This window comes from Actinoplanes sp. NPDC051513 (genome assembly GCF_044454685.1).
Lineage (GTDB): Bacteria > Actinomycetota > Actinomycetes > Mycobacteriales > Micromonosporaceae > Actinoplanes.
Genome location: NZ_JBITDW010000008.1, coordinates 167,687 through 225,357, shown reverse-complemented (window position 1 = coordinate 225,357; position 57,671 = coordinate 167,687). Strand labels below are relative to the sequence as shown.

The 57,671-nt window shown below is 71.3% G+C and carries 49 protein-coding genes, 1 pseudogene and 1 riboswitch (2 of these 51 running past the window's edge); of the genes and pseudogenes, 27 read left to right on the top strand and 23 right to left on the bottom strand.

Annotated elements, in window-relative coordinates:
• On the bottom strand, positions 1-291 hold the beginning of the coding sequence (locus ACIA5D_RS26385; protein WP_396032865.1) for a polysaccharide lyase family 7 protein. The gene continues 474 nt to the left of window position 1, outside the view; the window shows 291 of its 765 coding nt (coding positions 1-291); the start codon lies at positions 289-291; its stop codon lies beyond the left edge, outside the window.
• A gap of 121 nt (positions 292-412) precedes the next feature.
• Positions 413-1,246: a class I SAM-dependent methyltransferase gene (locus tag ACIA5D_RS26380; RefSeq protein ID WP_396032864.1), complete on the bottom strand. Its 834-nt coding sequence runs from the start codon at positions 1,244-1,246 to the stop codon at positions 413-415.
• Positions 1,247-1,310: 64 nt separating this feature from the next.
• Here ACIA5D_RS26380 and ACIA5D_RS26375 point away from each other — a divergent pair, with 64 nt between their 5' ends.
• Positions 1,311-2,351: an alpha/beta fold hydrolase gene (locus ACIA5D_RS26375; RefSeq protein ID WP_396032863.1), complete on the top strand. Its 1,041-nt coding sequence runs from the start codon at positions 1,311-1,313 to the stop codon at positions 2,349-2,351.
• 115 nt (positions 2,352-2,466) lie between these two features.
• On the opposite strand, the gene ACIA5D_RS26370 is transcribed toward ACIA5D_RS26375, so the two are convergent.
• The 4 genes and pseudogenes from ACIA5D_RS26370 to ACIA5D_RS26355 form a co-directional block, all read right to left on the bottom strand.
• Complete coding sequence (locus tag ACIA5D_RS26370) at positions 2,467-3,675, bottom strand: CynX/NimT family MFS transporter (RefSeq protein ID WP_396032862.1); 1,209 nt, start codon at positions 3,673-3,675, stop codon at positions 2,467-2,469.
• Positions 3,676-3,726: 51 nt separating this feature from the next.
• Entirely contained in the window at positions 3,727-4,557 is an 831-nt protein-coding gene (locus ACIA5D_RS26365) for a siderophore-interacting protein (protein WP_396032861.1), read from the bottom strand.
• Between the two features lie 811 nt (positions 4,558-5,368).
• Positions 5,369-5,941 (bottom strand): annotated as a pseudogene (locus ACIA5D_RS26360) (hypothetical protein); the annotation flags it as partial.
• Between the two features lie 456 nt (positions 5,942-6,397).
• Positions 6,398-7,159, bottom strand: coding sequence for a glycerophosphodiester phosphodiesterase (locus ACIA5D_RS26355; protein WP_396032860.1), 762 nt, complete (start codon positions 7,157-7,159; stop codon positions 6,398-6,400).
• Between the two features lie 190 nt (positions 7,160-7,349).
• Between ACIA5D_RS26355 and ACIA5D_RS26350 the strand changes: the two genes are divergently transcribed.
• From ACIA5D_RS26350 to ACIA5D_RS26315, 8 genes are all read left to right on the top strand, one after another.
• The gene (locus tag ACIA5D_RS26350; RefSeq protein ID WP_396032859.1) at positions 7,350-8,129 is read left to right on the top strand and encodes an L-type lectin-domain containing protein; all 780 of its coding nucleotides are present in this window, start codon (positions 7,350-7,352) and stop codon (positions 8,127-8,129) included.
• A gap of 89 nt (positions 8,130-8,218) precedes the next feature.
• Entirely contained in the window at positions 8,219-9,052 is an 834-nt protein-coding gene (locus tag ACIA5D_RS26345) for a glycosyltransferase family 2 protein (RefSeq protein ID WP_396032858.1), read from the top strand.
• Complete coding sequence (locus ACIA5D_RS26340) at positions 9,049-10,161, top strand: glycosyltransferase family 4 protein (protein ID WP_396032857.1); 1,113 nt, start codon at positions 9,049-9,051, stop codon at positions 10,159-10,161. Before ACIA5D_RS26345 ends, ACIA5D_RS26340 begins: the two co-directional genes overlap by 4 nt.
• Positions 10,158-12,014: a hypothetical protein gene (locus ACIA5D_RS26335; RefSeq protein ID WP_396032855.1), complete on the top strand. Its 1,857-nt coding sequence runs from the start codon at positions 10,158-10,160 to the stop codon at positions 12,012-12,014. Before ACIA5D_RS26340 ends, ACIA5D_RS26335 begins: the two co-directional genes overlap by 4 nt.
• The gene (locus ACIA5D_RS26330; RefSeq protein WP_396032854.1) at positions 12,011-12,787 is read left to right on the top strand and encodes a hypothetical protein; all 777 of its coding nucleotides are present in this window, start codon (positions 12,011-12,013) and stop codon (positions 12,785-12,787) included. The genes ACIA5D_RS26335 and ACIA5D_RS26330 overlap by 4 nt, the downstream gene beginning before the upstream one ends.
• Complete coding sequence (locus tag ACIA5D_RS26325) at positions 12,781-14,196, top strand: lipopolysaccharide biosynthesis protein (RefSeq protein WP_396032853.1); 1,416 nt, start codon at positions 12,781-12,783, stop codon at positions 14,194-14,196. Before ACIA5D_RS26330 ends, ACIA5D_RS26325 begins: the two co-directional genes overlap by 7 nt.
• On the top strand, positions 14,193-15,419 hold the full coding sequence (locus ACIA5D_RS26320; RefSeq protein WP_396032852.1) for a glycosyltransferase family 4 protein: 1,227 nt from the start codon (positions 14,193-14,195) through the stop codon (positions 15,417-15,419). Before ACIA5D_RS26325 ends, ACIA5D_RS26320 begins: the two co-directional genes overlap by 4 nt.
• The gene (locus ACIA5D_RS26315; RefSeq protein ID WP_396032851.1) at positions 15,403-16,764 is read left to right on the top strand and encodes a glycosyltransferase; all 1,362 of its coding nucleotides are present in this window, start codon (positions 15,403-15,405) and stop codon (positions 16,762-16,764) included. The genes ACIA5D_RS26320 and ACIA5D_RS26315 overlap by 17 nt, the downstream gene beginning before the upstream one ends.
• Before the next feature lie 208 nt (positions 16,765-16,972).
• On the opposite strand, the gene ACIA5D_RS26310 is transcribed toward ACIA5D_RS26315, so the two are convergent.
• The 4 genes from ACIA5D_RS26310 to ACIA5D_RS26295 form a co-directional block, all read right to left on the bottom strand.
• A complete protein-coding gene (locus tag ACIA5D_RS26310; RefSeq protein WP_396032850.1) occupies positions 16,973-18,562 on the bottom strand; it encodes a cellulase family glycosylhydrolase in 1,590 nt (529 codons plus the stop codon).
• A gap of 153 nt (positions 18,563-18,715) precedes the next feature.
• A complete protein-coding gene (locus tag ACIA5D_RS26305; RefSeq protein ID WP_396032849.1) occupies positions 18,716-20,377 on the bottom strand; it encodes a precorrin-2 C(20)-methyltransferase in 1,662 nt (553 codons plus the stop codon).
• Between the two features lie 5 nt (positions 20,378-20,382).
• Complete coding sequence (locus ACIA5D_RS26300) at positions 20,383-21,003, bottom strand: precorrin-8X methylmutase (protein ID WP_396033081.1); 621 nt, start codon at positions 21,001-21,003, stop codon at positions 20,383-20,385.
• Entirely contained in the window at positions 21,000-22,229 is a 1,230-nt protein-coding gene (locus ACIA5D_RS26295) for a precorrin-3B synthase (RefSeq protein ID WP_396032848.1), read from the bottom strand. Before ACIA5D_RS26295 ends, ACIA5D_RS26300 begins: the two co-directional genes overlap by 4 nt.
• Positions 22,230-22,356: 127 nt before the next feature.
• Positions 22,357-22,427, top strand: a riboswitch (cobalamin riboswitch).
• 52 nt (positions 22,428-22,479) lie between these two features.
• Here ACIA5D_RS26295 and cobN point away from each other — a divergent pair.
• Positions 22,480-26,016 carry a cobaltochelatase subunit CobN gene (gene cobN, locus ACIA5D_RS26290; protein ID WP_396032847.1) on the top strand — a complete coding sequence of 1,179 codons (3,537 nt, stop codon included), beginning with the start codon at positions 22,480-22,482 and terminating at the stop codon, positions 26,014-26,016.
• Here the strand turns inward: cobN and ACIA5D_RS26285 are convergent.
• The gene (locus tag ACIA5D_RS26285; RefSeq protein WP_396032845.1) at positions 25,977-26,918 is read right to left on the bottom strand and encodes a LysR family transcriptional regulator; all 942 of its coding nucleotides are present in this window, start codon (positions 26,916-26,918) and stop codon (positions 25,977-25,979) included. The two genes, cobN and ACIA5D_RS26285, sit on opposite strands and share 40 nt — an antisense overlap.
• Positions 26,919-27,033: 115 nt before the next feature.
• Here ACIA5D_RS26285 and ACIA5D_RS26280 point away from each other — a divergent pair, with 115 nt between their 5' ends.
• Together ACIA5D_RS26280 and ACIA5D_RS26275 are read left to right on the top strand one after the other, a co-directional pair.
• A complete protein-coding gene (locus ACIA5D_RS26280; RefSeq protein WP_396032844.1) occupies positions 27,034-27,735 on the top strand; it encodes an SDR family NAD(P)-dependent oxidoreductase in 702 nt (233 codons plus the stop codon).
• The gene (locus ACIA5D_RS26275; RefSeq protein WP_396032842.1) at positions 27,722-28,066 is read left to right on the top strand and encodes a nuclear transport factor 2 family protein; all 345 of its coding nucleotides are present in this window, start codon (positions 27,722-27,724) and stop codon (positions 28,064-28,066) included. Before ACIA5D_RS26280 ends, ACIA5D_RS26275 begins: the two co-directional genes overlap by 14 nt.
• On the opposite strand, the gene cobF is transcribed toward ACIA5D_RS26275, so the two are convergent.
• Positions 28,035-28,799, bottom strand: a complete 765-nt coding sequence (gene cobF / locus ACIA5D_RS26270; RefSeq protein ID WP_396032841.1) for a precorrin-6A synthase (deacetylating) — start codon at positions 28,797-28,799, stop codon at positions 28,035-28,037. The genes ACIA5D_RS26275 and cobF overlap by 32 nt on opposite strands.
• A 107-nt stretch (positions 28,800-28,906) precedes the next feature.
• Here cobF and ACIA5D_RS26265 point away from each other — a divergent pair, with 107 nt between their 5' ends.
• Entirely contained in the window at positions 28,907-29,623 is a 717-nt protein-coding gene (locus ACIA5D_RS26265) for a tetratricopeptide repeat protein (protein WP_396032840.1), read from the top strand.
• Here ACIA5D_RS26265 and ACIA5D_RS26260 read toward each other — a convergent pair.
• Positions 29,592-30,581 carry a GNAT family N-acetyltransferase gene (locus ACIA5D_RS26260; RefSeq protein WP_396032839.1) on the bottom strand — a complete coding sequence of 330 codons (990 nt, stop codon included), beginning with the start codon at positions 30,579-30,581 and terminating at the stop codon, positions 29,592-29,594. The two genes, ACIA5D_RS26265 and ACIA5D_RS26260, sit on opposite strands and share 32 nt — an antisense overlap.
• A 120-nt stretch (positions 30,582-30,701) precedes the next feature.
• Between ACIA5D_RS26260 and ACIA5D_RS26255 the strand changes: the two genes are divergently transcribed.
• The 8 genes from ACIA5D_RS26255 to ACIA5D_RS26220 all read left to right on the top strand — a co-directional run bounded on the left by ACIA5D_RS26255 (position 30,702) and on the right by ACIA5D_RS26220 (position 40,361).
• On the top strand, positions 30,702-32,090 hold the full coding sequence (locus ACIA5D_RS26255) for an Hsp70 family protein (protein WP_396032838.1): 1,389 nt from the start codon (positions 30,702-30,704) through the stop codon (positions 32,088-32,090).
• A gap of 55 nt (positions 32,091-32,145) precedes the next feature.
• Positions 32,146-33,087: a TIGR03619 family F420-dependent LLM class oxidoreductase gene (locus tag ACIA5D_RS26250; RefSeq protein WP_396032837.1), complete on the top strand. Its 942-nt coding sequence runs from the start codon at positions 32,146-32,148 to the stop codon at positions 33,085-33,087.
• A gap of 564 nt (positions 33,088-33,651) precedes the next feature.
• Positions 33,652-34,674, top strand: a complete 1,023-nt coding sequence (locus ACIA5D_RS26245; protein ID WP_396032836.1) for an ABC transporter permease — start codon at positions 33,652-33,654, stop codon at positions 34,672-34,674.
• Positions 34,675-34,706: 32 nt separating this feature from the next.
• Complete coding sequence (locus tag ACIA5D_RS26240) at positions 34,707-36,449, top strand: ABC transporter substrate-binding protein (RefSeq protein ID WP_396032835.1); 1,743 nt, start codon at positions 34,707-34,709, stop codon at positions 36,447-36,449.
• Between the two features lie 110 nt (positions 36,450-36,559).
• Complete coding sequence (locus ACIA5D_RS26235; RefSeq protein WP_396032834.1) at positions 36,560-37,537, top strand: ABC transporter permease; 978 nt, start codon at positions 36,560-36,562, stop codon at positions 37,535-37,537.
• A 44-nt stretch (positions 37,538-37,581) separates the two neighbouring features.
• Positions 37,582-38,670 carry an ABC transporter ATP-binding protein gene (locus tag ACIA5D_RS26230; RefSeq protein WP_396032833.1) on the top strand — a complete coding sequence of 363 codons (1,089 nt, stop codon included), beginning with the start codon at positions 37,582-37,584 and terminating at the stop codon, positions 38,668-38,670.
• 12 nt (positions 38,671-38,682) lie between these two features.
• Entirely contained in the window at positions 38,683-39,738 is a 1,056-nt protein-coding gene (locus tag ACIA5D_RS26225; RefSeq protein WP_396032832.1) for an ABC transporter ATP-binding protein, read from the top strand.
• Positions 39,738-40,361, top strand: coding sequence for a carbohydrate-binding protein (locus tag ACIA5D_RS26220; protein ID WP_396032831.1), 624 nt, complete (start codon positions 39,738-39,740; stop codon positions 40,359-40,361). Before ACIA5D_RS26225 ends, ACIA5D_RS26220 begins: the two co-directional genes overlap by 1 nt.
• Before the next feature lie 46 nt (positions 40,362-40,407).
• Here the strand turns inward: ACIA5D_RS26220 and ACIA5D_RS26215 are convergent, their stop codons facing one another.
• Together ACIA5D_RS26215 and ACIA5D_RS26210 are read right to left on the bottom strand one after the other, a co-directional pair.
• Positions 40,408-40,803 (bottom strand): Hsp20/alpha crystallin family protein, encoded by a 396-nt coding sequence (locus tag ACIA5D_RS26215; RefSeq protein WP_396032829.1) that lies wholly within the window; start codon positions 40,801-40,803, stop codon positions 40,408-40,410.
• 140 nt (positions 40,804-40,943) lie between these two features.
• Entirely contained in the window at positions 40,944-42,884 is a 1,941-nt protein-coding gene (locus tag ACIA5D_RS26210; protein WP_396032828.1) for a protease pro-enzyme activation domain-containing protein, read from the bottom strand.
• 178 nt (positions 42,885-43,062) lie between these two features.
• Here ACIA5D_RS26210 and dinB point away from each other — a divergent pair, with 178 nt between their 5' ends.
• On the top strand, positions 43,063-44,247 hold the full coding sequence (dinB, locus tag ACIA5D_RS26205) for a DNA polymerase IV (RefSeq protein WP_396032827.1): 1,185 nt from the start codon (positions 43,063-43,065) through the stop codon (positions 44,245-44,247).
• Here the strand turns inward: dinB and ACIA5D_RS26200 are convergent.
• The gene (locus ACIA5D_RS26200) at positions 44,216-45,178 is read right to left on the bottom strand and encodes a hypothetical protein (RefSeq protein ID WP_396032826.1); all 963 of its coding nucleotides are present in this window, start codon (positions 45,176-45,178) and stop codon (positions 44,216-44,218) included. The two genes, dinB and ACIA5D_RS26200, sit on opposite strands and share 32 nt — an antisense overlap.
• 51 nt (positions 45,179-45,229) lie before the next feature.
• Between ACIA5D_RS26200 and ACIA5D_RS26195 the strand changes: the two genes are divergently transcribed.
• Positions 45,230-45,559, top strand: a complete 330-nt coding sequence (locus tag ACIA5D_RS26195) for a CU044_2847 family protein (RefSeq protein WP_396032825.1) — start codon at positions 45,230-45,232, stop codon at positions 45,557-45,559.
• Here ACIA5D_RS26195 and ACIA5D_RS26190 read toward each other — a convergent pair.
• The 3 genes from ACIA5D_RS26190 to ACIA5D_RS26180 all read right to left on the bottom strand — a co-directional run bounded on the left by ACIA5D_RS26190 (position 45,540) and on the right by ACIA5D_RS26180 (position 49,766).
• A complete protein-coding gene (locus tag ACIA5D_RS26190) occupies positions 45,540-46,586 on the bottom strand; it encodes a LacI family DNA-binding transcriptional regulator (protein ID WP_396032824.1) in 1,047 nt (348 codons plus the stop codon). The two genes, ACIA5D_RS26195 and ACIA5D_RS26190, sit on opposite strands and share 20 nt — an antisense overlap.
• A 91-nt stretch (positions 46,587-46,677) precedes the next feature.
• Positions 46,678-47,934: a DUF1996 domain-containing protein gene (locus ACIA5D_RS26185; RefSeq protein ID WP_396032823.1), complete on the bottom strand. Its 1,257-nt coding sequence runs from the start codon at positions 47,932-47,934 to the stop codon at positions 46,678-46,680.
• A 56-nt stretch (positions 47,935-47,990) separates the two neighbouring features.
• Positions 47,991-49,766 carry a discoidin domain-containing protein gene (locus ACIA5D_RS26180; RefSeq protein WP_396032822.1) on the bottom strand — a complete coding sequence of 592 codons (1,776 nt, stop codon included), beginning with the start codon at positions 49,764-49,766 and terminating at the stop codon, positions 47,991-47,993.
• Between the two features lie 1,055 nt (positions 49,767-50,821).
• Here ACIA5D_RS26180 and ACIA5D_RS26175 point away from each other — a divergent pair.
• Entirely contained in the window at positions 50,822-51,895 is a 1,074-nt protein-coding gene (locus tag ACIA5D_RS26175; RefSeq protein WP_396032821.1) for a caspase domain-containing protein, read from the top strand.
• Between the two features lie 112 nt (positions 51,896-52,007).
• Here the strand turns inward: ACIA5D_RS26175 and ACIA5D_RS26170 are convergent, their stop codons facing one another.
• Complete coding sequence (locus tag ACIA5D_RS26170) at positions 52,008-52,196, bottom strand: hypothetical protein (protein ID WP_396033093.1); 189 nt, start codon at positions 52,194-52,196, stop codon at positions 52,008-52,010.
• Between ACIA5D_RS26170 and ACIA5D_RS26165 the strand changes: the two genes are divergently transcribed.
• Genes ACIA5D_RS26165 through ACIA5D_RS26155 form a run of 3 tightly spaced genes read left to right on the top strand, consistent with a single transcriptional unit; the run spans position 52,157 to position 54,025 of the window.
• Entirely contained in the window at positions 52,157-53,077 is a 921-nt protein-coding gene (locus tag ACIA5D_RS26165) for an EAL domain-containing protein (protein WP_396032820.1), read from the top strand. The genes ACIA5D_RS26170 and ACIA5D_RS26165 overlap by 40 nt on opposite strands.
• Positions 53,070-53,342 carry a hypothetical protein gene (locus ACIA5D_RS26160; RefSeq protein ID WP_396032819.1) on the top strand — a complete coding sequence of 91 codons (273 nt, stop codon included), beginning with the start codon at positions 53,070-53,072 and terminating at the stop codon, positions 53,340-53,342. Before ACIA5D_RS26165 ends, ACIA5D_RS26160 begins: the two co-directional genes overlap by 8 nt.
• Before the next feature lie 53 nt (positions 53,343-53,395).
• Positions 53,396-54,025: a DUF2461 domain-containing protein gene (locus ACIA5D_RS26155; RefSeq protein ID WP_396032818.1), complete on the top strand. Its 630-nt coding sequence runs from the start codon at positions 53,396-53,398 to the stop codon at positions 54,023-54,025.
• On the opposite strand, the gene ACIA5D_RS26150 is transcribed toward ACIA5D_RS26155, so the two are convergent.
• From ACIA5D_RS26150 to ACIA5D_RS26140, 3 genes are all read right to left on the bottom strand, one after another.
• On the bottom strand, positions 53,981-55,357 hold the full coding sequence (locus ACIA5D_RS26150; protein ID WP_396032817.1) for an MFS transporter: 1,377 nt from the start codon (positions 55,355-55,357) through the stop codon (positions 53,981-53,983). The genes ACIA5D_RS26155 and ACIA5D_RS26150 overlap by 45 nt on opposite strands.
• A 220-nt stretch (positions 55,358-55,577) precedes the next feature.
• Positions 55,578-57,134: a hypothetical protein gene (locus tag ACIA5D_RS26145; RefSeq protein WP_396032816.1), complete on the bottom strand. Its 1,557-nt coding sequence runs from the start codon at positions 57,132-57,134 to the stop codon at positions 55,578-55,580.
• A 58-nt stretch (positions 57,135-57,192) separates the two neighbouring features.
• On the bottom strand, positions 57,193-57,671 hold the 3' end of the coding sequence (locus ACIA5D_RS26140; protein WP_396032815.1) for a type III PLP-dependent enzyme. The gene runs 715 nt beyond the window's last position; the window shows 479 of its 1,194 coding nt (coding positions 716-1,194); its start codon lies beyond the right edge, outside the window; its stop codon occupies positions 57,193-57,195.

Sequence of the window (57,671 nt, the reverse complement as noted above, 5' to 3'; positions counted from 1 at the left end):
CACGCCCTTCTCCGGCGCCCAGAAGGTCATCGACCCGTCGTTCTTGTCGGTCCAGAAGTACGCCGGGTTGCTGTAGCCGTTGACGCCCTTGAGCTGCGCCGGCTGGATCGTGTCGGGCTTGCCCGGCGAGCCCGTGGGCAGCTGGAGCTGCCAGATCGACAGGTTGAAGTTGCCGCCGGGCGGGAGTGTCGGGTCGAGGGTGGCCGCCGACGCGTTGGTGATGCCGAGGACACTGAGCGTGCCGACCACCGCGACGGACACGGCGATCGCGAGCAGCTTCCGCTTCTTCATGGGGATACCTCTTGCAGCCGTCGAGGGGAATTGGCAAGGCGGCTAACAGTAGGCTCGGCCATCGATGTCTGTCCTTAAATAACCTTAAATCAACCCCCTGCCGCGTACGTCCTCAGCACCGTCACCGCGGGGCTTCGCCACGGACGGCCCAGGCCCGGGCGGTCAGGGCGATCTTGCCGTCGCCGTCGCGGGGGAGGCGGGCGTCGAGGAGGTCGCGGATCGCCCGTTGCCGATCGGGCCTCAGGCGGGCCAGGTAGGCGGGCGCCGCGCCCTGACCGCCCAGGAAGGGCCGCCAGTAGTCGTCGAAGTCCGCGAAGACCGTGGGGATCTCGATCGGCCGGGTCTCGACGTCGCGCAGCCCGGCGTCGGTCCACGCCTGCGCCAGCGCGCCGGGGTGGCAGATCGGGAAGCGCGGGCCCTCGTCCTGGTCGGCGGCGGCCGGGTCGACCTCGAGCGAAGCGTCCCAGAAGTGGCGCATCATCTGCATGCCGGTCGTGTAGTCCCAGACGTAGACGGCCACCGTCGCGCCCGGGGCGGCCACCCGGGCGAACTCGTTCACCGCCCGCTGCGCGCCGGGCACGAAGTTCAGGGCCAGGCCGCTCACCACCGCGTCGAAGCGGGCTTCGCCGAGGGGCAGGGCGGAGGCGTCGCCGGCCACGAAGCGTGCGGCCGGGAGGTGGGCGCGGGCCTCGGCCAGAAAGCCCCGCGACATGTCGACGCCCACGACGAGGGCCGGCGACGCGGCGGCCAGCACGGCGCCGGTGAGCGCGCCGGTGCCGCAGCCCGCGTCCAGCCAGCGGCCGCCCGCCGGCGCCGCCCGCTGCTCGTCGCCCGGCACCGCCCGCTGCTCGTCTTCCGGCGCCGTCAGCCAGCGCAGGAATTCGGCCGCCACCGGGCGGCTCCATCGACCGACGTAAGCCTCGTACGCGTCGCCGACCGCCCATACGTCTCCCATGACCTCCGAGGATATGTGGGCCGGCCACACTGTCCAGGGGCGTCGGCGGTGGGAAGCTGCGGCGATGGAAGAGGTAACCGTGGCCGTCCGCGGCATTTCGCTCAACGTTCTCGTCTCGGGGCCGGACGACGGCACGCCGGTGCTGCTCGTGCACGGCAACTGCTCGTCCGCCGACTTCTGGCGGCCGCTCCTGCGCCACCTGCCGCCCACCCTGCGGGTCGTCGTGCCCGACCTGCGGGGATACGGCCGCTCCGAGACCGCGCCGGTCGACGCCACCCGCGGCCTGCGCGACTTCGCCGACGACGTGGCGGCGCTGCTCGAGGACCCGGCCCTGTTCCCCGGCGGCGGGCCGGTCACCGTCGCCGCCCACTCCATGGGGTGCGGCGTCGCGATGCAGCTGCTCGTCGACCACCCGTCGCGGGTGTCGGCGCTGCTGCTCGAGGCGCCGCTCAGCCCGTACGGTTTCGGCGGCACCCGCGACCTCGACGGCACCCCTACGACGGCCGACTTCGCCGGCACCGGCGGTGGCGGCGCCAACCCCGACTTCGTGCGCCGGATCGCCGAGGGCGACCGCAACGACGACGGCCCGACCAGCCCGCTCGCCGTGTTGCGTACCGCCTACGTGGCCGACCCGGCGTCGCTCGGCGATGACGAGCAGCTGCTGCTGGACACGGTGCTGTCGACGGCGATCGGCGACGACAACTACCCCGGCGACAGCAAGCCCAGCGAGAACTGGCCCGGCGTCGCGCCCGGGGACCGCGGCGTGCTCAACACGATGGCCCCGAACCACTTCAACATCGCCGCCGAGCTGGTGGCCGTCGCTGCCAAGCCGCCGATCACCTGGGTGCGCGGCGACCGGGACGCCATCGTCTCCGACACGTCGTTCTTCGATCTGGCGTACCTCGGCTCGCTCGGCGTGGTCCCCGGCTGGCCGGGCGCCGAAGCCTGCCCGCCCCAGCCGATGGTGAGCCAGACCCGCGCGGTCCTCGACCGCTACTCGGCCGCCGGCGGCGCCTACACCGAGGTCGTGTACGAGAGCTGCGGACACTCCCCACACGTGGAGCGCCCGACCGAGGTGGCGACGGAGCTCCTCAAACTGCTCTGAAAGCGCCCGCCCGCCGCGACTCATCAACGGTGAGTTGCGGCGCGGAGCGTGCGGCGGGTCATCAAGGTCGCGCGGCGTCGGCCGGTCTGCGCGGCGGCCCCGCCCCGGGCGCGGGTCAGATCTGGCGGTCGCGGCCGGCGGCCATGCCGGCTATGCCCTGCGGGATCATCAGCACGATCATGAGGGCCAGCGGCACCCGCCAGCCGTTCGTGTGGTCGTGCAGCACGCCTACCAGGATCGGGCCCGGGATGGCCAGCAGGTAACCGACGCCCTGGGCGAACGCCGACAACCGCACCACCGTGGCCGGCGAGCTGCCGCGTAGGCCGATCATCGTGAGGACCAGCGGGAACGCCGTGTTGACGATGCCCAGCAGCACCGCCCACGCCCAGGGCGCGGCGGCCGGGTCCCACCACAGGCCCGCGTAGCCGGCCATGCCGAAGACGGCGAGCGTCCCGGCTATCCAGCTCTGGCTGCGCATCTTGCCGGCCAGTGCCGACAGGGCCATGCCGAGCGGCACGCCGAGCAGGGAGGTGGCCGCGAACAGCAGGCCGGCCTCGTCCGCCGACAGGCCGGCGTCGCGGTAGATCTGAGGGAGCCAGCCGATGATCACGTAGGCGGAGGTCGACTGGAGGCCGAAGTACACGGCGAGCGCCCACGCGACCGGGTGCCTGCTCACCCGTACCAGATCGTGGGCTTGGGTCTGGGTCTTGACCGTGTGATCGTTGCGGGCGAGCGGGATCCACGCCGGGAGCGCGATCACCGCCAGGACCGCCCAGCAGGCCAGGCCGAGGCGCCAGTCGCCGCCGAACGAGTCGGTCAGCGGGACCGTCGCGGCGGCCGCCAGGGTCGCGCCGAGGTTGAGCGCCACCGTGTAGAGGCCGGTCATGGTGCCGACCTGGGTGGGGAAGTGCTCTTTGACGATCATTGGGAGCAGCACGTTCACGACCGCGATGCCGGCCAGTGCCACCACGCTGAGCAGGAGGAACAGTGCGGTTCCGGGCACGTAGGCGCGCAGCGCCAGGCCCACGGCGAGCACCGCGAGGCCCACGATGATCACGCGGGCGGGGCCGAAGCGGCGGGCGAGGCGCGGCGCCGCGAGGCCGAGGATCGCGAAGCAGAATGCCGGGATCGAGGTGAGCAGGCCGGCGACCGAGGAGCTCATGCCGAGCCCGGAGCGGACCTCGCTGAGCACCGGACCGACGCTGGTCACTGCCAGCCGGAGGTTGACCGCGGCGAGCAGCAGCGCCGCCACCGCGATGAGACGCGCCCGGGTCCTCGAGACCGCGGGGCGCGAGGTTGTCAGCTCCTCTTCGGCAATCACCACTTACACATCATCGGCGTTACCTGCCGGAAACGCCTGGTGGAGTGCGGGCACTCACACCGCTTCCTGCTCCTTCTCCACCTGCTGGTTCCACTCGCGCTTCGACGACTGCCAGCCGTCCTCGTTCATTCCCAGCCGCCAATAGCCCGAGATCGACAGCTGTTCGAGCGGGATCGCGCAGTCCCGGCGCAGGAAGGCGCGCAGCTCCTTGACCAGGTGCGCCTCGCCGTGCACGAACGCGTGGACCTTGCCCGCGGGGAAGTCGCAGCCGCGGACCGTCTCGACGAGCAGCGTGCCGGGCCGGGCGTCGCCGCGGTGCAGCCAGACGATCTCCGCGTCGGCGTGCGTCTCGAGCTTCTGCTCCTCGTCGGGGCCGGACACCTCGATGAACGCGCGCACGGTCGCGCCGGCCGGCATGCCCTCGAGCGCCGCGCCGATCGCCGGCAGCGCGCTCTCGTCCCCGGCCAGCAGGTGCCACGCGGCGTCCTCGCGCGGCGCGTACCCGCCGCCCGGCCCCATGAACAGGACCGTGTCGCCGGGCTGGGCGCCCGCCGCCCACGGTCCCGCGATGCCCTCGTCGCCGTGCACCACGAAGTCGAGCCACATCTCGGGGATCTCGGGCAGCCACTTGCGCACCGTGTAGGTGCGGACCACGGGCCAGTCGGCAGGCGGCATCGTCTCGCGGATCACGCCCTGGTCGAACGGCTCCGGGTAGGTGACTCCCGGCCGGGGGAACAGCACCTTCACGTAGTGATCGGTGAACTCGCCCGCGGTGATCGCCCGGAGCCCCTCGCCGCCCACGACCACGCGGATCATGTGTGGGGTGAGCTGCTCCACGCGAGTCACGCTCGCCCGGTGGGCTGGCCGTGCCGGCCTGTTCGGCATGCTGATCCTCTTCCGCTCGATGATCGCCGCCTCGTCGTCGGTAAGGCTACCCTCACTCCCCGCCCACACGCGAAAGGACGGCCCACTCCGAGAAGTGGGCCGTCCTTTCGATGTTGGTGAAGGGTTACTCCCAGGGCGTGCCCGGGCGGCGGCGCCGGGTCAGCGCCATCACCGTGAGGCCGGCCAGCATCAGCACCACCGCGGCGCCGAGGAAGGCGACCGTGTTGTTGCCGGTCAGCGCCAGCACCCCGCTCTTCTCCTCGCTGGTGGTCTGCGCGGCCACCTGCTGGGCGGTCGGCGGCTCGAGGCCCGAGTTCGGCTGGCCGTCGTCGTTGGAGTAGGTGTAGTCGTCGCCGGCGGCGGCCTCGGAGCTCTTGCTTGCCTTCGGCTTCGCCTTCGCGGTCTCCTCACCCTGAGTGTCGTCGCTCTGGGTGTCGTCGCTCGCGGTGTCGTTGTCGCCGGTCGCGGTGGCGTCGCTTTCTTCCGTACGGGTGGAGGTCGGCGCCGTCGTCTTCGGGGCGGAGTCGGCCTTCTTCGTCCCGGTCGTGGTCGCCGGCTTCTTGGTCGTCGGCGTCGCCTTGGGAGTGAAGTCGTCCTTGGTGGTCGGCTGGGTGGCCTGGGTCGTCGGGGCGGTCGTGGCCGGGGCGGTGGTCGGAGCGGTGGTCGGAGCCGTGGTCGCGCCGCCGCCGTTGTTCCCGCCGCCGGTGTTCCCACCGTTGTTGCCGCCGCCGCCCTGGTTGCCGCCCGTGTTCCCACCGTTGTTGCCGCCGGTGTTCCCACCGCCGCCGGTGTTGCCGCCCTGGTTGGCGCCGCGGACCGTGATGCGGACCGCGTCGATGGCCGGCGTCTCGTTGGCACGCTCCATCATCGGCACCCGGTGCGAGCCGTCGCCGGCCCACGAGGCGCACTGCGCGGTGCCGATCGTCGGCATGCCCGGCACCTGGATGGTCACCGTGTCGGGGGCCTTGCCGCCCTTCTTGTCCTCGGTCGCCACGAAGAACGCGGGGACCGGCGCGGGGTCGGGCGCTTCCCGGGTGCTCGCCAGCATGCGGCAGGCGGTGTGGAAGTGGCCACGCTCGATGCCGTTCTGCAGGACCGAGCCCTCCACGTAGTACCCGCCCTGGCCGGCCGCGAGGAACCGGTCGCGGATCAGGTTCCGCGTGCTGACCTTGAGCGTGAACGGCGTGTTGACCGTGACCGTGCGGGGCGCCTGCGTGATCAGCAGCGACGAGTTGTTGGCGGCGCTGGAGACCTCACCGAACTCGGTGGAGACGCAGCGGTCGCCCTTCTGGAAACCGTCGTGGGCCAGCAACTTGGAGTCCACGCACGTGTCGGTGAGGATCACCTGCCCGTTGACCACCTTGCCGGCGCCGCTGCCCGCGGGGGCGTCGTTCTCGGCGGCGCTGGAGATCGTGGTGAACGCGACGACCGCGCCCAGCGCGGCGATGACCGCACCGACCGCGAGAAGACGCCGGTTGCCACCTGGTGCGGTAGCACGGCGATAAGCCGACCTACGCATGCGCGATACCTGCCTTCGAAGAATCCGTCCGGCTCCCTGAAACCGGCCTTCGAACGGTAAGAGCAGCGCCCCGAAATAGCAATTCAAGCAGCGAATTTGATGAATTCTTGTCCCAAACTTAAAGAAGAAATATGCCGCCGGGCACGAACTCCGAGCATCCTCCGAACGGAGGATGTCCGGGGTTCAACAAGATCACGAGATTTTTCGCTGACCAGCGAACTTAGATGTCCACCGATCTACGGTCCGTCACGGGGCGGCTCCACATCAAATGTAGACCAAGATCGGCTTCCGGTGCCTCGGAGTCACCTGTGAATACGATTTTTAATGCGTCGGCCAAAGGCCTCGTGATTCGTACGCCTTTCGCAGCGCGGAAAGGTCGTCGGTCATGATGCCGTCCACGCCGAGGTCGATCAGGCGCAGCATCTCGGCGGGCTCGTCGATCGTCCACACGTGCACCTGCAGGCCGAGCCGGTGGCAGTGGCCGACGAACCGGCGGTCGACCACGGTGACCCGGGCGTGCCGCACCGGCACCTGGGCCGCCACCGCCGAGGCCGGCAGCCGCAGCGGCGCCCGGGCCCAGGCGGCGAGCCGCAGCAGCGTGACCGCACGCATCCCGAGCGAGGTGGCGACCCGCGGCCCGGCCAACTGCCGCAGCCGGGCCAGTCGCGCGTCGCTGAACGAGGCGAGCAGCACCCGGTTCTCGGCGCCGGCCCGGCGGATCGTCTCGACCGTGGGCCCGGTGCCGTTGCCGGCCTTGACGTCGATGTTGAAGCGGATGTCCGGCCAGGCCCCGAGCGTCTCGTCGAGGCGGGGGATCGCGGCCGCGCCGGCCACCCGGAGTGTGGCGAGGTCGGCCCAGCGCAGGTCGGCGACCCGGCCGGTGCTGCCGGTCAGCCGGGCGAGCGTGTCGTCGTGGAAGACGACCGGGATGCCGTCCGCGGTGGCGTGCACGTCGGTCTCGATGTACCGGAAGCCCAGCCGGATCGCGCGCGCGAAGGCCTCGGCGGTGTTCTCGTCGCCGATCGCGGCGCCACCGCGATGGGCGAAGGCGAGCGGCCTGGGCGCGTCGAGATAGGGGTGCACGCGGGGATCGTACGGCCGGCGTCACGCCGTACCCGATCAGGCTCTTTCGATCCGCGAGGATTCAGGGGATAAAGCCGGGAAACATCCAATTCGAGGTAAATAAACCGGACTCGCTTACGCGGCTCTGCGCACTGTCCTACCTTGGGGCTCGTCCAAGTGGGGCAAATCATCCGAAATGGAGCGCAGAACTGTGTTCTCTTCACGTTCCTCTCGAGTCGCTCGCGGCGGCCTTGTCGCCGCCCTCGCCTTCTCCATAGCGGGGGGCGTCACGCCCTCCGGCGCGTTCGCCGCGGACGACGAACCGCTGATCTACTACCCGACATTCGCCGGCGCCTCCACGTCGCTGGAACGCAACGGCAGCGCCGACATCCTCACCTCGTCCGGTCGCCTCCACCAGCGCATCCTGCGGCTCACCGCCGGCGGGTACCGGCAGGTCGGCTCGGCCTGGTCGCGCACCAAGCTCGACCTCGGCGAGTCGTTCGAGTCGGAGTTCAAGGTCTACCTGCACCACTTCAAGCCCGGCGCGGACGGCATCGCGTTCCTCGTGCAGGACGACGGCCCGCGGGCCCTCGGTGGCTGGGGCGGCGGCCTCGGCTACCGCGGCATCACCCGCAGCGTCGCGGTCGAGTTCGACACGTTCCAGAACTCCACCGACCCCAGCAACAACCACCTCGCCGTGGTGATGGGCGGCAACCCGGATCACCACTCGGCGGTCGGCGAGCCGTCGATCCCGCTGTACGGCAAGCCGTTCCTGGCCCGGGTCAACTACGACGCCGACAGCAACGACCTGCGGATCTACGTCAAGTCGCTGCGCGCGGGCTCCGAGGAGGAGCTCGCCCTCGAGACCACCGTCGACCTGGCCGACGAGGTCGGCTCGAGCACGGCCTGGGTCGGCTTCACCGCCGCGACCGGCAACGCGCTCTCGAAGCAGGACATCTACTCGTGGACGGTCGACGGGTCCGGCGCCTGATCGACCTCATCGCGGCCGGGGCCCCCGGCGGCGCCCGGCCGCGCATCCCGCACCACCTCGCAGCACCCACTGAGCCTTGGAGAACTGCCATGTCCACGGTCCCCTACGTCAGCCCATCGGCCGGAACGGAGACCGAGCTACCCCCGGGGGTAGTCCCGTCGGGCGAGCCCCTGGTCAGCGTCATCGTCCCCGCCCTCAACGAGGCGCGGAACCTGCCATACGTGCTGGCCCGCCTGCCCGAGGTCGACGAGGTGATCCTGGTCGACGGCGGGTCCACCGACGACACGGTCGGCGTCGCCCGCCGCCTCATGCCCGGCATCCGGGTCGTCACGCAGAACCGCCGGGGCAAAGGGAACGCCCTGGCCTGCGGCTTCGCGGCGGCGACCGGCGACATCCTGGTGATGATCGACGCGGACGGGTCGACCGACCCCAAGGAGATCCCGAGCTTCATCGCGGCGCTGCGCGGCGGCGCGGACTTCGCGAAGGGCTCGCGGTTCCGCGGCTCCGGCGGCAGCGCCGACATCACGCGCCTGCGCTCGGCCGGCAACAAATGCCTGAGCATGCTGGTCAACACCCTGTTCCGCACCCGATACAGCGACCTCTGCTACGGGTACAACGCGTTCTGGGCCCGGCACCTCGACGTGTTCGGCCTGGACAGCACGACGCCCGCACCCGTTCGCGGCGACGGCCGGCTCTGGGGCGACGGCTTCGAGATCGAGACCCTGCTCAACCTGCGCGCGGCCCGCGCCCGGCTGCGCATCGTCGAGGTCGCCAGCTTCGAGCAGGCGCGCATCCACGGCGAGAGCAATCTCAACGCGATGACCGACGGCCTGCGGGTGCTGCGGACCATCGCCCGGGAGTGGCCGCGGCGCGACCGGGCGGCCCGGCGGTCGGCCCGCCGGGTGTCGGAGCGGGCCCGGTGAGGATCGGCGTCGTCACCAGCGCGTACCACCCCGACGTCGGCGGGGTCGAGACGCACTGCCGGCGACTGTGCGCGGCGCTGGTCGCGGCCGGCGACCAGGTCGAGGTGCTCACCCAGCACGCCACCGCGGTCGAGGAGACCCTCGACGGGGTGCTGGTGCGCCGCTTCCCGCTGACCGTCGCCGCCCCGAACTACCGCTTCTCGCGGGCCCTCTGGCCGTGGCTGCGCGCCAACGCCGGCCGGTACGACCTGCTGCACGCCCACAGCTACCACGCGCTCGCGGCGCTGCCGGCCGCGCTCACCAACGACACGCCGCTGGTCTTCACCCCGCATTACCACGGCACCGGGCACAGCCTGCTGCGCGCGGCGCTGCACCCGATCTACCGCCCGGTGGGCCGCCGGATCGTCGCCCGGTCCGACCGGCTCATCTGCGTCACCCGGGCCGAGCGGGAGCTGCTCACCCGGCACTTCCCGGAGGCCGCCGACCGGATGGTGGTCATCCCGAACGGCACCGACCCGGTGCGGGTGGTCGAGGCCACGGCCGCCGATCACCTGGGACGCAGCATCCTCTGCGTCGGCCGGCTCGAGCGCTACAAGCGGGTCGACCGGGTCATCCGGGCGATGGTCCACCTGCCCGTCGACCACCGGCTCGACGTGGTCGGGTCGGGCCCGGCCCGCGAGGAGCTGGAGCTACTGGCCGGCCGGTACGGCCTCGGCCGGCGGGTGGTGTTCCACGGCCGGCTCGCCGGCGACGCCTTCGCGGTGCGGATGACGGTCGCGGCCGCGGCCGTCTCGGCCTCCGGGCACGAGGCGTTCGGCATGGCGGTGGCGGACGCGCTGACCGCGGGAATCCCGACCGTGGCGTCCTTCATCCCGGCGCACCGGGAGCTGGCCGCGATGGCCGGGGACGGGGTTCCGCTGTGGCTGGTCAACCCGGACGACGAGGTGGCGCTCGCCGACGCGCTGCGGGTCGCGGCGTCCACCCGGCGGGTCGCGCACGGCAGCAACGCCCTGCCCACCTGGAGCGATGTGGTGCTGTCCACCCGGGAGGTGTACGCGAGCGTCGCGCCCCGGATCCGGTTGACCCAGCAGGGAGCCGGCGACCGATGACGCTGACCGTCCCCCGGGTCACCCCGACCAGCATTTCCGAAAGATCGCCTGACAAGACGCCGTGGGCCTGTGCCGTCACCCTGACCGCCGCGGGGGCGGCCGGGGCGGCGGCGCTGGTGACCGCGGACCGGGCCGCCGAATGGGGACGGAACCCGTTCGGCTGGTTCTGGCTCGGCATGCTGGTCTTCACGCTGCCGGCCGTCTGGTGGGCCGGCCGCCGCGCCACCGGCGCGCTGTTGCGGGTCGCCGTGCTCGTCGCGTACGCGTGCTTCACCTACCTGCCGAAACTCCTGCGCAACCCGACCGGCCCGCTGTACCACGACGAGTTCGCGCACTGGCGGCAGAGCCGCGGAATCCTGCTCGACGGCCGGCTCTTCGACCCCAACCCGATCGTCCGGGTGATCGGCGACTTCCCCGGCCTGCACTCCACGGTGGCGGCGCTCTCCGCGCTGACCGGCGCGTCGATCTGGCACGCCGCGCTGCTCGTCCTCATCGCCGCACACGTGCTCGTGGTGCTCGGCGTCGCGGTCCTCGCCGAGGAGATCTGGCGGGACGGCCGCACTGCGGCGGTCGCGGCGATCGCGTACACGTTGAACAGCTCTTTCCTGTTCTTCGACACCCAGTTCGGGTACGAGTCGCTGGCCATTCCCCTGATGATCTGGACGCTCGTCGCGCTGCTGCGCGCCATGCGGGACCGGAGCGCCGGCTGGATCGTCACCACGCTCGTCCTGTCGGCCGCCACCGTCGTCACGCACCACCTCACGGCGCTCGGCCTGATCGCCATCATGATCATCTTCTCGGCCGCGATGACCGGCCGCCGCAACGCCGCCCCGGCCGCCTGGACCGCGTGGGCGCTCACCGTCGCCGCCGCCTGCCTGGTGACCGGCTGGCTGTTCTGGGTCGCGCCGAAGACCGCCGGCTACCTCGACCCGTACCTCGGCAAGGCGCTCGACCAGATCGCCGGCATGGTCGACGACAGCGGATCGGGCGGGCGCACGCTGTTCAAGCAGTCGGTCGCGCCCTGGTGGGAGCAGAAGGCCGCGTTCGCCGCGCCGGTTCTCGCCCTGGCCGCGACGGCCGCCGCGGCCTGGCGGCTGCGCCGGCGCCGCGCCGCCGATCCGCTCACCCGCGGTTTTGCCGTGGCGGCGTTGACGATCGGCCTCTGCTACTTCCCGGCCGCGGTCCTCATCCTCACCCCGTCCGGCGCCGAGGGGGCGCGCCGGTCGTGGGCGTTCAGCTACGTCGGGATCGCCCTGGTCGTGGCGCCGCTCATGGTCGCTCTGCTCAACCGGGCCGCCAAGATTGCCGGCCCCGCCCTGGTCGCCCTCTTCGCGGTGATGCTGGTCGGCAACACCGCCGCCGGGATGAACCCGTCCTACCGCTTCCCGGGTCCGGCGGCCTACGGCTCCGACACGCGCTCGCTCACCCCCGAGGTGGTCGCCGCCTCGAACTGGCTGCGCGCCACACAGGGCCGCGACCTGCGGATCGTCGCCGATCGTTACTCCGGGCTCATCTTCGGCTCGTTCGGCGGGCAGTTCCCGGTCACCGGCTCGGTCACTTTCCCTACGTACGAGCTGTACCTCGCGCAGCCCGGCACGCCCGTCCCGCCGACGCTCATCGCGCAACTGAGCTCGTGGAACTTCGAGTACCTGATCGTCGACCGGCGGATGGCCCGGGAGGTGCCGGAGATCGGCATCTACTTCGAGACCAACGAGCCGATCCCGCACGACGGGCGGCCGGCCTTCACGCTCGGTCAGCTCACGAAGTTCGACCGCCTGCCCTGGACGATCAAGATCTACGACAGTGGGGACATCGCGATCTACCGCTTCGACTTCATTCAGGTCTCCCGATGACCACCCCGCGGCTGGCCGGCGCGGCGGCGCTCTCCCTCGGGGCGCTGGCGTTCTGCACCCTCACGCTCGGCCAGTTCTGGATCATGGGGGTCTTCCTCGCGGTGGCCCTGTTCGCGGCCGGCGAGCTGTGGCTGCGCGCGCTGATCCGCTCGACGCTCCCGCCGCTCTTCCGGTTGGGCCTCGGCGGCACGGCCGGCCTGATCAGCCTTCCGCTGGTGGCGCTCGCGCTGCACCTGGCCGGCGTGCCGATCCGGGCGCTCCCGCTGACCGCCGGGCTCGCCGCGCTGACGGCCGGGCTGGGTGGGGTGGCGCTGGTGCGGGAACGCTCCGGCGCCGCGGTGGCCGATCCGCGCTTCGCGCGCACGCTCGCCGCGGTCGCGATTCCCGGGGTGGTCGCGCTGGTCGTCGGGTTTGCGGCGACCTTCGCGTACGTCCGGATGCCGCACCCGCCGCAACCCGGTTTCACCAGCGTGGCATTGGGCGGCTGGGCCGCCGACATCTCCCGCCCGGTCACCATCCCGGCCCGCGGCCTCGACGTGCCGATCCGGATCTCCACCGCCGGCCGGCCCTCGGCGGTCGAGACCCTCGCCGTCCGCGTCGGCGACCTCCCCGCCGGTCCGCCGCTGCGGGTGGCGATCGCCGCGGACAGCACCCGCGCGGTCCAGGTGCACGTGCCGGCGCCGCCGAAGGGTTGCGCGCAGCGAGTCGAGATCACTCTGGGCGCGGCCAGCACCGCGTTCTACGCCCGTGCGCGGGGGGTGGGGCCGTGTTAGGCAGGGTCGGGCGCGACTCGCTGGCCCGCAACAGCGTCCTGATCATGGCGAGCACGGTCGGCACCAGCGGGCTCGGCTATCTCTACTGGATGATCGCGGCCCGCGAGCTGCCCCGTCCCGCGATCGGCACCGCCACCGCGCTGATCTCCGCGGCCACGGTGGTCAGCATGATCGCCAACCTGGGCCTCGGGCACATGTTCATCCAGCGCCTGCCCGGCGTGCCCGCCGCGGCCTGGTCCCGCATCGTCAGCGCCGGCCTGCTCCTGGGCTGCGCCGCCACCGCAGCCGCCTCGCTGGCGGCGGTGCTCGTGCTGCCCCGACTGGCCGGCAACTTCGGCTTCCTCGACGAGCCGGCCGGCGCCGCCGCCCTGGTCGCGACCGCGGTGGCCCTGACCGCGTCGATGCTGCTGGACTACGTCTTCGTGGCCCACCGGGCGAGCCAGGGCATGCTCTGGCGCAACCTGGCCCTCGCCGGCGGCAAGGTCATGACCCTGCTCGGCCTGACCGCGGCGGGACTCTCCACGGCGTCGGCGGTCGTGCTCGCCTGGACGCTTCCGTCGCTGGTGGTCAGCGGGTACACGCTGCGCCGCAGCCTGCCCCGCCTGCGCCCCGGCTACCGGCTGGCCGGCGCGGGTCTGGCGGCCGAGCTGCGGCACGTGCGCGGCTCGCTCACCGGCCACCATCTGATCAACCTGGCCCAGGCCGGGCCGAGCGCCGTGCTCCCGGTGCTGGTCACCGCTCGCCTCGGCGCCGCCGACAACGCCCACTTCTACATGGCCTGGATGACCGCGTCGGTGCTGTTCATGGTGTCGCCGGCGGTGGCCTCGGCCCTGTACGCCGAGCGCGCCAACGCCGCCGGCCGCTCGGCTTCGCTGCCGCGCGCCGCCCTGGTGGTGCTGGTCGTCATCGGCGCCCCCGCCACCGGTCTGTTCCTGGCCGGCGGCTGGATCCTCGCGCTGTTCAGCCCGGCCTACGCCCTCGGCGGCGCGACGCTGCTGAAGATCCTGGTGCTGGCCGCGATCCCCGACGCGATCACCAACCTGGCCGTCGCACACTGGCGCTCCGAGGGCGCGCTGCGCCGCTGCCTGCGCCTGAACCTGCTGATGGCCGTCACCTGCCTGACCCTGACCTGGCTGTGGCTGCCCACCTGGGGCATCGAGGCGGCCGGCCTCGCCTGGCTGACCGGCCAGTCCACCGGGGCCCTGATCGTGGCCGGCTACGCGTTGTGGGGCCGCTTCCTCTCTCCCTCTCCCGGGCCGGCCCCAGGGAAGACAGCGCCCCGGCCGCGGTCGCCGGCGCGGCCGCCGCACCCGGTCGGGCGCGGGCGTCCCGCCATGCGCCTGGGGAACCGGAACCGCCGCCCCGCACCGCACTCCCGACCCCGTTCGCGAACTTGGAGGGCCCCGTGAGGATTCTTCAGCTGGCCAATCTCTACGCGCCCGTCATCGGCGGGCTCGAGCGCAGCATCGCCACCAGCAGCGAGGAGCTGGTGCGGCGCGGGCACGACGTCACCGTGCTCACCCTGGCCACGGCGGGCGCGCGAGCCGGCGAGACCCGCAACGGCGTCCGCGTCGTGCGGGCCCGCAGCGTGGCCAACACCCTGCTGCCCGGGATCAACCAGGACCCGGCCAAGCCGTTCCACCCCACCGCGCCCGACCCGCTGACCACGGCGGACATCCGGCGCGAGCTGTGCGGCGGCGACTACGACGTGGTGCACAGCCACGACTGGCTCATGTACTCGTACCTGCCGCTGCGCTACCGCAAGGAGGGGCGGCCGCACGTGCACACCGCGCACGACTTCGGGCTCGCCTGCGTCAAGAAGACCTACGCGCGCGACGGGCGGGGCTGCCTGCCGGGGCCGCGGTTGTCGCGCTGCGTGTCCTGTGCGACCGGCCAATACGGACGGCCGCGGGCGGCGGCGCTGACCGCGGCGCTGCGGGCGCACCGGCACCGCGGGATCGACGCGCTGACCGCGATCTCGCCGTCGGTGGCCGAGGCCCTCGACCGGGCCCGGCTCCCGGCCGGGCTGCCGGTGCGGGTGGTGTCGAGCCTGGTGCCGGACGGGCTGGACGAGCTGGCCCGCAACACCCCGCGACCGGCGTGGCTGCCGGACCGGCCCTATCTCCTGTTCGTGGGGGCGCTCGGACCGCACAAGGGCGTGGACGTGCTCTTCACCGCGTACCGCAAGCTGGCCGGCGCCTGGAAAGACGCGCCGGATCTCGTCTGCGTGGGCACTCCCCGCGCCGACACGCCGCCGATCCCGCCCGGCGTTCATGTGCGGCACGACGTGCCGCACGCCGAGGTGATGGCCGCCTGGCACGGCGCGGCGGCCGGGGTGGTCCCGTCCATCATGGAGGCGATGGGGCAGGTGGCGGTGGAGGCCCTGCTCGCGCGGACCCCGCTGATCGTCTCCCGCACCGGCGGCCTGGCCGACATGATCCGCGACGGGGAGAGCGGCCTGCACGTCCCGCCCGGCGACGCCGAGGCCCTGCACGCGGCGCTGTGCCGGCTGCTCACCGAACCCGCCCTCGCCGACCGGCTGCGCTCGGCCGGGTACCGGCGGGGGCTCGACTACACGGCGGCCCGCGTGGTCCCGCAGATCGAGGAGATCTACCGTGCCTGCATCGCCTGACCGCAAGCGGATCCTCGTCGTCGGCTCGGGGTGGCGGTTCACCTCCGGGATCAGCTACTACACCTGCCGGCTCGCCAACGCGCTGAGCAGCCGGTACGACGTCGGCGCCATCCTCATGCGGCAGCTGTTGCCGACCCGCCTCTACCCGGGCCGCGCGCGGGTCGGCCGCCCCCTCAACGATCTCCGCTACGACTCGCGGGTCCCGGTCTTCGACGGCGTCGACTGGTGGGGGCTGCCGAGCCTCGTGCGCGCCACCCGATTCATCCGGAGATTTCGCCCGGATGTGCTCGTGCTGCAGTGGTGGACCGGCGCCGTCCTGCACTCCTATCTCGCCCTCTGCCTGGCGGCCCGGATGACCGGCGCCCGGGTGGTGGTCGAGTTCCACGAGGTGCAGGACACCGGCGAGGCCGCGCACCGCTGGGCCTCGCTCTACGTGCGGAAACTCATCAAGCCCCTGCTGCGCGCGACCGCCGGCGTCGTCGTTCACTCACGCTTCGATCAAGAGGCAGTTCATCACACGTACGCCCTGAGCACCGTCCCCCAGGTGATCGCCCGCCATGGCCCGTACGACCACCATCACGCGACGGCCCGGCGGCGTGTCGCCCCGGGTGAGCCCCGCCGCCTGCTGTTCTTCGGAACGATCCGGCCCTACAAGGGGCTCGAGGATCTGATCGACGCCTTGGCTCTGTTGCCCGAGGACTGCCGGCTGACCGTCGTGGGCGAGACCTGGGAGGGCTGGCAGCTGCCGGTCGACATGATCGCCATCTCGCCGGCCCGCGAGCGCATCGACCTGGTCAACCGGTACGTGACCGACGCCGAGGTGAACGACTTCTTCGCCGGCGCCGACCTGGTCGTGCTGCCCTATCGGCGCAGCTCCGCGAGCGGGCCGCTGCACATCGCGATGAGCCATGGCCTGCCGGTGGTGGTGACCGCGGTCGGCGGGCTGGTCGAGGCGGCCGGCGATTATCCGGGGGTGCGCTTCGCCGAGCCGGGCGACCCGGCCGGGCTGGCGGCGGCGATCCGCGAGGCCTTCCCGCTGATCGGCGATCGGCACGCCGACCCCTGTTCGTGGGAGAGCACCGTCGCCGCCTACGACACCCTGCTCACCGAGATCGGCGTCCACGCTGTTCCTGGCTTTGACGACCCGCCTGCTCTTGACGACCCGCCCGCTCTTGACGACCCGCCTGCTCTTGATGACCCGCCCGCTCTTGATGAGTTGCCGGCTCTTGATGACACGCCGGCTCTTGATGAGTTGCCCGTTCTTGATGAGTTGCCGCGTGCACCGCACCCCAGCTCATCGTCGATGACTCGCCGCTCGGAGCGCGCCGCAACTCGTCGACGGTGACAGCGACGCCGCCGCCCCGGCCGGAGTGGGGGGGGGGGGGGGGGGGGCGGGGGCGGCCCCCCGGGGGGGGGGGGGGGGGGGGGGGGGGGGGGCGGGGGGGGGGGGGGGGGGGGGCGGGCCGGGGGGGGGGGGGGGGGCCCCCCCCCCCCCCCCCCCCCCCCCCCCCCCCACTTGGGGGGCGACGGCGTCGCTGTTGCGACGTGCCGGGTCAGGAGGCGGTGACCAGCACGTCGTCGAACCAGACGGTGCCGGTGTTCGCGCCCGACTTCAGGTGGATCTGCATGCTGGCCGACCCGGCCGGCGCCACCCCGTCCACCGACAGCTTCGTCCAGCCGGTGGTGCCGGCCGGCAGCGACGCCGACGACCCGCCGCCGAGCCACTTGTCGTTGATGTCGAACCAGCTCAGCGCGATCTGCGTAGCGCCGGTCGCCGCGTTGCCCTTCGCCCACACCTCGCCGTGCCACTTCTGGCCGGGCTGCACGGGCGTGACCGGCGCGACCCGGAACGACGGCGAGCCCGCCGAGTTCTTGCCGGTGCCGGACAGCGTGACCGACCACTTGCCGGTGCGCGCGGCGCTCGTCGTCTTGACCGCCAGCCCGAGCTCCGGCATGAAGGCGCGCCACGGGGTGAGCCCGGCCGCGTTCTCGAAGCCGTTGTCGGTCAGCGTGGCCGGCATCGCCGTGTTGGTCCACGCCGCCTTGACCACGGCCGCGGCCGCCTTCGCCGTGCCGTTCGTCCGGTACAGGCCGTAGTTGTACTGGGCCTGGATCTTCGCCACCGACGAGTCGGGGATCGCGCCGGCCGCGAAGTCGGTCAGCGTCCACGGCGCCACCGAGTCCACGCCGGCCACGTCGGCGGCCTGGAACACCCGGGCCAGGAAGGCGGCCTGCTCGCCCTCGGTGTTCTGCAGCGTGTTGAGGCCGGCCTCGCCGATCACGATGGGGGCCGGCGAGACCGCGGACTGCGCCTGGCGGATCATCGCGAGCGCCCGCTCGGAGTTGCCGTAGAAGTGGTAGTCGTAGTAGTCGAGCGGGGCCGCCGACAGCGCCGTCTTGATCTTCGCCATCCCGGTGGCGCCGGCCGCGCCGTCCACCGAGAAGGTCAGCGGCATGGTCGGGAACGCCGAGCGCATGGCCGGGACGATCTTCTTGGCCCAGCCGACCGCGGCGGTGTTGGTGGCGTCGAACTCGTTCTGCAGCTCGACCGAGATGACCCGGGCGTCGTCCTTGTACGGCTTGAGGATCGCGGTGGCCCAGGCGGTGCTGCCCGAGATGTCGGCGTAGCCGTTCCACCAGTCGAAGAGCGTGAACTTGACGGTCATCCCGCGGGCGGCGGCCAGCTTCACGAAGGTGGCGAGCCGGTCGGTGTAGGTGGCGCTCGGCGCCGGGTAGCCGAACGTCGCCGGGAAGATGATGGCCCGCACCCCGGTGGCGCCGAGCGCCTGCGCCTTGGCCAGGTCGGCGTCGACCTTCGTGGCGTCGAAGCTCGTCCACATCTTCGACCAGCCCGCCGTCGACGGGTAGTAGTTGATCACCATGGCGGTCTTGACGGCGGCCAGGCGGCTCGCGCGCGTCGGGGTGGTCGTGGTCTTGACGACCGGCTTCGCGGCGACCGGCTTCGCGGCGACCGGCTTGGCGGCGGCGGGCTTGGCGGCGGCGGGCTTGGCGGCGGCGGGCTTGGCGGTGGCGGGCTTCGCGGCGGGCTTCGCCGCCTTGGCGAACGCGGGGGAGGCCGGAAGGGTGAGGCCCAGCAGGACCGTAGAGGCGATGACTGCGGCGCTGCGGCGGGAGAGCTTCACTCGGGGGGCCCTTCGTCAGGTATCAGTTCGGGAGCGGCCCCTCCAATCGGCGGGTTGCATTCGGGGTGTCGAGGTTCGCTGATTGCATCGACGGTGCGGCTCGGTGGCAGGAAGGTTGCCCGCCCACCGGACGATGGCCCAACGGCCCGGCGGTCAGGGTTGCGGATAGGTTCGCGGCGTATACACCCGGGCCGAGCCGTCGGCGCCGGCGACCGCGCGGGTCTGCGTCGAGCCGATCAGCAGCAGGCAGCGCATGTCGATGGTGGCCGGGTCGAGCTCGGCGAGCGTGGTGACCCGCACCGACTCGGACGGCCCGCCGACGTCCCGGCCGATCACCACCACGGTCTGCGGGTCGCGGTGCTCCAGCAGCAGCTCGCGGGCCCGCACGAGCTGCTCGGTGCGCGACTTCGACGCCGGGTTGTAGATCGCGATGACCAGGTCGGCCGCGGCCGCCGCGACCAGCCGGCCCTCGATCATCGACCAGGGCTTGAGCCGGTCAGAGAGCGAGAGGACGCAGAAGTCGTGCCCCAGCGGCGCGCCGACCCGGGACGCGACCGCCTGCGCGGCGGTGAGCCCGGGGACGATCCGCACCGGCACGTCCTTCCACTCCGGGTCTTCGGCGACCTCGAGCACGGCCGCGGCCATGGCGAAGATGCCCGGGTCGCCGGCCGAGATCACCGCGACCCGGCGGCCGCCCTTGGCCAGGTCGAGCGCGAACGCGGCGCGCTCGGCCTCGACCCGGTTGTCGGACGCGTGCCGGAGCTGCCCAGCTCGCCGCGCGACCCGATCGAGGTAGGGGCCGTAGCCGACCAGGTCGTCGGCCTCGGCGATCGCCGCCCGGGCCTCCGGCGTGAGCCAGCGCGGGTCGCCGGGCCCGAGCCCGACCACGGCGACGTACCCATCAGGGCTCGGGCCCTCCGCGCCGTCTGCCGGGCCGGTTGCCGCCGGCTGCGCGGGGCTCGCGTTTTCCGCGCCGTCCGCGGCCGGGATGCGGTTGTCCGCGCCGCTCGCTGGTGGTGGCGTGGCGCCGAACGCGCTCGCTCGTGGTGGCGCGGCGCCGAACGCGCTCGCTGGTGGTGGCGCGGCGCCGAACGCGGTGGCGGCCGGGCTGGGCAGCAAGGCCAGGGAGAAGTACGGCACGGTCTCGGGGTCGACCTCGGCGAGCCGGGCGGTGCGCTCGCCGGCGGTGGTGGCGCGCTCGACGTACCAGGCGTCGTCGAGGCGGCCGGAACGCTGCAGGGCCTCGCGCACGGCGGGGAAGGTGCGGCCGAGCTTCATGACCGCGGCCGACTCGGTGCCGGCGAGGCGGGCGGCCAGGTCGGCGGCGGGCAGGGTGCCGGGCAGGATCGTCAGCACCTCGTCGCGCTCCATGAGCGGGCGGCCCAGCGCGGCCGAGGCGGCGCTCACCGAGGTGACGCCCGGGACGACCTCGGTCTCGTAGCGGCCGGCGAGCCGCTTGTGCATGTGCATGTAGGAGCCGTAGAAGAACGGATCCCCCTCGGCCAGCACCACCACGTCGCGCCCCGCGTCGAGGTGCGCGGCGAGCCGGACCGCGGCCTCGGCGTAGAAGTCGTCGATCGCGCCCTGGTAGCCGCCGGGGTGATCGGTGGTCTCGGTGGTGACCGGGTAGACCAGCGCCTCCTCGATCTGCCCCGGACGCAAGTAGGCCTCGGCGATCGCCCGCGCGTTGCTGCGCCCGTGCCGCGCCGAGTGGTAGGCCACCACGCCGGCCGCGCCGATCAGCCGCGCCGCCTTGACCGTGATCAGCTCGGGGTCGCCGGGCCCGACGCCCACACCGAAGAGCTTTCCTGGCATGGACATCACTCCGCTTCCGAGGCGAGGGCGTTGACCGCGGCGGCCGTGATGGCGCTGCCACCCCGCCGCCCCCGCACGATCAGGTGCTCGAGGCCGGAGGCGGCGAGCGCCTCCTTGGACTCGGCCGCGCCGATGAACCCGACCGGGATGCCGAGCACGGCCGCCGGTCGTGGCGCGCCCGCGGAGATCATCTCCAGCAGCCGGAACAGCGCGGTCGGCGCGTTGCCGATCGCCACCACGGCCCCGCCGAGCCGCTCGCCCCACAGGTCGAGGGCCGCCGCGCTGCGCGTCGTGCCGAGCTTTGCGGCGAGCGCCGGCACGGCCGGGTCGCGCAGCGTGCAGATCACGTCGTTGTCTGCCGGAAGCCGCTTGCGCGTGACCCCCGATGCCACCATCTCGGCGTCACACAGAACCGGCGCGCCGTCGAGCAGCGCCTTGCGCGCCACGGCGGCGACGTCGGGGCTGAACCCGATGTCCTTGGTGAGGTCGACCATCCCGCACGCGTGGATCATCCGCACCGCCACCCGGGCCACATCGTCGGGCATGCCGGAGAAATCGGCTTCGGCCCGAATGGTGGCGAACGATCTGCGGTAGATCTCCGCGCCGTCGCGCTCGTACTCCATCAGGGCCTCCTCGCAGCGGACACGATCTCGGCAAGGTCGCCGTCGACGACCTTGCCGTTGACGGCATAACCCCCGGGCGTCGCCTCGATCCGCACGTGCGCGCCGGAGGGAGACCCGCAGCCACGCGCGCACCCGATCCAGTGCACGGGCAGCCCTTCGGCGAAGCGGGTGGCGGCGATCGCATCGCCCCGGACGTCGGCGAGCGATTTGGCGCACCCCGGCCGCCCGGCGCAGGCGGTCACCCCCGACCAGCGCGAATCGGCCTCGACCGCCAACCCTGCCGCGGCAAGCGCATCGACCCAACCGCCCGCCGCCTCCGGCGACAGATCGGGAATCACCATCCCACGCGAGGCGGTCAGCGCCAGCCTGGGTGCATCGCTCAAAACCTTTATCTGTACGGCGGTGAGCCGTCCCAAAGGCACGATCGCCCCCGCGGCCACCCGCCCGTCGGGCTGTTCCACGACGCCCACCAGCGGCGCGATGGCGGGCGGGGTGGTGGCAGACGGCGGGGTGGTGGCAGAGGGCGCGGTGGTGGCAGAGGGCGCGGTGGTGGGCGGCTTCGCCGCCGTGAGCGGCACGTGCAGGGCCGCGGCGACGTCGACGGCTATGCGGCGTGGCCCATCCGGGATCTCGGCCAGTCGCCAGGCTGCCACCTCGGCGGCGCCGCGCTCGGCGAGGAAGGCGTGCGCGCCCGACAGCAGCGCCTCCACCACGCGACCGGCCGGCGCGCGCAGGCCCTCGTCGTGGCCGGCGAACAGGATCGCGAAACCGCCGGCCGACGGAAGGGCTGCCACGTCGGCGGCCAGGGGCACCTCGCCGATCGCGAACAGGAAGCGGCCGGGCAGCGCGGCCAGGGCCGGGTCGGCGCACAGGGCCTCGTCGAGCGCGCACACCAGACCACGGATCACGGCATCGGCGAGTGGGGGCGCGGCGATGTTGCGTACGGTCTCGTGGGTTTGTGACGGTAGGAGGCCGGCGGCGAAAAGCCGGGCCGCCAGCACCGCCGGGTCTGCCCCGTTGAGGGCGCGCAACTGCACATTCGCCCGGGACGTCAGTTCCAGCCCGCCGTCGCCCCATTCCGCGGCGATCGCGCCCAGCTCGGCCAGCTGGGCGCCGGTGAGCATGCCGCCGGGCAGGCGGACGCGCGCGAGCGGGCCGTCGGCCGCGGCATGCAGCCGCAGCGCGCCGGGGCAGGCGTCGGTCTCGGATGCTCGGATGGGGCGAGTCACGGCCCGGATACTACGGAGGAGGACCGACAGAAACGCATCCCCGCGTCGGCATCGTCACACACCTGACCCCGGCTTGACGGCGACCGTCGGCGCCCGGAAGGCTGTGGCCACAAGCGGCGACGCCGCGGAGGAAGCCGGTGCGAGTCCGGCGCGGTCCCGCCACTGTCACCGGGGTTTGCACCCGGGAGCCAGGAACTCCGGTCGCTGCGATTCCGTCTATCCGGGGCGCGGACCCTGGTGGGGAGTGCGCGTGTTCCTGCTGCTGTCGACCTCCGACACCGATCTGCTCAGCGCCCGGGCCGGCGGCTCGGCGTGGCGCCTGGCCAACCCGGCCCGCACGAGCGTCGACGACCTGCGCCCGCTGCTCGACGGCGCCGAGCTGGTCGTGGTGCGCATCCTCGGCGGGCGCCGGGCCTGGGAGGAAGGGCTCGACGCGCTGCTCGCCGGGCCGGTCCCGGTGGTGGTGCTGGGCGGCGAGCAGGCCCCCGACGCCGAGCTGATGAGGCTCTCCACGGTGCCGGCCGGGGTCGCGGCCGAGGCGCACAAATACCTCGCGTACGGCGGTGCGGACAACCTAGCCGCGCTGCACGACTTCCTCTCGGACACCGTGCTGCTGACCGGCAACGGCTTCGCGGCGCCGGCCCCGTCGCCGGACTGGGGCGTGCTGCCGCGCGAGACGGCCGAGGTCGACGGGCCGGTGGTCGGGGTTCTCTACTACCGCGCTCACCACATGGCCGGGAACACGGCCTTCGTCGAGGCGCTGTGCCGGCAGATCGAGGCGAAAGGCGCGCGGCCGCTGCCGATTTTCACGGCCTCCTTGCGTACGGCGTCGGAAGAGCTTCTCGCCGAGATGCGCAAGGCGGACGCCCTGGTCGTGACCGTGCTCGCCGCGGGCGGCACGAAGCCCGCCACCGTCGGAGCGGGCGGCGACGACGAGGCGTGGGACGTCGGGGTCCTCGCCGGGCTGGACGTGCCGATCCTGCAGGCGCTGTGCCTGACCAGCGGGCGCGCGGCGTGGGAGGCGAGCGACGACGGGCTCACCCCGCTGGACGCGGCGACGCAGGTGGCGATCCCCGAGTTCGACGGGCGGATCATCACGGTGCCGTTCTCGTTCAAGGAGCTCGACGAGGACGGGCTGTCGGTCTACGTGGCCGACGACGAGCGGGCGGCCCGGGTGGCCGGCATCGCGGTCGCGCACGCCCGGCTGCGGCACGTCCCGCCCGCCGACCGGCGCATCGTGCTGATGCTCTCGGCCTACCCCACTAAGCACTCCCGCATCGGCAACGCGGTCGGCCTCGACACGCCGGCGTCGACGGTGGCGCTGCTCGCGGCCCTGCGAGACCACGGCTACCAGATCGGCGATTTCGGGAACTACGACGGCGACGGGCTCATCCACGCGCTGATCGCGGCGGGCGGGCAGGACCCCGACTGGCTCACCGAGGAACAGCTCAGCGGCAACCCGGTACGAATCCCGGGCGGCGAGTACACGGCGTGGTTCGCGACGCTCCCGGAAGATCTGCGCGAGCGCGTCGAGCGGCACTGGGGGCCGCCGCCGGGCGAGCTCTACGTCGACAACGGCGACATCGTGCTGGCCGCCCTGCGCGACGAGAACATCGTGGTCATGGTGCAGCCGCCGCGCGGGTTCGGCGCCAACCCGGTGGCGATCTACCACGACCCCGACCTGCCGCCCTCGCACCACTATCTGGCGGCGTACCGGTGGGTGGCCGGCTCGTTCCGGGCCGACGCGGTCGTGCACGTCGGCAAGCACGGCAACCTTGAGTGGCTGCCGGGCAAGAACGTGGGCATGTCGGCCTCGGACGGCGTCGACGCGGCGCTGGGCGACCTGCCGCTGATCTACCCGTTCCTGGTCAACGACCCGGGGGAGGGCACGCAGGCGAAGCGGCGGGCGCACGCCACGCTGGTCGATCACCTGATCCCGCCGATGGCGCGGGCCGAGTCGTACGGCGACATCGCGCGGCTGGAGCAACTGCTCGACGAGCACGCTTCGATCGCGACGCTCGACCCGGCCAAGCTGCCGGCCATCCGGGCGCAGATCTGGACGCTGATCGAGGCCGCCCGGATGGACCACGACCTCGGGCTGGCGCTGCGGCCGGCCGACGAGGAGTTCGACGAGTTCATCCTGCACGTCGACGGGTGGCTGTGCGAGGTCAAGGACGCGCAGATCCGCGACGGGCTGCACGTGCTGGGCGCGGCGCCGACCGGCGAGGCCCGCGTCAACCTGGTCCTGGCGATGCTGCGGGCACGGCAGATGTGGGGCGGCCAGGTGGCGGCGCTGCCGGGCCTGCGTGAGGCGCTGGGCCTGGCGGAAGACGCCTCGACCGCCGAGACCGACCGGGTGGAGCAGGAGGCCCGTGGCCTGGTGGCGGCGATGGAGGAGGCCGGTTGGCCCCGCGACGTCCCGACCGAGATTTCGGAGATATCGGAATCGGTCCGGGCGGTGCTCGAGTTCGCGGCGCGCGAGATCGTGCCGCGCCTGGCCCGCACCACCGACGAGATCGGCAACGTGCTGCATGCCCTCGACGGCGGCTACGTCCCGGCCGGGCCGAGCGGCTCGCCCCTGCGCGGCCTCATCAACGTTCTGCCCACCGGCCGCAACTTCTACTCGGTCGACCCCAAGGCGATCCCCTCCGCCCTCGCGTGGGAGACCGGCCAGGCCATGGCCGACTCGCTGCTCGCCCGCTACCGCGCCGACTACGGCGACTGGCCCCGATCGGTCGGCCTGTCGGCGTGGGGGACCAGCGCCATGCGCACGGCCGGCGACGACATCGCCGAGATCCTCGCCCTGATCGGCGTGCGCCCGGTCTGGGATCCCGCCTCCCGCCGGGTCACCGGCCTCGAGCCGATCCCGCGCGACGAACTGGGCCGCCCCCGCGTCGACGTCACGGTCCGCATCTCCGGCTTCTTCCGCGACGCGTTCCCGCACGTCGTGGCGATGCTCGACGACGCGTTCCGGATGGTCGCCGAGATCGACGAGCCCGACAACCACGTCCGCGCGCACGCTTTGCGCGACCGCGACGACCATGGCGACTGGCGCCGGGCGACCATGCGCATCTTCGGCTCCCGCCCGGGCGCGTACGGCGCCGGCATCCTCCCGCTCATCGACAGCCGCAACTGGCGCGACGACGCCGACCTGGCCGAGGTGTACGCGGTCTGGGGCGGCTACGCGTACGGCCGCGGACTCGACGGTGTGCCCGCCCGCCCGGACATGGAGAACGCGTACCGCCGGATCGACGTGGCCGCCAAGAACATCGACACCCGCGAGCACGACATCGCCGACTCGGACGACTACTTCCAGTACCACGGCGGGATGATCGCGACGGTCCGTGCCCTCACCGGGAAGGCGCCCGCCGCGTACGTCGGAGACTCCACCAACCCGGACGCCGCACGCACCCGCAGCCTGACCGAGGAGACCGCCCGGATCTTCCGCGCCCGGGTCGTGAATCCCCGCTGGATCGCCGCGATGCGCCGGCACGGCTACAAGGGAGCGTTCGAGCTCGCCGCCACCGTGGACTATCTCTTCGGGTACGACGCGACGGCGGGCGTGGTGACCGACTGGATGTACGAGCAGCTCGCCACCACGTACGCGCTGGACCCGGAGAACCAGAAGTTCTTCCAGGAGTCCAACCCATGGGCGCTGCACGGGATCGCCGAGCGCCTGCTGGAAGCGGCCGAGCGCAAGCTCTGGGAGTCACCCGAGCCCGGGACGCTCAGCGCCCTGCAGGAGCTCTACCTGTCGACCGAGGGCGACTTGGAGGACAACGAGTAGGGGTCGTCCGCCGGCACCCAGACGCCGGGCTCGTCGAGGCAGAGCCGGCCGATCGAGCGGGTGAGCGCGTCGGCGAGGGCCCGCACCGCCGGCCGTTGCTCGTCGAGGCGACTGACCAGCGACCACGTCCAGTAGGGCTTCGGGCTCTCGATCGGCCGTACCACGAGGTCGGGCGGGATCGGGGCGTGCTGGCTCTTGGGGTTGTTGACCACCGGGCGGCGCAGCCGGCGCACGTGCTCGAAGAACGCGGGACCGGTGACGCCGCCCTCGGGGACATGCACGGCGCGGGCGCCCGTCTCGGCGGCCATTGCCGCGGCCCAGCGGTTCCACGACGACCAACTGGCCTCGTCGGCGTCGATCAGCACGACCGCGTCCTTCGCCCGCACCGCGGCGTCGTCGGTTCCCGTGCTGATCGCGTAGAGCCGGTCGACGCCGAGCAGGCGCGCCTCCAACTTCTCCTCGTGCAGCGTGTCCGCCGGCACCCAGCAGATCGCCAGGTCGAGGGCGCGCTCGGCGACCCGGGCGGCCTGCGCGTGCGACGGCATCACCCATGCGTCGACCACCAGGTGGGCGACGCCGGCCGCGCGCTCCTCGAGGTCGGCCGGCCGCCAGTTCACGTAGCCGAGCCGCACCGGCTCGCTGGCGGCCAGCCCCTGCGCCGTACGCCTGAGCTGGCCGGCCTGTTCGAGCAGCGCCACCGTCCGCGGCAGCAGCGCCGTCCCGGCCGCGGTCAGCACCACCGTGCGCCGGTCCCGGTCGAAGAGCCGGGTGCCCAGATCGCGTTCCAGGGCCTTGATCTGCTGCGACAGCGAGGGCCCGGCGATGCGCAGCCGCTCGGCCGCCCGGGCGAAGCTCAGCTCCTCGGCGACCGCGACGAAGTAGCGCAGCTGACGTAGCTCCATCCGCCCAGCGTACGGCGCTGGTAGGCGCAGCCTCTCAGCCGAGAGAAGACTAGACGTGTCAATCACTTCGCGGCGACCGATAGTCAACTCAGACCCGAGATCGAAGGAGCAGGAAATGTCCAAGGTTGCCGTCGTCACCGGTGCTTCTCAGGGCATCGGCGCCGCCACTGTCACCGCCTACCGCAAGCTGGGCTGGAACGTGGTCGCCACGTCCCGCACCATCAAGCCGTCCGACGACCCGGGCGTGCTCGTGGTGCCGGGCGACATCGCCGACCCGGCCGTCGCCGCCCGGGTGATCAGCGCCGGCCTGGCCGAGTTCGGCCGGATCGACACGCTGGTCAACAACGCGGGCGTGTTCATCGCCAAGCCGTTCACCGAGTACACCGCCGAAGACTTCGACCAGATCACCGGGGTCAACCTGCGCGGCTTCGTCGCGATCACCCAGCCGGCCGTCGCGGCCATGCTCGAGCGGGGCGGCGGGCACGTCGTCACGATCAGCACCACCCTGGTCGAGCACGCCAACAGCAACCTGCCGTCGGCGCTGGCCTCGCTGACCAAGGGCGGCCTCAACGCCGCCACCAAGTCCCTGGCGATCGAGTACGCCGGCCGGAACGTGCGCTTCAACGTGGTGTCGCCCGGCATCATCCGCACCCCGATGCACCCCGCCGAGACGCACGAGTTCCTCGCGGCGCTGCACCCGGTCGGCCACATGGGCGATGTCTCCGACATCACCGACGCGATCCTCTACCTGGAGAACGCGCCGTTCGTCACCGGCGAGATCCTGCACGTCGACGGAGGCCAGAGTGCCGGCCACTGAGCTCAGCGGCGCGCTCGACGCCTGGAAGGCGGGCATCGACGCGCACCGGCCGGACGACGTCGCCGCGGTCTTCACCGAGGACGCCGTCTTCCAGGGCCTCAAGCCCTACACCGTGGGCCGGGCCGGGGTCGCCGCCTACTACGACTCCCAGCCGCCGGGGATGACCGTCGACTACCGCGTCATGCGGGAGAAGCAGCTCGGCAAGGTCGTGCTGGGCTGGGTCGAGGCCGACTTCCATTTCACGGACGGCCGGGACCCGGTCGAGGTCAACCTCACGGTGGTGCTGATCGGCGGCCGCATCACTCACTATCACGTGAGTCGCCGCGTCTGAGCAGGTACGTATCCATGATCCAGCCGTGGCGCCCGCGCGCCGCGGCCCGGGTCTTGGCGATCTCCTCACCCACGTCGGCCACGCGCCCGGAGGCGAGGATCTCGTCCTCGGTGCCGATGTAGGCGCCCCAGTAGATGTCCGCGTCGGGGTGGGCGGCGAACGCCTGTTGTGCGTCCAGCATGACGACCACGTCGTCCACCCCGTCCGGCCAGCCCTCGGTGAGCCGCCGCCCGGTCGTCACCTGGAACGGCTGACCGACCCGGTTCAGCCCGATCCGGTGCTTCGCGGCCAGGGCCGAGACGCTGCTGATGCCCGGGACGACCTCGTACTCGAACAGGGTCTGTCCCCGCGAGAGGATCTCCTCGAGGATCGCGATCGTCGAGTCGTAGAGCGACGGATCGCCCCAGACCAGGAACGAGCCGGTCTCGCCGTCGAGCAGGTGCTCGCTGATCAGGGCCTCGGTGACCTGCGAGCGGCGGCTGCGCCAGTCGGCGATCGTGCCCTCGTAGTCGGCGGGCCGGCGGTCACGGTCGGGGTCGCGCCCCTCGGCGATACGCCTGCTGGGCCGGCCGTACGCCTTCATGAGCCGCCGCCGCAGCTCGATCATGCTTTCCTTCGCCTCGCCCTTGTCGAGCACGAAGAAGACGTCGGTCCGCCCGATCGCCTTCGCGGCCTGCAGGGTGAGGTGGTCCGGGTCGCCCGCGCCGATCCCGATCACGTAGATCTTCCGCACGATGGTGCAGGTTATCCCGCCTGCGCGCGCGCCGCCCGCGCGGAGGGCCTTCCTCCTGCTGGGACGAAGCCACCGAGCCGCGGCGAGTTTCAATACCATCGATGCCTATGGGGAGCGAGCCGACCGCCGGGGCACTGCTCGCCGCGGGGAGCGAGGCCCTCGTCGAGGCCGCGTTCCGCACCGGTGACTACCTGCCCGCCCGCCACCTGCTGGAGGCCGCCCGGCGGCGGGCGCGCGAGACCCGCGACCGGATGGACGAGGCCACCGCGCTGACCAGGCTCGGCATGCTGCTGCATTTCCAGGCGCTCGGCGGCGATCTCTCCCGCGCCGACTGGGCCGCCGAGGAGCGCCTGTTCCAGGAGGCGCTCGCCATCCAGCGCGACGCCGACGACCCGGCCGGGGCGGCCGAGGCGCTGTTCGGGCTCGGGCTCGTGCATCAGGTGCTGCGCGGCGACTGGCAGACCGCGCTGCCGTTCTACCGCGAGGCGCTCACGCTCGCCGAGCGGTACGCCGACGAGATGGTGCGCTCCGAGGTGCACCGGCACATCGGGTTCTACTACGTCTACGCGGCCGGCGACCCGGTTCAGGGCCTGCGGCACCTGCGCATGTCGCAGGTGCTGCGGGAGAGGTACGGCGATCCGCGGCGGGTCGCCACCGGCACGCTGGCGCTGGGGGAGGCCGAGCTGGCGGCCGGCAACCGGGCCGAGGCGCTGCGGCTGCTGCGGGAGGCGGTGCACCAGGCCCGGTCGGCCGGCCTGAGCGAGCAGCGGATCGGGTGGGCCGCACGGGCCCTCAGCGATGCTCTGGACCCGGGAGATCCTTGATCATCTGCTCGGAGGCCAGGCTCATGTCGAGGGAGTCGGCGAAGGCGAGCGCCTCGGTGCGGCCGGGGATGCTCAGGCCGATCCGCGGCACGCCGTGCCGGGCCAGCTCGGCCTCGGTCGCGGCGATCACGCGGCGGCCCAGGCCGCGGCGGCGCTGGCGCCGGTCGATCTCGAGGTGCAGAACCAGGCCGATCGTGGGGCGGTCGGGTGTGGGCAGCGAGCACCAGATCCAGCCGACCTCCCGGCCGCCGGCGTGCGCGGTGCGCAGCAGGGCGCCCTCGGTGGCCACGCCGGCCGGCGCTATGCGGCTCGCGGTCTGCAGCGCGCGCTCGGTGGTGGCGGACGGGTCGCGCACGAGGGCGAACGGGTCGTTGGTGGCGAGGTCGGTGACGCATTCCTCGTACGTCTGCTGGGTCATCGGCACCAGCGCGAGATCGTCGTCGCCGTCACCGGGGCCGGTGAGGTCGGGGGGCACGACCGGCCGGGCGCGCACCTGGCTCATGATCCGGTAGCCGAGGCGCTGGTAGAGGCGGCGGGCGCCGATGTTGTTCCCGAACACGTGCAGGCCCACCCGCCGCACGCCGCGGGCGACCAGGTCGGCCTCGGCCGCGTTGATCATCTGGCTGCCGTAGCCGCGACCGCGCAGCCCGTCGGCGACCTCGATCTCGGAGAGCCAGGCCATGTCGGGGTAGACGGTGCCCGGCATCGACATCCACAGGAAGCCGACCTCGTCGCCGCCGTCGACCGCCTTGCGCAGCAGTTGGCCCTCGGTGGCGAGGCCGTCCGGCAGGCCGGCGCCGATCTGATGGGCGGACTGCTCCAGCGCCCGGTCGGGGTCGACCCCGAAATTCTGGACGACGTCGCGGGCGTAGCTCGCGGCCATCGCCGGGCGCCGGGCCTCGAGCTCGGCCGGCGTCAGATCGATCAGCTCAACCCCCATGAGCATGAACTCTTTCATGTCCCGCCCCCGGGGGCGACCTGGCTGTCCAGCCTTCGTCGGATGCCCGACTGATCGATCGTGGTCAGTACTTCGGCCTGTGTAACTTGACCGACAGACAGCTGGTCATAGGGGGCGGCCTTGACCGAGCAGACCTCCTACCACCCGGTCATCGGAATAGATCTCGGCACGACCTCCTGCACCATGTCCGTCTGGAACGGGAGCGAGCCGGTCGTCATCCCCGACCCGCTGCCCTCCGTCGTGGCGCAGAACGCCGCCGGACAGATCGTCGTCGGCCACCGGCCCGACGGCGACGCCCAGCCCGTGATCGCCGGCATCAAGCGCGAGCTCGGCAGCGACGAGCGCGTCCGCCTGCGGGGCCGCCAGTACCGCCCGCCCGAGATCTGCGCGTTCCTGCTGATCGAGCTGAAGCGGCAGGCCGAGGCGTTCCTGGACGGCCCGGTCCACGATGCCGTCATCACCGTCTCCGGCTCGGCCGGCGAGCCCCAGCGCCGCGCGATCCGCGAGGCGGCCGGCCTGGCCCAGCTCAACGTGCGCCGCCTGCTCGACGACCCGGTCGCGGCCGCCGTCGCTCTCGGCACCGACGACCGGGAGCGCACCTACGCCATCTACGACCTGGGCGGGGGCACCTTCGAGACCGCGATCGTGCGGATCAACGCCGAGGGCGTGGCGGTGCTCGGCGGCGCCGGCGACCCCCGGCTGGGCGGCGACGATTTCGACGAGCACATCACCGGGTACGCGTTGCGGCAGATCCGCGAGCGGCACCACGTCGACCTGAGCCGCGACGACGACGTCCGCACCCGCATCCGCCGCGAGGCCGAGCTGCGCAAATGCGAGCTCTCCACCGCCGACGCCACGGTCCTCGAGCTCCCGTTGCTGACCGCCACCGTGAGCGCGAACGTTCCCCTGTCCCGGCGGGTCTTCGAGGCGATGATCGAGCCCGACGTGACCAAGTCGCTCGGCCACCTCACGGCCGCCCTGGCCTTCGCCGAGGCCGAACACGGCATCGGCCGCGACGGCGTCGACCAGGTCGTGCTCGCCGGCTGCTCGACCCGCATCCCGGCCGTCCGCGAACGCCTGGCCGGCTACTTCAGTCTGGGCCCCGGCGACATCCGCACCGACCTCGAGCCGGGCCACCTCAACGCCCTGGGCGCCGGCCTGATCGCCCGCGAGTTCGAGCCCGCCGTCACCTTCGAGGGGTCCCGCCCCGGCCTGCTGGGCGCCAACCTCCGCCTGCGCGCCGAGATGGCCGACCCGAGCCCCGCCGTCCCGTCGCCGTCGCCCCTGGGCCCACCCGATCTGCTGCCGGGCGTCCCCGCCGAGACCCCGGCCGACTTCCGCGGCGTCGCCGACGCCGCCCACAGCATCCTGGCCCGCGACGGCGCCCGTCCCGCCCTGCGCGCCGCCTACCTGTCGTTCATCGCCGCCGTCCACGCCGCGGCGCCCGACGCCCGCCTGGCCGAGCTGGGCGCCCTCCTCACCAGCGAACTCGCCCGCGCCTCTTCGTGAGCCGCGGGGCACGCGGCGACTCCGCACGCTCAGGTGGGCGGATAACGTGGGGCACATGCTGATCAGCTGTGGTTTGCCGGTTTCGGGAGCATGGGCCCATCCCGCGTCGCTCGGGCGGTTTGCGAGGCGCGCCGAGGAGCTCGGCTATCACGGACTGTGGTCGTTCCAGCGGCTGCTCGTCGGGCGCGAGCAGCACCTGGCGCCGGTCTATCGGAGCGTGCTCGACCCGATCGTGGCGCTCGGGTACGCGGCCGCGTGCACGGAGCGCATCCGGCTCGGCGTGTCGGTGATCAATCTGCCGTACGTGTCGCCCGCCTATCTCGCGAAGCAGGCCGCGACCCTCGACGTGCTCTCCGGGGGACGCCACGACCTGGGGCTGGGCACGGGCTGGTCGGAGCCCGAGTTCCGGGCGACCGGCTCGCGCCCCGATCCGCGCGGCCGGCGCGTCGAGGAGTACCTGGCGGTCCTGCACGCCCTCTGGAACGACGAGGTGGCCGCCTTCGAGGGTGAGCTCTACCAGCTGCCGCCGAGCACGATGGCCCCCCGGCCGGTCCAGCCCGGCGGTCCACCGGTGCTGCTCGGCGGGCTCGCGGACGCGGCGCTGCGGCGCGCGGGCCGGATCTCCGCGGGGTGGGTGACCAGCAGCCGGACCAGCCTGGACGACGTCACGCGCGGCGTGCAGATCGTGCGGCGGGCCGCCGAGGAGGCCGGGCGCGACCCCGACCTGGTGCGCATCGTGGTGCGCGGGAACGTGCAGGCCGGCCGCCGCGACGACGCGATGCCGCTGTCGGGGGACTGGGAGCAGATCCGCGGCGGCGCCCAGCTGTACGCCGAGGCGGGGGTGACCGAGCTGTTCTACGACCTGAACTGGGATCCGCTGATCGGCGGGCCGGACGCCGACCCCCTCGCCGCGGGGGAGCGGGCCGAGGAGATCATCACCGCCCTGGCGCCCGCCGGCGAATCCCCGTCGGGAGAGCAGAGCGTGACGTTGGGATGACGGCCGTCGAACTCCGCTAATGGCCGGGAATGGCGTCGCAATCGTAATCGGAATGGCGCGGGCGCCGACTTCGCGGAGTAACGGAGATCAACACGGAACCGTGCCTCGGCGGGCCCTCGCGCCGTCGATCCGGCCCCCTCCCCGGCGATCGGCCGTAGATCTTCCGTGTGGGAGCGCTTACTGCCGCAGGATCCGACGGTCGCACCCTCCCATGATCGACATCACGGTGAAACCAGGGCGAAACAGCGAGCCGCAATCGTCGGATCGGGACTTCGATGACTTTGCGCAACAGTACGATTGCCCTTTGAGTTGTGATTTCGGACATACCACCTGGTCTTGATCGTCAAGATGCACGGTTTGTCTGCTCAAGTACGTATTCGTGCCCTGCTAGAGGGACGGGCGATGTGATCCGGGTGACGAGCGGCTTTCAGCGGGCTGTTATTCATTCGATGCGTCAACTCATTTCCTACGAGCCAGTTCCGGACTACCTTCCCAACCGCAGCATCCGAATACCTCTCACGCACGACGCATGTGAGGGTGTGTCGTTCATGGAGGTGATTGAGCGTGGAACCGCTGATCGAAGAGGCGGCCGTCGACCGTGCGGGCGCCCCCATCGACGCGATGACCGCGCCCACAGGCCAAGCCAGAAAGGTCGAGACCCGGCGTAAGTCGCCGACTCAGATCGCCCTCGCGCGCCTGCGCAAGGACCGGCTCGCGATGATCTGCCTGGGCATCTTCATCTTCTTCCTCGCGATCGCGGTGTTCGCACCGCTGCTCGCCAAGCTCGAGGGTCAGGACACCACGACCCTCCACCAGGACCTGCTCGACCAGTACGGCCTGCCGACGATCGCGGCGAACAAGGACCACTGGTTCGGCATCGAGCCCCGCCTCGGGCGCGACCTGTTCGCCCGCTTCGTCTACGGCGCCCGGCCGTCACTGATCGTGGCCGTCTCGGTCACCGTGATCACCGGTGTGGTCGGCGTGATCATGGGTCTGCTCGCCGGCTTCCTCGGCGGCTGGGCCGACCGGATCATCTCGTGGATCATCGACTTCGTCCTGAGCCTGCCCTACCTGCTCTTCGCGATCGCCGTCCCGGCCGTGCTGCTCACGATCTTCGTGGGCGATGCCACCCAGGCGGGCACGAGCGACGTGACCAAGGCGCGCTTCGCCTCACTGATCCTGGTGCTCTCGTTCTTCGGCTGGGCGAGCCTGGCCCGCTTGATCCGCGGCGAGGTCTTCTCGCTGCGCGAGCGCGAGTTCATCGCCGCCGCCAAGGTGCTCGGGGTGCCCACCCGCAAGGTCTTGTTCAAGGAACTGCTGCCAAACCTGGTGGCGCCGATCATCATCTCCACTTCGCTGGCACTGCCGACCTACATCGTCGCCGAGGCGGGTCTGACCTTCCTCGGCGTGGGTCTGGTGGAGCCGACCCCGTCGTGGGGGCTCACGATCGCCTACGCGACGACCTACTACCGGGCCGACCCGCTCTACCTGTGGCTGCCCGTCCTGGCGATCAGCATCCTGGTGCTGGCGCTGAGCCTCCTCGGTGACTCGATCCGAGACGCTTTTGATCCCCGCACCCGACGGTGACCCCGTCGACGCCCTGTAAAGAAAGAGGAGAAATGGCAAGGCGCTTCAAGGTGGCCGTAGCGGCGACAGCCGCCGTGGCCCTCGGGCTGTCGGGCTGTGGCAGCCCGTCGTCCAAGAGTGATACGGGTAAGGCCGATACCGGCAAGATCTCGGCGCAGCAGAGCGCGACCGACCCCAACGCCAAGGGCCCGGCGCCCGAGGCGGCCGGCGTGCACAAGGGCGGCACGATCACGATCTACGCCCAGTCGACGCCGTCGACCTTCGACCCCACCGACACGTACTACACCGACTCGAACGAGATCGAGAAGCTGACCTTCCGTACCCCGACGCAGTACGCGATCCGGAACGGCCAGCCGGTCCTCGTCCCCGACCTCACCGACCTCGGTACGGTCTCGGCGGACAAGCTGACCTGGACCTTCAAGATGACGGGCGCCTTCAAGTACGAGGACGGCACCGACGTCAAGGTCGACGACCTCGCGTACGCGATCAAGCGCTCCTTCGCGCACGACGTCTTCCCGAACGGCCCGGCCTACCAGCTCGGCTACTTCAAGGACGGCGACAAGTACAAGGGCCCGTACACCGACGGCGACACCTTCGCCGGTGTGGAGACCCAGGGCACCGACACCCTGATCATCCACCTGGCCAAGGCGTTCTCCGACCTGCCGTTCTACATGACCTTCCCGATGTTCACGCCGATCCCGAAGGCGAAGGACACGAAGCAGGACTACAAGAACCACCCGCTGTCGACCGGTCCGTACATGTTCGACCAGTACGTCGCCGGCACCTCGCTGACCCTGAAGAAGAACCCGAACTGGGACCCCAACACCGACCCCGTGCGCCACGCGTACGCGGACGCGTGGAGCTTCAAGTGGGGCGGCGAGATCGTCTCGACCCAGCAGAAGGTCCTCAACAGCAGCGGCGACGACGCCAGCGCGCTGCAGTACGAGGAGATCGACGCCTCGCTGATCCCGCAGCTGACCGGCGACAAGGCCAACCAGCTGATCAAGGGTGAGAGCCCCTGCCTCTATGTCCTGAACATCGACACCCGCAAGATCACGGACATCAACGTCCGTAAGGCGATCGCCAAGGCGATGCCGTGGGACGCGCTGTCCAAGGCCAACGGCAACAACGACTACACCGCCGAGGCTGCCAGCACGTTCCTCCCGCCGGGTGTTCCGGGCCACACCAAGTACACCCCGTTCCCCGACCTCACCGGCACGGGCGCCGGTGACCCCGCGGGCGCCAAGGCGCTGCTGACCACGGCCGGCAAGGTCGGCTTCGAGGTCAGCTGGTACTACGACAACACCAAGCCGCTGCCGCAGCAGATCTCGAACATCCGGGCCGACGCCCTCACCAAGGCCGGCTTCAAGGTCAAGGCGATCGGTGTGGCCACGGCCGACCTGCGCGCCAAGATCTCGGATTACAGCGCCCCGGTGAACCTGGCGCAGGGTCCGCGCGGCTGGTGCTCCGACTGGCCGACCGGAACCTCGTGGCTGCCGGTGCTGTTCGAGACCCACTCGATCGCCGACGGCATCAGCTGGGGCTTCCTGCAGGACGCCGCCATCGACAAGAAGATCGAGGACGTCGCGGCCCTGCCGACCGACGAGGCCACGGGCAAGTGGGCCGCGCTGGACCAGGAGCTCATGGGCCAGTACGTCGCGCTGCCGTGGTACTACACCAAGATGGCCGTCATCGCCGGTAGCAACGTCGGTGGCGCCGTTGGCGACGCGACCGTGGGCATGCCGTTCTTCCCGGACATGTTCCTGAAGAGCTGACCTAGGTCAGTTCGTCCGGTGGCTCGGCCGCTTCGGCGGCCGGGCCACCGGTAACGCCTACCCTCGTTCGCCCAAGCAACCCGCTTCCAACATCTCCAGAGGTGCTCGTCGTGCTGCTGTACATCCTGCGACGCGTGATCAGCGCGATCTCGGTCGTGATAGTCACAGTGGTGGCCAGCTTCTTGCTGTTCTTCGTCGCGCCGACCGACCCGGCCGGTGTCATCTGCGGCCCGCGGTGCACCCCGGAACGGCTGCAGAACATCACCGACAGCCTGGGCCTGGATGACCCGGTGGCCAGCCAGATCACCGCCTACTTCAAGGGCATCGTCGTCGGCCGCGACTACACCACCGGTGGCGTCACGCGGCACTGCGACGCCCCCTGTCTCGGCTACTCCTACGTTCTCGGCGTGCCCGTCACCGACCTGCTCGCCCAGGCCGTCCCGGTCACCCTCTCGATCGTCATCGGCGGCGCCACGATCTATCTGGTCTTCGGCGTCCTGATCGGCACGACCGCGGCCAGACTCAGGGGAACGACCCTCGACCGCGTGGCCGTCGGCGGCTCGCTGGTCCTCGGCTCGGTCCCGTACTTCATCGTCGCCCTGGTCATCGCGCTCTATGCCACGTTCCTGCCCAAGACGCAGTACACGCCGTTCTTCACGAATCCGGTCGCCTGGGCCAGCGGTCTGCTCGCGGCTTGGCTCTGTCTCGGCCTGACCAACTCCGCCTCGTACACGAGGTACTCGCGTGCGTCCATGATCGAGGCTCTCGGGCAGGACTACACGCGCACCGCCCGGTCCAAGGGCATCTCGGAACGACGCGTGGTCTACCGGCACGGGCTGCGGGCCGCCATGACCCCGGTCATCACGATCTTCGGCGTCGACGTCGCGTTCCAGCTGGTCAACACGATCTTCACCGAGCGCATCTTCCAGCTGCCGGGCCTCGGCCTGCGCCTGCTCAACGCGTTCAACCAGTACGACCTGCCGGTGCTGATGGGCGGCGTCGTGGTCGGCGCCACGGTCCTGGTAGTCATGAACCTGGCCGTCGACATCCTCTACACCGTCCTCGACCCCCGGGTGCGGCTCGGATGAGCGACACCGACCCGGCCACCACCTCAGTCTCGCAAGGCGGCAACATGACCGATCAGACTGTCCGTGCCCCGCAGACGGTCACCCGCACGCCCCGCACCCGCCGCGAGGGCGAGGAGGCGTATCTCGAGGTCGCCGACCTGCACGTGCAGTTCCCCACCGCGGACGGCAAGGTGCAGGCGGTCCAGGGCCTGAGCTACTCGCTGCCGCTCGGGCGCACGCTGGCGATCGTGGGCGAGTCCGGCTCCGGCAAGAGCGTCTCCAGCATGGCGATCATGGGCCTGCACGACCGCAAGTCGACCTGGATCTCCGGGTCGATCAAGGTCGGCGGCAAGGAGGTCGTCGGCATGTCGGAGAAGGAGCTGATGAGTTTCCGTGGCGCCGACGCCGCGATGATCTTCCAGGACCCGCAGTCGTCGCTGCACCCGTTCTTCACGATCGGCGACCAGATCACCGAGTCGTACCGGGCGCACAACAGCGTCTCGAGGAGGGCCGCGAAGGCACGCGCCGTCGACATGCTCGGCCGGGTCGGCATCCCCAACCCGACGCGCCGCGTCAACCAGTACCCGCACGAGTTCTCGGGCGGCATGCGGCAGCGCGCGATGATCGCGATGGCGCTGGTCAACGACCCCAAGCTCCTGATCGCCGACGAGCCCACCACGGCGCTCGACGTGACCGTGCAGGCGCAGATCCTCGACCTCATCGCCGACCTCCAGCGCGACTTCGGCTCGGCGGTCGTCTTCATCACCCACGACCTCGGCGTGGTGGCCGAGATCGCCGACGACATCCTGGTCATGTACGCCGGCAACGCGGTCGAGCACGGCCCGGTCGACAAGATCCTCGGCACACCGCTGCACCCGTACAGCTGGGGCCTGCTCGAGAGCATCCCGGCGGTCTCCGGCACGCCCGGCCCGCTGCACCCGATCCCCGGTTCTCCGCCGAGCCTGCTCGCCATGCCCACCGGCTGCGCGTTCCACCCGCGGTGCGAGTTCCGCGAGCGGGTGGGCGGCGACCTGTGCCGGACCCTCAAGCCCGAGCTGATCCCGCGGACCGCGGACCAGGGCCGCACCTCCCGGTGCCACCTGAAGGAACCCGACAAGGTGTTCGAGACCGAAGTCCTGCCCCGGCTGCCGTAAGAGGAACCACTGATGACCGCTCCTGCCAGCACCAAGTCGGGCGTCCCCGTGGTGGAGGGCTCCCCTCTTCTCGAGCTCGACGACGTGAAGATGCACTTCCGGACGAAGGGCGACGGCCTTCTGGCCCGCGGCACCAAGTGGGTGCAGGCCGTCGACGGGGTCAGCCTGACCGTGCATTCCGGCGAGACGCTGGGCCTGGTCGGCGAGTCCGGCTGTGGCAAGTCCACCACCGCCCGGCTGATCACCCGGCTGCTCGAGCCGACCGCCGGCGCGATCAAGTACCAGGGCGTGGACATCGCGCACATGTCCGAGCGGCAGCTCCGGCCGTACCGGCGGGAGATCCAGCTGATCTTCCAGGACCCCTACTCGTCGCTGAACCCGCGGCACACGGTCGGCACGATCGTCGGCACCGCGCTGCGCACCCACGGCATGGTTCCCAAGGCCGGCGAGCTGAGCCGGGTGCAGGAACTGCTCGAGGTCGTGGGCCTCAACCCGGAGCACTACAACCGCTACCCGCACGAGTTCTCGGGCGGTCAGCGGCAGCGCATCGGCATCGCCCGCGCGCTCGCCGCCCGGCCCAAGATCATCGTGGCGGACGAGCCGGTCTCGGCGCTCGACGTGTCCATCCAGGCCCAGGTCATGAACCTGCTGGAGAACCTCCGCAAAGAGCTGGGCATCGCGTTCGTCTTCATCGCCCACGACCTCGGCGTGGTGCGGCACTTCTGCGACCGGGTCGCGGTCATGTACCTCGGCCGGGTGGTCGAGGAGGCGCCGCGGGACGCGCTGTACGAGAAGCCGCAGCACCCGTACACGCAAGCGTTGCTCTCCGCGGTGCCGGACATCGCCGTGGTCCGCGGCGTGCCGCCGAAGCAGCGGATCCGCCTGGTGGGCGACGTGCCCAGCCCGATCGACCCGCCGTCGGGCTGCCGCTTCCGTACCCGTTGCTGGAAGGCGCAGGACATCTGCACCACCCAAGACCCGGCACTCGAAGAGAAGGCCCCCGACCAGACGGTGGCCTGTCACTTCGCCGAGCCGCCGGTCGAGTCGATCGTCGCCGAAGTGGTCTAGTGGTCGCTCCGCCGAATCCGTCCGTCTATCGCACCCGGGCCTACCGCACTCGCCAGCGCGTCCTCATCGCGCTGGCGGCGGTGGGCCTGGTCCTCGTGGGCTACCTGATCGGGCGCTGGCAGGACACCCCGGCGGCGCCCGCGGCGGCTCCGGCGCCGGTCTCGTCGGCGTCGTCCCCCGCGGCGCAGCCGGCATCCGAGACGCCGACGAGCGCGCCGCCGGAGCCCACGGTCTACAGCAAGCTCGAGGCCGAGAACGCCACCCTCAACGGCATCGACCCGCAGGACACCGAGGACGAGGGCGGCGGCAAGAACGTCGGCTGGATCGCCAACGGCGACTCCATGCGCTTCGACAACGTCGACTTCGGCCCGGTGCCGGCCACCAAACTGGACGTGCGGGTGGCGTCCGAGGCCGAGGACGGGCGGATGGACGTACGCCTGGACGCGCCGGACGCGACACCGGTCGGCACGCTGCGGGTGACCCGCACGGGCGGATGGCAGAGCTGGCGAACGGACGAGGTCACGCTCACTCCGGTCACCGGCACGCACACGGTCTACCTGACTTTCGCCCGCGACGACGGCGGCGACTTCCTCAACATCAACTGGCTGCTGTTCGTCCACTGACGAGGAAAGCCGCGCTCTCACGCGGCTTTCGGGTATGTCAGGTACGTCAGGCAGCGATCTCGATCTTGCGCGGCGCGGCCTTCTCCTTGACCGGAATGCTCAGCGTGAGCACCCCGTTCTCGTGCTTGGCCTCGAGCCGGTCGGTGTCCAGGGTCTCCGAGAGGAACACCTGGCGGCTGACCGTGCCGACCGGCCGCTCGGCCACGACGTACTTCACGTTCTCGCCCTCGACGCGCTTGCGCTCGGCGCGGACGGTCAGGACCTTGCGGTCCACGGTGATGTCGATGCCGGCCGGGTCGACGCCGGGCAGGTCGATGTCGATGTGGAAGGTGTCGTCGATCCGGTACGCGTCGAGCCGCGCGCCGGTGTTGCGGGACGACGAGTCGAACACGCGCGCCGTGAGCCGATCGAGGTCGCGGGCGGTGGCGCCAGTGAGCAACATGGGTGGTTCCTCCAGCTATCAAAGTTGAGCGGGGTGGGCTCAACCTCCGGTTTCAACCGAGATTCTCGCCGTGGAATTCCCCGGACATGCGTGTGGGGCGGGCCATCGTGGCCCGCCCCACACCTTTCAAGAACGAAGTACTACTTGAAGAACGCCGGCCCCGGCACACCCACGCCGGTCTCCGCGTCATAGCCCCGCGTGCTGTGGATCGTCGTGGTCTGCACGTCGATCGTCTGCAGCTGGAACTTCCGGCCGTCGGCCGCGTCCACCCCGTTCACGAAGTTGGCGCGAGCCTGCAGTACCGGCGTCCTGGGCGCCACGATGTCGGTGATCTTGTTGGAGTTCAACGCCCGGTAGTACGCCGGGTTGGCGAAGCCGACCAGGTGGCGCTGCTTCTGGCTCTGCACCGCCTGCAGGCCCGCCAGGAGCGGCGAGGCCAGGCTCGTGCCGCCGATGCGGTACTCGTCGTAGTAGGTCCCGTCGGGGAACTCCTGGGTCTGGCCCACCCGGAAGCCGGTATTGGGATCGCCCGGCATCGAGATGTCCGGCACCGTGCGCATCCGGGTCGATCCGAAGTACTTCGAGATGGCGTCGGGCACGACGCCGCGCTGGTAGAACGGCTGCCCGAACAGGATGCTCGTGCCGCCGCCACCGCCCGAGGAGTACACCGGGTCGCCCCACGACTTGCCGTCGGCCGAGAGCGCCGAGTACGCGCTCTGCCAGCCGTGCTCCCACACCCGCTTGCCGTGCTTGTCGATGCCGACGCTGGTGCCGCCGACGCCGGTCACGTACGGCAGGTCGGCCGGGAAGTCGACCGTCTTGAGCTCGGGGTGCGTGCCGCCCTGGGTCTCGTCGCCGGCGTCGCCGCTGGAGAAGTCCACGGTGATGCCGGTCAGCGCGGCCTCGAGCGAGAACTGCGAGTAGAAGTCGACCGCCTCCTGGCCGAGGTCCGCCACCGAGTCGGTGCCGCTGCCCCACGAGTTGGTGACGATGTCGGCGACGTGGTTGTCGATCGTCGCGGCCCACGCCTCGTCGAGGCCGGCCGCGCAGTCCGACGCGCCGACGTAGACGATCCGCGCGCCCGGGGCCATCGAGTGCACGGCCTCGACGTCGAGCGTCTCCTCGCCGTACCAGCCGGCACCGCCGCACTCGTCGATCAGCTGGTAGCCGTCGGGCGCGGGGGTGATCTGGGTGAACTGGTGCCGCCCGAAGGCCGGGAGGCCGTGCTTGCGCGAGTACGTCGCGATGTCGCTCGCGATGGTCGGCGAGGCGAACGCGTCGGTGACGGCGACGGTGACGCCCCGGCCGTCGACGCCGCGCTTGATCAGATCGCTGACGCCGTACGCCGACTGGTACTGCTTCGGCTCGTAGCCGCGGACCACGTACGGCTGCTTCTTGCCGTTCGCGGCCGGCAGCGTGGTTGCGGTCTTCTCGCCGTAGTAGGCCGACGACGGCGTGCCCGGGCGGAAGCCGGCGTCCGGGCCCGGCAGTGTGTCGCCCGGGGTCTTGAGCGCCTGGCCCTGGTCGAGGCCCAGCACGCCGGACAGGACGCCGATCACCGAGGACGGGGTGTTCTCGGGCAAGGAGAGCGCGGTGCTGTTCGCGTGCACCGTCTTGCCCTGGTAGACGTAGTTCTTCAGGGTCGTGCCGAAGACCTTGTTGATCTGGGCGGTGCTGCCGGACGCCTCGACGTACATGCCGCCGAGCGTGTCGCGCAGCCCGAAGCCCTGACCCGTCAGCCACGCGCGCACGGCGTCGACATCGGACTGAGCCGGCGCGTACCGCTGCTTGAACTGGCTGGTGGTCAGCCATTTGCCGTAGGAAGCGCTCGCCGGGTCGGAGATCGAGGCGAGGGTGGCCTCGGCGGCCGCGGCGTCGCGCAGGTTGAGCAGGATGCCGAACTGGATCTTGTCAGCGGCGGCGGGGGCGCCACCGGTGGCCCGCGCCCGGGTCAGCCATCGCGGCTGGCTCCCGGAGAGGACGTGCCGTCCGGGACGGGCCGCGGCGGTGGCCGGGCCGGCCCCGAGGACCGAGGCGGCGGCGGTGCCGAGTGCGACAACCAGCGCCAGGCGCGACCTCATGGTGGATCTGATCACTTTGCCTCCACATTAAGTGGCCAGTGAAGTGGATGAACGTCCCCACATAACGCCGGTCGATGTTCGGCGGTCAATACTCTCCAGATAAATTCTTCGATCTTTTGTGCTGTCTAGACGAACGTCTCCGCAGCTAGGCTGGCCTGTGTCGTACAGGTGTCCTAAGATGCGGAGCGTGACGATCCTGCATGCCGACCTCGACGCTTTCTACGCGTCGGTCGAGCAGCGCGACGATTCCGCGCTGCGCGGGCGGCCGGTGCTCGTCGGCATGGGGGTGGTGCTCGCGGCGAGCTACGAGGCGAAGGCGGCGGGCGTCCGCACACCGATGGGGCTGACCCAGGCCCGGGCGCTCTGCCCGCGCGCCGTCGTGGTTCCGCCCCGCATGCACGCGTACACGGAAGCCAGCCGGGCCGTGTTCGACATCTTCCGCGACACCACCCCGCTCGTGGAGGGCATCTCCATCGACGAGGCCTTCCTCGACGTCACCGGGCTGTACAAGATTCACGGCCCCGCCCGCGAGATCGCGGCCCGGCTGCGCGCCGACGTCCGCTCCCGCGTCGGCCTGCCGATCACGGTCGGCATCGCCGGAACCAAATTCCTGGCCAAGGTCGCCAGCGGTGTCGGAAAGCCGGACGGCCTGCTCGAGGTGTTGCCCGGCAAGGAGCTCGAGTTCCTGCACCCGCTGCCGATCGAGCGCCTGTGGGGCGTCGGCCCGGTCACCTCGGGCAAGCTCCGCAAGCACCAGATCACCACGGTCGGCCACGTGGCCCGCCTCGGCGAGGCCACCCTGGTCAGCCTGCTCGGCGCCCACCACGGCCGCCACCTGCACGCCCTCGCGCACAACCGCGACCCCCGGCGCGTACGGGTCGGGCACCGCCGCGGCTCGATCGGCAGCCAATGCGCCCTCGGCCGCCGCCCGCGCCCGTTCACCGAGATCGATGCGACGCTGGCGGCCCTGGTCGACCGCGTGACCCGCCGCATGCGCAACGCCCACCGCGCCGGCCGCACCGTGACCCTGCGCCTGCGCTTCGACGACTTCGGCCGCGCCACCCGCTCCCGCAGCCTGCTGAAATCCACCATGCAGACCCGGGCCATCCTCGACACGGCCCGCGCCCTGCTGCTCGAGGCCCGCCCCCTGATCGAGACGCGAGGCCTGACCCTGGTCGGCGTGGCGGTGAGCAACCTCGACAGCGAGGGCAACGTCCAGCCCTCGCTCTTCGACGAGATCACCGACGACCGCCTCGACGTGGCGATGGACGCGGTTCGCGACCGCTTCGGCTCGAAGTTGCTGACCCGGGCCGCCACCCTGGGCCGCGACCTCAACCCGTCGGTCCCGATCCTCCCGGACTAGTTCTCTCGTACCAGTCGAGCACCCGCTGTGCCCGCAAGGTGTTCCAGCGGCTCGGCTTGCCGTCGCCCTCGTCGAGCGGGAAGTAGACGTCGCCGCGGTGGGTGTTCTCCAGTGGCCACGCGCCGTCCGGCTGCTGCTTGGCGCGCACGATGTCGATCGCCTCGGTCACCCGCGGGTCCGGCGCCTCGCCCACCTCGCGGAAATACTCCAGCGCCCGCAGCATGTCGTAGTGCCAGCGCGGCGGGAACGAGATCTGCAGGTACGCCGGGTTGACGACCTCGCCCGTGCTGCGCCGGCGGAGCAGGCCCCTCGACAGCAGGTACTCCTCGGCGCGGCGGCGGGCTGCGATCGATTCCCGCGTGCCGCCGGTCGCCCGCTCGTGGGCCAGCAGCCCCTCCATCACGTTGATCGTGGTGTCGAACGAGGAGCGCACCGAGCCGTTCTCGGCCTCACAGTTCCACCCGCCGTCGTCGAGCTGCTCCGAGACGAGCCGCGCCACGAGCGCGTCGACGTTCTCGCCGAAGTAGACGCCGAGACCGACCGTGCGCCCGTTGATGCAGGGCTCGACCTCGCCCGCGAAGAACGGCAGATCGTCGTACTCCCAACGGCAGTTGTCCTTGACCTTGGCCACCGCCCGGCGGACGCGCTCGTCGCCCGGATCGACCCCGAAGATCCGCAGCGTGGTGAGGGTGGGCTCGGTGGCGGTCCAGGGCTGGCCGTTCTCGATGCTGGTCGTGCCCGCCGGGAAGAGCGCGCCGCCGGCCCACCGCCCGTCCTCGCCCTGCAGCGCCAGCAGGCGCGCGCCCCACCCCTCGCCGGCGACCCGCGCGCGTTCCGTGGCCACCACCTCGCCGGGCGCGCCCGTGAGATCGCGCAAGACCTGCCAGCGGATCGCCGGGTCGCCTTCAAGCAGCCATTCCAGGACGGTCATCGGCCGAGCCTAGAGGGCGGCCGCGCGCCACGGACTTGTACGCTGATGGTCATGACGTCACAGGTCGTCACGTACTCCGTGGACGATGTAGCGGTCTCCTTCGAAATCCAGCCGGTCGACGGCTTCGTGCCCGCCACCTCGGCCGAGGAAGTGATCGGCCGGGTCCGTACCGCCATGGCCCCCGCGGTGGCCGCGGCGCGCGCCGTGCTCGACCAGGTCAAGGAGATGTCCCCCGACCGGGTGGAGGTGAAGTTCGGCATCAAGGTCACCGGCACCGCCAACTGGCTGGTCGCGAAGGCCGCCACCGAGGGCAACTTCGAGGTGACCCTGGCCTGGGATCCTCAACCGGCGGTCGGCCCGGCTACGCGGAATCCCGGATGACCAGGGTCGGCTGGAAGGTCACCGATCGCGGCAGCCGTCCCGGGCTGGCGATGTGCGCCAGCAGCACCTCGGCCATCTCCGCCGCCATCTCCTCCACCGGCTGCCGCACGGTGGTGAGCAGCGGCCGGCAGTCCAGGGCCGCGCTGCTGTCGTCGAAGCCGACCACCGCCACATCGGACGGCACCCGGCGTCCCAGGTCCTGAACGGTCCGCAGCGCCCCCTCGGCCATCAGGTCGTTTCCCACGAACAGGCCGTCGATGTCGGGGTGCTCGGCGAGCAACCGCCGTGCCGCCACCTCGCCGCCCGAGCGGGTGAAATCGCCCTCGATCATCGGCACCGACGTGAAGCCGCGCGACCTCAGGTAGTCGCGGAATCCCTCGAGCCGGTCGAGCCCGGACGGGATGTCCAACGGCCCGCTGATCGTCGCCGGCCGCTGACACCCGCGGCTCAGCAGGTGGTCCGCCGCCAGCCGCGCGCCCAGGCGCTGGTCGACGTCGACGTAGCTCACCGCGATCGGTGAGGTGGGCCGCGCCGACACCACGGCCGGGATGCCGAGCTCGTGCACCTGTCGTGGCAGGGTGTCCTGCTCGTGGCTGCTGATCAGCAGCACCCCGTCGACGTGCCCCTGGCGCAGGTAGCGGACCACCTGGTGATGGTCGGAGGAGTCGGTGGGGATGACGACCAGATGGATGTCGTGCGGGCGCAGCGCGCTCGTCGCGCCGGCGGTGATGCGGCCGAAGTACGGATCCGTGAAGATCCGGTTCAGGAACGAGTTGTTGTCGGGCCGGTCCGGCTCGCTGATCACCAGCGCCACCGAGTTGGAGCGGCGGGTGACCAGGCTGCGGGCGGCGACGTTCGGGACGTACCCGGTCTGGGCGATCGCCCGCTCGACCATCTCGCGGATCTTGGCGTCGACACTGGGGGCGCCGTTGATGACGCGGGAGACGGTGGCCCGGGAGACGCCTGCGGCCTCGGCCACCTGGTCCATCGTCGGATGCTGGCCACCGCGGGCGGGCCGGGAACTCATGCGGTCTGTTATAGCACCGTGCGGGAACGCCTGGAGAGCGCTCTCACGGCGTGAGGCGCCGCCGTCACCCGCGGCGACGCCCCTGCTCATCTCAGGGCCGTCCGTCCGCGCCGCACTTGACGATGATGCGGATGCAGTTGGTGACCCGCCGCGCCATCTCGTCGGCCGGCCACGCGTTGAAGAAATCGCCGTGCATCGTGTAGCCGGGCCCGGACGCCAGTCGGAAGCTGGCCGGGTTGCCGTTGACCGGGTAGCGCATGACCTGCCGCAGCTTCGGCACCACGACCGGGTGGGTGGCCGGGCAGGCGTTGTTCACCGGGTAGGCCATGTGGCTCTTGTGATCGGCCGAGTCCAGGTGAACGCCGTCCCAGCAGTGCGGGAAGTCCAGGTACGACTCCAGCATCGAGCCGGCCGGGCAGGTGACGAAGTTCGTCGACGGGTTGACCTCGCCGGCGCCCAGGCACGACCAGCGCGCGATCGTGTTGTCGCCCGGACCGGTCGCCTTGGCGTTGCCGGCGACGATCCGCAGGCCGAGCGGCAGGGGCTGGGTCTGCGCGATCAGGGCGTCGCTCACGCCCTCGCCGAGGTAGTAGAAGACGCCGGTGGTCGGCTCGACCGGGACGTCGTTGTTGTAGAAGGTCGGAATCCAGTAGGCCGACTTGTCGATCGACGGGTTGCAGTTGCTGTTCGCGTTGAGCAGCGTGTCGACCGTCGAGTAGGCGTTTGCCCCGACACTTCCGAAGAAGCTGTGCATGTGTGAGGCGCCGGGCAGGCCCGGGAAGATGATCGGATCGTCGGGCAGCCGGTGACTCGCCGGGCAGTCAGCGAGGAACTCAGCCACTCGCACGGCGCCCGGTGGGATGGTCGGCGTCCCCGCAGACCCGCCACTGCCGAATACCTGGAACTCATTGAGCGACACGCCCCACTGCGTGGCGCGGGCAGTGGTCTCCAACCGGACATATCGCCCCGAGCCGCTGACCGTCAGAGTCTGGCGACCGCCGGCCCCGGAGGTGGTTGAGTAGAGGTTGCTCCACGAGCTCCCGTTGGACGAGACCTTGACGCTGAAGCTCCGGGCGTACGCCGCCTCCCAGTCGATCAGCACCGAGGTGACGGTCGCGGTGGCGCCGAGGTCGACCTGGAGCCACTGTGGATCGCTGAACGCGCTCGACCAGCGCGTCCCGAAGTTGCCGTCCACGGCGTTGGAGGCCGGAAACGCCCCCGACTCGGTGGACGAGGCCGTAGCGGCCTTGCCCTGTGAGATCAGAGTGTCGGCCGCGGAGGCGGAGGTGGTGGGGATGATCAGAATAGCGGCGGCAGCCAGCACCACCGCTGCGACAAGCTTTCGCATCGGTGTAGCCCTTCGGGGAAGGGGCGGGGCCGCGAGACGCGACCCCGCCCGAGCCGTCACTGGTAGACGCGGACGTAGTCCACGAGCATCTGCGAGGGGAACGGCGTGGTGGCGTCGACCGGACCGGGCCAGTCACCGCCGACCGCGAGGTTCAGGATGATGTAGAACGGGTGGTCGAAGATCCACGCGCCCCGGGTGTTCTCCACCGTCTCCTTGCTGGCGTAGAAGACCTGGGTATTGTCGAGGAAGTACTTGATGCCCTTGCTGTCCCACTCGGCAGCCCACGTGTGGAAGTCGTTGGACAGGTCGGCGTTCCCGGCGGCCTTGTACGAGCCGCCGTAGCCACCCCCGCCGTTGTACATCGGCGCGTGCAGCGTCGAGTAGCTGGTGAACGTGTCCTTGCCGAGGACCTCCATGATGTCGACCTCGCCGTTGTACGGCCACGGCCGCCCGGTGAGGAAGTCGGCGCCCATCATCCAGAACGCCGGCCAGAAGCCCTGGCCCTTCGGCACCTTGATGCGCGCCTCGACCCGGCCGTACTGGAAGGTGAACTTGCCGCCCGTGTTCATCCGGTGTGACGTGTAGTCGCGGCCGCCCACGGTCTCCTTGCGGGCCGTCATGACAAGGTGGCCCTGGCCGTCCGTGGCCGCGTTGTCGCCGTTGGTGTAGTACTCGGCCTCGCCGTTCTGCCCGGTGCCCGGGTCGATCGTCCACTTCGACTGGTCGACCCGCGTGCCGGCTGCGCCGTTGAACTCGTCGGAGAAGACCAGCCGGGTGGCCGGGAAGGTCGGGTCGGCGGGCTTGGCGGGCGGAGCCGTCGGGTTGCCGCCCGTGCCGTAGACGCTGAACTCCCACAGCGAGTAGCCGTACGCTCCGCTGCGAGCGGTGCCGTACATCCGCACGTAGCGCCCGCTGCCGGTGGCGTTGATGACGTCCTTGAACCCGTCCCCGGTCGTGGTCGAGTAGATCGTCGACCAATTCGCAGCGTCGCCGGAGACCTGGATCTGGTAGGCCCGCCCGAAGGCCGGATCCCACTGGAGGACGACCTGACTCACCTGCGCGGTCGCGCCGAGGTCCACGTAGATCCAGCCCGGGTCGACCCAGCCGGTGGTGGGGCTGGTGGCCCATCGCGAAGCCGGGTCGTTGTCGAACGCTTTGTCCGGCGTGCACGGGTTGCAGTTGGCGTCGTTCTGCTCCGACGACGCCCGCGCCGGCTTGTTGTAGGAGAGCAGCTTCGCCCCGCCGCTCGAGGTGGGCGGAGTGGTGGTCGGCGTGGTCGGCGGCGTGGTCGGCGTCGTGGTCCCGCCCGAGAAGACCTGGAACTCCCAGATGGAGTACCCGTAGGCCGCCAGGGCCCGCGTGGTCAGGTTGATCCGCACGTACCGGGCGCTGCCGGAGACCGCGATGCTCTGCTGGCCGCCCGTGCCGGTGGTGGTCGCGTACGCCTGGGTGTAGGTGGAGCCGTTGGTGGAGAACTGAATGGTGAAGGCCGTCGCGTACGCGGCCTCCCAGTTGATCGCGATCCGGCTCACCGACGTGGTGGCGCCGAGATCCACCTGCCACCACTGCGCGGCCGACCACGTGCTGGCCCACCGGGTGCCGTTGTTGCCGTCGTTGGCCTCCGACGCCAGATAGGCGCCGGCGACCTCGGACGACGACGCGGTGGCCGGCTTGCCCTGCGAGACGACCACTTCGGCGGCGTTGGCGTTGGGCGAGGCGGCGATGAGGAAGGTCGCCAGCAGGCCGGCCAATCCGGCGGTGAAGGCGAGGAATCGGGTCGGTGACGGCCGGCGCCGGCGCGTCCCGAGCCCGTCCAGGACTGGGGATGTCATGGGGCGACTCCTGCTTTGGGGGATGTTTCCGAGCGATGTCCCGTCGGGGAACGGGCTGTGAAAGCGCTCTTCGATACGACACTGTGAACCGCCGTTTCGGCGCATGTCAATGCCTGCTAGAGGCTCAGGAAGCGCTTCCCGATCTTGACGGATAAAGACCGCGCAGGTCGGCCATGAGATCAGGTCACGGTTCCGGAACAAGCAAAAAGACGCAGAGGTACGGGCACAGAAGGGCACCCGGCGCGCCGGCGACCTGAGCGGTGGGTCACGGCCATAGCGCCCGCGCCGGGCATGCGGTCGGAGAGCGGGCCAGACCCGTACGAGAAACCGCCCTACACCCCGCGGCGTCTCGGGCCAATCGCGCAGCGCGTCCAGCCGGCGCAACTCGTCACTTGCCCGGTCACCGTCACTGCGACACGACAAATGCCCGGCGCCCACACGCAGGACCGTCCCGGCCGCGACCTCGAACATCTTGGACACCCACCGCGTCCTGTCGGACAGGACCGCCTCGCCCCGAAGTCCCCGGCAGGCGAGCCCAACGCTTCCACCCGTACGAAAGCATCATGAAGTTGATCTGAGGCGCTGATCAGACAGATCGTGTCCGGTCCAGTGCCAACCTCCCTGTGCCGCCGCTTTGCCGTCCACCGTGCTGTGCAATTGGCACATGTCCTCGGCGGCGCAAAGCGGGCCTCGTGCGGCGTCTTTGCGGGGGCGCTGCCGACGTGATCCGACTGTGAGCCGCGTCTCGGTCACACTTTCGAGTGGCGGCAGGGCTGTCGACGATCCAGTCAGGACACGATCACGCTGCGGTGGCCAACGCGGAGGGCGGGGGCGCAGTCGACCTGCTCGAAAGGTACATATCGAACGTTCCACCAACAGGCGACTGCCTATTTGTTGTCGACGACAGCAATGGGTACGTAGATGAATAGCATTCATGCTCATCGGGAATTGTCGTTCGACTTGATCGAGCTTGTTTGGCGGCTCCTGATCGCTAGTATCACTGCGCGCGCAATTCGTCGGCGCTGGCGGAGTAACGCTCGACTTCGGAGATTTCAGTGGCAGGACGGCGCCACGTGGTGGCCATCGGTGTGGATGGCCCAGGCACCGGCTCCACGGCGCCGGACCTGCGGTACGCGCAGCGCGACGCGCAGGCCGTACGGGATGTGCTCTGCGACCCCGACATCGGCACCTTCGATCCCGGCGACGTCCACCTTTTCCTCGGACCCGAAGCGGGCGCTACCGAAATCAAGGCCAGCCTCCGCCGAATCGCGATCGGCTCCCGCCCGTCCGACTTATTGCTCTTCTATTTCGCCGGCCACACGGTCGCCCCGTCCTGGAGTCATGGCACCGACGTCTACTTGGTGACTCCGGACCTCGATGTGTCCAGGCTTTCCGACGATCCGGACGCGGGACTGAGGATGGCGTTCCTGGTTCGCGACGTCCTTCCGCTTTTCGCCGGCACAGCCTTGTCGATCCTCGACTGCTGCCGGGCTGGGAGCCTCGCCGGCGCCGGCGGCGTCGACATGATCAGTTTCGCCGGACGGAACGACGCGCGGCACTCCATGCTCGCCGCCTGCGCCGAGGACGAGTTCGCCCGCGAGGATCCCGCCGGCCGGCATGGACTGCTGACCCACCAGGTGCTTCGAGCGCTCCGGGGCCAGGCCCTCGACGAGCGGGGCATGGTGACGTTCGAATCGATGGCCAATTACGTCTCGGCTCAGGGACTCGACCCCGAGCCGCGCGTGGTCCTGCATTCGCGAGGGACCACCGTGCTCACCCGCCCGGATGCCCTCATTTCGGTCAAGGCTCGCCCGACACCGACGCCACCTCCGGCCGATGACGCCGTCGTGGTACGCGCGCTCCAGTCTCCCCTCGACCGGCAGTCGGCCGGCGTGCGGAGCCTCATCGGCCGCCTGGCGCGGATGGCGCGGGAACGGTCGTCCATCGCCGGCGCACATGCCGCGCAGAGCACGAGCACCACCACGTCTCGGGTCGAGTACCTGAGGGTCGGCCGTCGAGGCCGGCGAAGTGGCCTACGTCAGCCGCTCGGACGGCGAATTCATCGCGATGGACCAAACCGCCCGGTTCGACCTGGAGCGCGTGCGCCACCTCATCCGCCTCCCGGATGAAGACTCGTGCCACGGGTTCGGTCACGTGGCCGAGGACGCCACGCGGAAGCTCTGGTGTGCTCCGCTGGACCGGAACGGCGAGACCTTTCTCGCGATCGTCAATCCGCCCGATTCATTGCTGCAGCTGGAACAGGCGGGCGCGAAGGTGCTCGAAACCGTCTGGCGAGCCGACTTCGCAGCGTCTCCGGCCGAGGCCGAGATACAGGTGTTGACCGCGCTCCGCGCGGCTTTCGGCCGTCTTCCCGCCGAGCTGTTCGATCGGTGCCTCGATCTCTATCGACGGCTGCTGGAGTCCTTCCACATCGTCTTCCAGCCCGTGATCACCATCGAGAGAAGCCCGCTCAGGTCGGCGTCCACAGCTACGAGGCGCTGGCCCGGCGCGCCATCGGGGATCAAAGCGCTCCGTTCAAGATGCTCGAGGTGGCCCGCACCTGGGGAGATCACTTCGTGGTCGAGCGCGACAAGATCATCCTTCGGAAGGCGCTGTCGAGCTATGTCGCCGCGCACGCCGCTGGTCCATGGGACGTGCCGAAGCCGGTCTCGGTGAATGTCTCGGTGCGCTCGTTGCTGAACGACTCCTATGTCGACACGTTGCGGGAGACCATCGCCGAGCTCCACCTCGACGCCGGCTCGGTCACGCTGGAGATCGCCGAGCGGGACGCCATCGAGCCTTGGGACGGCGAGCAGTGGCGAGGGGCGCCACACACCTACTTCCACAATCGGCTGGCCGGAATCGTCCGGGACGTCGGCGTGGTCTTCGCCGTGGATGATTTCGGAGCCGGCTACGCCTCCGTGTCGCGCGTCGCCGAGTTGCCGCTGACCCAGATCAAGGTCGATCGGGGGATCCTCCACCACCGGCTGGCGCTTCAGGAGCTCGACCTTGTCGTTGCCCTGGCGCGTGACCCGGTCGAGCGAGGAGAGACGCCCACCCCACGCGTCGTGATCGTCGAGGGCGTCGATGACGAGTCGCCGATTACCCTGAGGCAAATTCACAAGCGCGGCATCCGGCATGTCCAGGGATACGTCACCGGCGAACGGGGCGCACCGGAGCTTCGCCGCTTGACTACCGAGACTTGTAAGGACATTGCAGCACGCGTGAGGGGCGACGATGAGAACCGTCCGGCTGGACTTACCCACAGAGATCGTCCAGGAGACGGCGTTCCCCTACGAAGGAGTGCGTGACCTCGCGGGCATCGTGCTGGCGATCGAGGGCATCAACTTCACCGCCAGCGTGGTCACGCTGGCCACGCTGAAGCAGTACGCACCCGCCCTCGCCGGAGCCATCCGCCGCTGGCGCCTGGGTCAGGACACACCGCCGATGGTGCTCACCGTCAAGGGCGAGGGCATCGACCTCACGATCGAGTTGCCGCCGAACGTCAGCACCCAGCAACTGCTTCACCAACTCGGCCCGCTCCTGGACAGCGACGAATCAAGCACGGCCCGGTAGAGGCTCGGGCGCGGCGCTGGCGCCGGCGCCCGGCTTTGCGTGAGACTCGCGGGGTGACGTTCCGTGGCTGGCCGAGTGAGGCGCTCGAGTTCTACGAGGGCCTGACCGCCGACAATTCCAAGACCTACTGGTCCGCCCGCCTCGCCTTCTACGAGGAGAAGGTGCGCGGCCCCATGCAAGAGCTGCTCGCGGCCCTGGAGCCGGAGTTCGGGCCGGGGAAGATCTTCCGGCCGTACCGTGACGTGCGGTTCAGCAACGACAAGTCGCCCTACAAGACGCATCTCGGTGCGTGGCTGGAGAGGGGCGGATACATCCAGCTGTCCGCGGACGGGCTCGCGGCCGGCTGCGGCATGTATCAGCTCGAGCCCGACCAGCTCGACCGCTACCGCAAGGCCGTCGCCAACGACCGCACCGGCAAGCAGCTCGCCGACCTGATCGCGGTCATCGGCGGCGAGGTCGGCGTGCACGGGCACGGCAGCCTGAAGACCGCACCCAGGGGCTATCCGAAGGATCACCCCCGGGTGGATCTCCTGCGCCACAAGGGAATCACCACCTGGACGGAGTGGGAGCCCGCGGCCTGGCTCGGCACCGCAAAGGCGCAGAGCCGGATCGTGGAGTTCTTCCGGAAGAGCTGGCCGCTACGCGAGTGGCTCGACGACCACGTCGGGCCGCACCGGCCCTGACTCCGGCTCGGACCCTGCTGCCGGCGCCGGCCCTGCCCCCGGCGCCGGCCCTGCCCCCGGCGCCGGCCCTGCCCCCGGCACTGGCCCTGACTCCGGCACCGGCCCTGACTCCGGCACCGGCTCGGCCGGCGACCGGCGCACGGCCAGGCCGAACAGCGCCACCGCCGGCAGCAGGAACAGCCCCGCCACCGAGATGCCGGCGCCGATCGACGCGCGCTGGGCCACCGCGCCGACCGGCGGACCGCCGGCGATCTGGCCCAGCGCGTCGGCCTGCGCCTGGATCGAGAACACCGTGGCCCGTGACCCGGGCGCGGTCGCCGACACCAGCCACACGCTCATGATCGGGTCGGCGGTGTCCCGCAGCAGCCGCACGAGCAGGTAGAGCGGCACCGCTACCCACCACTGCCCGCTCAGCCCGAACCCGATCATCGCGGCCGCGGTGACCAGGTTGACCGCCGCGAGCAGCCGTCCCACCCGCCGCGGGTCCCCGCCGTCGCCGATCGACCCCGCCTTCTCGAGCCGGCGCCCGGCCAGCCCGGTCGCCGCGATCGAGCCGAGCGCCGCGACCATGGCGAGCCCGCCGAACACCAGCTCGATCGGCCGGTCGCCGAGGAACGGCAGCAGGAACGGCTGGCTGAGCCGGTCGAAACCTTCGCTGCTCAGTCCCGCGAAGAAGGTGCCGGCCACGATGCAGGCCAGCAGCGTGCTCCCGCGGATCGCGCGGCCGCCGGCCACGACCTGGCGGCCCATCGAGCGCCAGGACCCCGTGGTGGTCGCGGCGGGCGTCCAACGTCGCTCTTTCATCACCACGATGAGGAGTACGCCGAGAGCCAGCGTCAACAAGCCGCCCGCGACGATGGGAACCGCCAATCCCGCGTACGCGAGACCGACGGCCGTCACGATGCCCAGCAGCGAGGCGGCCTGTCCGATCTGGGCGCCCCGCAGGAAGGCGGTGGTGACCCGCTCGGGCTCGATCTCGTCGGCGGCCCACGCCTCCTCAGCGCCGTCGACGCAGACCGCGCCGATGGACCACACCACGTTGGCGACCATAATCGCCGCGAATGTGGGCACCAGCCCCCAGATCAGCAGACCGGCGCCCATCAGCAGATAGCCGATGATGACGGAAAGCCGCCGGCTGACCACGTCGGCGATCACTCCGGTAGGCACCTGCGCGATGAAGCAGACGCCCTCCATCACCGTGCCGACCAGCACCAGTTGCAGGGGCGAAAGGCCGACAACGGTGGCTTGATAGACAAGGTTCAGTGTGAAGGCAACCTTGGCGGCAAACGAGCCCAGGCCGCAGATCAACAGATACAAACGATACGACGACATGCAAGGCCAACTCCGGGATCGATGAGTCCCGGTGCATCAGGGGTGCGCGTCGCTTGCTAGAGGGTCATCAGCCCGGCAGACCACGCACAGCACCGGAGGGACACACGATGCGCTGCGGGGTTGTCATGCCGAGGAGTCTGTCGAGACGCTGTCGCCCGGTCAAGCGAATTAATGGCGGGTCGGGCGGCTTGGTGGGGCGGATGGCTTGGAGTGGCGGGGCTTAGTGTGCGAGGCGGCGGAAGACGTGCGGGGCGGTGGTCAGCCCGGCCCAGACGACGACGGCCGTGATGCCGAGGACGAGGCTCGCGGCGCTGGCCACGGCGCCGATCGCCGAGGCGGCGACGAGCATCGGCATCGTCCGCACGGCGATCGCCCCGCCGAGGGCCCGCACCGACGCCGCGTAGGCGAGGTGCCGGGTGACCGACTCCGGCGAGGCGTCGGCCGCCACCCGGGCGTCCATGTCGCCCTCGAACGCCGTCTGGCTCAGCCCGGCCAGGAACTGCGCGACCAGCACCATCGGCGCGAACGCGGGCGCGAGGATCCAGCCGGCAAGCATGCCCAGACCCCAGAGCGACCAGCGCAGCACGACCGGCAGCCGCAGCTTGCCGATCCACTCGACCGCGGTGGTGGAGAGCAGGCAGCCGAGGCTGAACGCCACCGCCGCGCCGGCCACCCACCCGTCGCCGTGCAGCTGCTCGGTGACCGGGATGGCCAGCAGCGCAGGCCCGGAGGCGAGCAGCATGACGCTGCCACCCGCAGCCAGCAGCCGCGGCGAGGGGAGCGGGAAGGGCCGCGGCCGCGAGTGCCGGAAGCGAGCGCCGGGCGCCGGCCGGTCGGCCGAGCTCGGAAGGGCACCGAGGGCCGGGCCGGTTCCGAGGGCGGGGCTGCCAGGGGCGGCGCTGCTGTGGGCGGGACTGCTGAGGGCGGGACTGCTGAGGGCGGGACTGCTGAGGGCGGGGTTGCTGAGAGCGGAGCCGGTTCCAAGGGGCGGCGCTTTCGCGCGTGGGCGGGTGAGCACCGCGCGGCCGGCGGCGATCCGGGCGCGCCGGGCGGTGAGCACCGTGGGCAGGAGTGAGCCCACGTAGACCAGGAACACGGCGTGGAGCAGCCAGCCGGTCGGGTAGCCGTCGGGACCATTGGGCAGCAGGGCGGCCAGCGCTGTGCCCGCGGCCTCGACGCCCGCGATGCAGACCGCGTAACGGGTCATCGAGCGCGGCGAGGCGTCGATGGCGCTCACCTCGGCGCGCATCCCGGCGAAGCCGGCCCAGGCGGCCACGTGCATGACGACGATCCCCGCCGCGACCACCGCGGGCGGCGCGCCGGCGACGAGGCCGCCGAGCACCGCGAAGCGCAGCAGCGCCTCGACGGCGGCGGCGCCGCGCAGAAGAGTGCGGCCGTTCAGCCGCCGCGACAGCCAGCCGGTGACCGGCGCCGACAGCACGACGCCGCCGAGCATGGCGGCGTTGTAGAGCGCGGCCTCGGCGAGCCCGCCCCGCGCGGTCGCCAGCAGCACCACGACGGTCCAGCCCAGGGCCATGCCGAACGAGTCGACGATCCCCGAGACGAGCAGCTCGCGCAGCCGCCCGGCCCGCCGCATCCCGCCCGGCCCGGCCCGCCGCCGCCCGCCCCGCCGCCCGCCCTGCCGCGGGGCAACCGCCGCGACGCCGGGCCCGGCGGGCCGCGACAACGATGCGGCGCCAGGCCCGGTGGGTGAGGACAGCACGGTGCCTGGCCCGGTGGGCGGCGGGGACAGCGGGTTCAGCCCGTCGAGTGGCAAGGGAGGAGCTCGCGCGTCGGGCCCTGATGAGATGCCGTTCGCAGCGTTCGGCAAGTCATCAACGTTCGCCGCCGACGAAGAGGGGCGTGGGCGGCGGGAAACCGTTGAAGGAGGACGCGTACGCCAGCGTGTACGCGCCCGCCGATCCGAAGTAGAGGACGTCCCCGACCGTGAGGGTGGCCGGCAGCTCCACCCCGTACGCGATGGTGTCGGAACTGTCGCAGGTAGGCCCGGTCAGCGTGTAGCGAAGGCGGGACACCGAAGCGTGCCCGGCGATCGAGCTCCACATCGGATAGTCCCAGCCGCCGGCGGTCTGCATCGGCTCGATCAGGCCGTGGTAGGCGCCCACCTCGAGGAACAGCCAATGCTCGTCGCCGCGGATCTCGCGGCCGATGATGGTGGCCGCCATGACCGAGGATTCGGCCACCAGATGGCGGCCGGGCTCGGCGGCGATCAGCGCGGGGCGGTAGGGCAGGGCGGCGATCTCATCCGCGATCACCGAGCCGATCTGCTCGATCGAGGGCTCGCCGGCGATGT

What these genes read in the sequence shown, in the direction of transcription:
- ACIA5D_RS26280 (WP_396032844.1), top strand. Translation starts at nt 27,034, where the DNA reads ATGTCCAAGGTTGCCGTCGTCACCGGTGCTTCTCAGGGCATCGGCGCC.
- ACIA5D_RS26305 (WP_396032849.1), bottom strand. Translation starts at nt 20,377, where the DNA reads ATGCCAGGAAAGCTCTTCGGTGTGGGCGTCGGGCCCGGCGACCCCGAG.
- ACIA5D_RS26375 (WP_396032863.1), top strand. Translation starts at nt 1,311, where the DNA reads ATGGAAGAGGTAACCGTGGCCGTCCGCGGCATTTCGCTCAACGTTCTC.
- ACIA5D_RS26230 (WP_396032833.1), top strand. Translation starts at nt 37,582, where the DNA reads ATGACCGATCAGACTGTCCGTGCCCCGCAGACGGTCACCCGCACGCCC.
- ACIA5D_RS26190 (WP_396032824.1), bottom strand. Translation starts at nt 46,586, where the DNA reads ATGAGTTCCCGGCCCGCCCGCGGTGGCCAGCATCCGACGATGGACCAG.
- ACIA5D_RS26200 (WP_396032826.1), bottom strand. Translation starts at nt 45,178, where the DNA reads ATGACCGTCCTGGAATGGCTGCTTGAAGGCGACCCGGCGATCCGCTGG.
- ACIA5D_RS26150 (WP_396032817.1), bottom strand. Translation starts at nt 55,357, where the DNA reads ATGTCGTCGTATCGTTTGTATCTGTTGATCTGCGGCCTGGGCTCGTTT.
- ACIA5D_RS26180 (WP_396032822.1), bottom strand. Translation starts at nt 49,766, where the DNA reads ATGACATCCCCAGTCCTGGACGGGCTCGGGACGCGCCGGCGCCGGCCG.
- ACIA5D_RS26210 (WP_396032828.1), bottom strand. Translation starts at nt 42,884, where the DNA reads ATGAGGTCGCGCCTGGCGCTGGTTGTCGCACTCGGCACCGCCGCCGCC.
- ACIA5D_RS26330 (WP_396032854.1), top strand. Translation starts at nt 12,011, where the DNA reads ATGACCACCCCGCGGCTGGCCGGCGCGGCGGCGCTCTCCCTCGGGGCG.
- ACIA5D_RS26335 (WP_396032855.1), top strand. Translation starts at nt 10,158, where the DNA reads ATGACGCTGACCGTCCCCCGGGTCACCCCGACCAGCATTTCCGAAAGA.
- ACIA5D_RS26260 (WP_396032839.1), bottom strand. Translation starts at nt 30,581, where the DNA reads ATGAAAGAGTTCATGCTCATGGGGGTTGAGCTGATCGATCTGACGCCG.
- ACIA5D_RS26185 (WP_396032823.1), bottom strand. Translation starts at nt 47,934, where the DNA reads ATGCGAAAGCTTGTCGCAGCGGTGGTGCTGGCTGCCGCCGCTATTCTG.
- ACIA5D_RS26365 (WP_396032861.1), bottom strand. Translation starts at nt 4,557, where the DNA reads ATGCCGAACAGGCCGGCACGGCCAGCCCACCGGGCGAGCGTGACTCGC.
- ACIA5D_RS26225 (WP_396032832.1), top strand. Translation starts at nt 38,683, where the DNA reads ATGACCGCTCCTGCCAGCACCAAGTCGGGCGTCCCCGTGGTGGAGGGC.
- ACIA5D_RS26345 (WP_396032858.1), top strand. Translation starts at nt 8,219, where the DNA reads ATGTCCACGGTCCCCTACGTCAGCCCATCGGCCGGAACGGAGACCGAG.
- ACIA5D_RS26195 (WP_396032825.1), top strand. Translation starts at nt 45,230, where the DNA reads ATGACGTCACAGGTCGTCACGTACTCCGTGGACGATGTAGCGGTCTCC.
- ACIA5D_RS26240 (WP_396032835.1), top strand. Translation starts at nt 34,707, where the DNA reads ATGGCAAGGCGCTTCAAGGTGGCCGTAGCGGCGACAGCCGCCGTGGCC.
- ACIA5D_RS26285 (WP_396032845.1), bottom strand. Translation starts at nt 26,918, where the DNA reads ATGGAGCTACGTCAGCTGCGCTACTTCGTCGCGGTCGCCGAGGAGCTG.
- ACIA5D_RS26380 (WP_396032864.1), bottom strand. Translation starts at nt 1,246, where the DNA reads ATGGGAGACGTATGGGCGGTCGGCGACGCGTACGAGGCTTACGTCGGT.
- dinB (WP_396032827.1), top strand. Translation starts at nt 43,063, where the DNA reads ATGCGGAGCGTGACGATCCTGCATGCCGACCTCGACGCTTTCTACGCG.
- ACIA5D_RS26265 (WP_396032840.1), top strand. Translation starts at nt 28,907, where the DNA reads ATGGGGAGCGAGCCGACCGCCGGGGCACTGCTCGCCGCGGGGAGCGAG.
- ACIA5D_RS26215 (WP_396032829.1), bottom strand. Translation starts at nt 40,803, where the DNA reads ATGTTGCTCACTGGCGCCACCGCCCGCGACCTCGATCGGCTCACGGCG.
- ACIA5D_RS26250 (WP_396032837.1), top strand. Translation starts at nt 32,146, where the DNA reads ATGCTGATCAGCTGTGGTTTGCCGGTTTCGGGAGCATGGGCCCATCCC.